This is a genomic window from Nostoc sp. (assembly GCF_035638895.1).
Taxonomy (GTDB): domain Bacteria; phylum Cyanobacteriota; class Cyanobacteriia; order Cyanobacteriales; family Nostocaceae; genus Nostoc.
The window spans coordinates 1-57,671 of record NZ_DASQZC010000242.1 but is presented as its reverse complement, the minus strand read 5'-3'; the positions used below and the strand labels follow the sequence as shown (position 1 = coordinate 57,671).

Here is a 57,671-nt window from a genome sequence, read left to right as displayed (position 1 = left end):
CATATTGATCAGTCTCTGGAACAGTTACTCGCAATAAAATTGCATGTTGCATTGATACTGACCGGGAAGACAAGATAATCGTGTTTGCGGGATGCCGCCCCAGAGAATAAGTAGTCTCTTGCAAGGGGACAGTTCGCCGGCCTTGCAGGTCTTGAAGGACCAACAGATGGCGTATTTTTTCCCGCTCGTTTCCTAGCATGGTTGTTCCTCAATTTTTCATATTTTTATGTTTTTAGTCTGAATAATCCTACTCCCACAAGTTTCCGTTAGGTTAAGGCTAACCTTTCTTAAAAAGCAGGGCATTCAGTTTTGCGGTAGAAGTTCTAGCTGTTTTCTCTATTCATACATAATTTATAAATTTTCCCCCTTTGTGCATATCATCTAAGCTTGTCTTTCTTAGGATACCCAGAATAAAATCAAACGCTGAATAGAACACTTGGTATATTTGCGGATTTTTATTCTAAGTAGTGGGAAAACTCTGAATTAAATAACGGTCTGATTTTTATTTTTTAATCAGTCAAATAGTTCTGTTTTACAGAATTAATTTTGCAAAATAGATTAGAGCAAGGCAGGAATTAAATAAATTGGGGGCATCCCACTGAGGAAGATATCTGAGGATTTGAAATCGCCCGCCAGTTCCTTTAATAGAGCGGGAACTCCGGTTGGCGCAGCCTATGTTAGAGAAGGTAAGGGAAGGAGAATGAACCCTTGAATTTTAAAAAGGATTATAGAATAAACTAAAATACAGTCCGTTTTCTTGTAATGTTCTATCATTCGAGTTAACAGATACTAAAGGAATGCCCCAGTCAAGACGAACAGTAAAGCGATCGCCTTGTGACAAACGCAACCCCAGACCAACAGCAGCTAGAGTATTAGGGTCAGGGTTTTGACTACCAGAACTGTTCCAGCCAACACCAAAATCCGCAAAGGGGACAACCTGTAAGGTGCTATTTATCTGGGGTAAGCGCAGAATCGGTACTTGAACTTCCGCAGAAACAAAAGCGCCATTATCCGTTAGCAGGTAATCTTGACGATACCCCCGAACGCTATCCTGCCCACCTAAGCCAATTTGCTCTATAGGTAAGAGTGTTGTGGATGCTAGTTGCGTATTTAAACGAAGTAAAAGTAAGGTTTGAGGAGCTAAAAGGCGTGCCCACTGCGCTTGCCCTTGCCAAGCAAAAAAACGGCTATCGGGAGGATCTTGATTAATCGTGGGATTCAACACATCTTGATTAACCGTGGCATTCAACACATCTAGACCCAAACTGAATTGAGAGCGTAGGGCGATGACTTCACGGCTGTTGCGATTCGTCCATTCTTGAAAAAATCGCAAGGCAGATACCCTGGTGCGTCCCTGTTCATCAGATCCAGGCGAAAGGACAGAGGGGGGCCCAAATTCTGGTTTCCACGAGATATCACTTTCGCGTCGGGAAGCTGTTAAACCCAGAGCTAATTCTTGTGTGGGAGTTTGGACTATGGGTTGGCGGAATGTCAACTCGTAGTAGCGAGATGCCGATTCGATATCTAGGAAGTCGAAAGGAGGTTCAATGACATTACTCGACGTAGTGCCATAGTTGAAGGAAAGCGTTCCGTTGCGGGGATTAAGAGGCAATGTGTAACTAGCGTCAAAGGAGTTGCTACCATCAGTGTTGGTGTATCCTAAATTCAGACTATCTCCAAATCCGAGTAAGTTGGCTTCATTCAATCGTAATCCACGGCGGAAACTGCCAACACTAGGCGATCGCCCATTATCAAGAACTATTGGGCTACTAAAGGTTTTTGCCTCGCTAATCTTGACTTCCAAAAGACTTGTACCAGCCCGTGATCCTGCGGTGAGTTCAGCAGAGACGTTTTGAATCAAAGGATTAAGTTGCAAAAGTTGCAGTGCCTCTAGTAGACGTTGCCGATTCAGAGGTGCTGGTGTAGCTATTGCTAGTCGGCTACGGACATAATTCGGATTCAACCGCCGAGTTCCAGTTACCTGGATATCTTCTAATTTACCTTCCACCACCTGAATTTTTATAACACCGGATTGGATTGTTTGGGGCGGGATATAAGCACCAGAAGTAATGTAACCATTTTGGACGTATAAATCAGTAATTTTAGAACGTGCTTGATACACTTCAGTCAGTGAGATCGGCCGTTTGGTAAATTCAGCAGTGGCGAGGGCTAACTCTTCGGGACTGAAGACTGTGCTACCAACAACTTCAAAACGTTCAACAACAATATTTTGAGGAAAGTTGCCAGGGAGTGGTTCATCAGGTGTGGGAGTTGGGGTAGAGGGTGGAAATAGTTCTGCTGGCGGGGGGAGTGGCTGTGGTGGTTCAGGTGACGGAACTGGCGGAGGTGAGGGTGGTTGGACATCCTGTGGCGGTGGGAGTTGTTGTGATGGGATAGAATTACCATTTGGTAATTGTGTAGTATCAACAGCTTGAGCTTTCACTGGACTAGAAATTATGCTGCTGAGTAATAGAAGCATACTCAGTGGTAAGCAGGACACTATAAGATTTTGAGGATATTTATCAATCATCGCACCGGGCTATTTTTTGTTAGAAACTATGGGATTATTCAAAGACTGTTTCAGATGTGAATCTTACTTCATCTTTTGTCACTAAAGTTGATATCTTGGGCAAATTTCAATTTAAAAGCTAAATCAACTGGTTATTGCAGACTTAAAAACATTCATGGTGTTCGAGCTGCATAAGCAAGCAGATATATTAAAATTATCTGTTGCTGCGAGAGTACGGCGTAAATCTACTTACTATCTCAACTAACAAGACTTGGGGCAAAATCCCCTTGTTAAAAGTAGGCAAACTTGCGTTTTGTTATGGTTTAGGGTTACTGCATATCCCTTTGCTGAAACATTCCCATCAATTTACGTTTACGAGCGTGGGTTTGCATCAAGTTTTGACGATAGCTTAACCAGTCAGCTTTATTTCCAGATTCCAAGTAGGCGTTACGTGCCTTTTTCAACCATTCAACTGCGTAGTAGTAGTATTCGGCTTTACCTGCATCCATAATCTTTTCGGCACGGCGACGAGCATTAGCAATCACCCAACTAGGATTGTGAGGGATAGCAGCATCCATGACTCGGTGAATCAAGTCTGAATTATAAGAACTGAGTTCATTAGCGATCGCAATTGCATCATCAATTAGCCCCTCATGCAAGAATATATCCACCTTGGCTGATTCTGTTCCCCCACCACTAACAGTACGAATAATTCTCAGCAGGTCTGTTTTGACACTTTCCCAATTTTCCCCAGCTAATTCTGCCATCTTCTGGTAGTCAAAAAAGGAGGGCTTCACTTGAAAAGCCGCCTTGATTGCTAATACAGCAGCTTCACTATCACCCAATTCAATAGCCAAATCACTTGTCCAAATCCCCAACTCATACTGACACTTACCCGGTAAATTTAATCCACTCTGGGCTATATTTAGTGCTTGCTGTAATGCCCCTTGAACGCTGAGTGTTTTCGCTAGGGCAAAAGCCTCTTCCATTGAGTTCATTTGGGTTTGAGCAGCATCAATTGCTTCTTCTACCCTGCCTAAACGCCCTAGCATTGTCAGATACTGTTGGGTTTGCCCTTCGGCTTCTGCTAAATATAAGTATTCTTGGTAACGTTCCTGACGTTCGAGGATTTTTAGCCGAATTAGTGCCAAATCATCCGCGTAGTCTGGCACGTCTTCTTCCCAAGCTCCCCTTTCGGTAATATTACCTTGAAGAACTTGCACCAGTGGTGGATAGTCCCAACCTTGGCGTAAAACCTCCATAATCATGCCAAAATCAGCATTCCACTCATCTTGCCAAGCTTCTAAATTTATTTGAATATCAACTTTTTCTTCTGGGGTGAGTTCAGCACTGAGAATTGCTTCACACCAGGCATTATTTAATTCTTCGATAAGTTCATCATTTTCGGCACCGTATTCTGCAACATCATCCCAATTTTCCACACAGGTAGAAGTAATCGCTTCTAAAATAGCGATCGCATTTTCACCCTCTCCCCGTTCACTAAAATCTACCGCAGTTTGAACTACACTTAGCAATTCTTCACCAATTGGATCTTCTTCGCACCCCTCCTCAAAGTAGCGCACGGTATCTTTGAGAATCTGCCGGACTTGCCGCCGAAAGGGAGCCGGATCAATAGTAATGCGAAGCACAGGCTTTGTGTTTTTTTGCTGGGTAGCAGGATTAGTCATCCAGGCTACATGGCGATCAATCACCTCAATTATTGGTGGGTATTCTTTTACCAAGTCTTGCAGCAGTTTTTGAGTTTGTAAATAATCTAGGTGATTAAGTAGTTGTTCTAGGGTGGGGCGCTGCTCAATGTTTTCTGGGTTACGCGCACAAACAAGCATCGTCGCTACAATGTGTTTGCACCACCCGTCAAAGTTGTAGGCACAGGTGCAGTTTGCTGATGTTAACCCACTGCTATCGAAACTCAGGTTGACATGATAAGGTTTGGCTTCACTGCCTACAACATCTGCCTGAAGCAGATCACCACGTTGGGTAACTGTATTGACAGCACCAGCCTCATAGTATGCCTCGCCCCGTTGGAAAGATTTGGCGTTGGCATGACGGCGGATAGTAAATTCACTAATTTGGGGAATAGACATCGAGCGATCGCCTGCGTAAATCTTCTGGATGAATCCTAAATCCAGCTTAGTGTTAGGCTAACGCGCTGTAAAGAAATTCAAAGTTATGGGCATTGGGCAAAACAGGGCTGAGTTAGGAGTTAGAAGTATCGATAAGGCTTGTAGAGTTTTGTAGTATCAAAAAAATAAGTATATAGATTTGACTATAATTACTGAAAACATCCATATTTTCGTTAGAAGTGAGTGAATCATAATTTGAAGCAACACCCGAACCTGAAATTAGTAAACAGTCAGCAGTGAACAGTTTTGATGGTCTATGGTGAGGGATTAAGAATCAAGCAATAAAACTGATAACTGTTAAAGGGGTTGCGCTGATTGTCGGTCAAGTTGAGAATAAATAGGCGAAGCACACAGGGAAACTAACGTGAGTCAAGGATTTGATTACGATTTAGTAATTATCGGCGCTGGTGTAGGCGGACATGGCGCAGCCTTACACGCCGTAAGTTGCGGTCTGAAAACAGCGATTATTGAAGCTGCTGATATGGGAGGAACCTGTGTTAATCGGGGCTGTATTCCTTCTAAGGCGCTACTGGCAGCATCTGGACGTGTGCGGGAGTTACGTAATGCCCACCACCTCAAGTCACTGGGAATTCAAATTGGGAGCGTGGAATTTGATCGCCAAGCGATCGCTAATCATGCTAATAATCTCGTCTCAAAAATTCAAGGCGACTTAACCAACAGCCTCAAACGTCTAAAAGTCGATATTATTAACGGTTGGGGAAAAATTGCTGGGGCGCAAAAAGTCTCTGTTACCGGAGACGGCGGTGAAAAAACCATCACAGCCAAAGACATCATCCTTTCCCCTGGTTCAATTCCTTTTGTGCCTCCAGGGATTGAAGTAGACGGCAAAACTGTCTTTACCAGCGATCAAGGCGTTAAGTTGGAGTCTCTACCAGACTGGATAGCGATTATTGGCAGTGGTTACATCGGCTTAGAATTTTCTGATATTTACTCAGCTTTGGGTTGCGAAATCACTTTGATTGAAGCCCTAGATCAGTTAATGCCAGGATTTGACCGAGATATTGCCAAACTTGCCGAACGGGTACTGATTACTCCCCGCGATATTGAAACGAAAGTGGGGATATACGCTAAAAAAGTCATCCCTGGTTCACCAGTGGTGATTGAATTAGCAGATTTCAAAACCAAAGAAGATGTAGATGTCATCGAAGTAGATGCTTGCTTGGTGGCTACAGGACGCATTCCAGCGACCAAAAATCTTGGTTTGGAATCTGTGGGTGTGGAATTGGATCGGCGGAATTTTATCCCAGTTGACGATCGCATGGCAGTACTATCAGCTGGTGAAGTAGTACCGCATCTGTGGGCAATTGGCGATGCTAATGGGAAGATGATGTTGGCACATGCGGCTTCTGCCCAAGGCATCATCGCCATAGAAAATATAGTTGGGAGGGAAAGAATAGTAGACTATCGCAGCATCCCGGCGGCGGCGTTTACGCACCCAGAAGTTAGCTATGTGGGCTTAACAGAAACCGCAGCTAAGGAGTTAGGACAAACCGAAGGTTTTGAAATCGCCACCAGTCGGAGTTACTACAAAGGGAATTCCAAAGCGTTGGCAGAAAATGAAGCCGATGGTATTGCCAAGGTGATATATCGCAAAGACACCGGAGAAGTCTTGGGCGTCCATATTTTCGGACTGCACGCCTCAGACTTAATTCATGAACCCTCAGCTGCGATCGCAAACCGTCAATCCGTCCAAAGTCTCGCACATCTAGTTCACGCGCACCCGACACTTTCGGAAGTGCTGGACGAAGCTTATAAACGAGCCATTTAGGAGGGAGTAGGGAGTAGGGAGTAGGGAGTAGATAATTCCCCATTCCTCATTCCCTATTCCCCACTCCCCATTCCCCACTCCCCACTCCCCAATTATGCAAATCCGTCGCCGTTCACCTAACCCAGCTATTGATGTATCGATATTGCGTTATCAGGCTGTCGTGCCTGATGCAGCGCCAAACAACATCTTGGAGGAAATTGTCTGGCAGAAAGAAGTAGAATATGACCAAATGCGGGAAAAAGTTCCTTTGCAAGAATTACGGAAGCGGGTACTGACTGCGCCACCAACCCGTGATTTTGTCGCCGCCTTACGGCAAGGTAAGACTAAGCCAGCATTAATTGCCGAAGTTAAAAAAGCTTCACCTAGCAAAGGTATTTTACGAGAAGATTTTGACCCAGTAGCGATCGCCCTGTCTTATCAACAAGGTGGCGCTAGTTGTCTTTCTGTGCTGACAGATGTCAAGTTCTTTCAAGGTAGTTTTGAAAACTTAGCCAAGGTTCGGGCTGCCGTAGATTTGCCCCTACTGTGCAAAGAATTTGTCGTTTATGCTTACCAGATATACTTAGCGCGGGTTCAGGGTGCAGATGCTATTTTGTTGATTGCGGCTATTTTGAGCGATCAAGATTTGAAATACTTCCTTAAAATTGCTAACAACCTAAAAATGGCAACCTTGGTTGAAGTCCATAGTTTGGCAGAACTCGATCGTGTATTAGCTTTAGATGGGGTTTCCTTAGTAGGAATCAATAATCGCAATTTGGAAGATTTCTCTGTTGACTTGCAAACTACTTGCGAACTTTTAGCTGCAAGGGGTAGCCAATTGCAGGAGAAAAACATCCTTGTTGTTAGCGAGTCAGGACTATACAACCCAGATGATCTGAGTTTGGTACTGACAGCAGGTGCATCGGCTGTACTCATTGGAGAATCTTTAGTAAAACAACCAGATCCCGGCGCTGCGATCGCCCATATATTGCCGAGGAATTTCTGAAATAAACACCTCCTCTACGCCCCTTAGCATAGGGCAACTAACTGCATACAATAGCTGGTCAATTGGGTACACTATGCGTGGACACGCAGCACATTGCCATCAAATATCATCATATCTTTGTCAAATCTTCATTGCTAATCAAATCAAAGCCATAAGCAACTAGTTATTTCTTATGTAACAATTTATTGAGAAAAGCCAAACTCTAACTAATACAAAATCTCAAATATGAAATCAAAAGTTAACTTCATGGAGCAAATTCCTCTACCTTCTCCTATTCACTACGAACTTATACTTCAACTTTTAGAAAGACAAACCATGTTAGCTGTAAATGATAATCCAGATTTACGGCATCAGGTAAATCAACTAATTATTACTCTGCGTAAAGCTGCCGTACAGCAAAAACGCCTAGAAGAAATTTGCGAGTTTTCCTCTATGACTGTTGATCACCGTTGGTCAATCAACCATCATCAAGATGACAAATTTGTTGCTCCCGATTGAAGCTGATAACTTAATATCTCAACCTCAGATTTGATATCTTTGTTAAGTTAGCTTACCATCATCAGAAAGTGTCTCTGTGTATTGAAGGAGCCAGTATTCAAAACTTCCGCCGCACTTGCTTGACTCAAATGCACAGTTTGGGGTGTAATTTAAAATGATTCTACTTACAGAATCTCTGTGAGAAAATATCTATAAATGCTAGATGAAGATTTTAATTAGATTCTAAAGCTTTACCCAAGGTAATCACCTTGCAGGTAATTTATTTTCATACTCTGCATGGAAATGCATCCATTGAGGCTCTGACTCAATTTATCAATGTATGCAGAGCCTCAAACCTACCTCTACAAGGAATTATTTCTTAGAAATTATCCATACTGCGTGAATAATCCCAGGAATGTAACCAAAAAGCGTCAAAACTATATTAATCCAAAAATCTATACCAAAACCTACTTGCAAAAAAACTCCCAGAGGTGGTACGAAAATGGCACACAAAATCCGAACTAAATCCATTTAAACCTCCTATTAATCTCACAAAAAATTGCTTGTTGGCAAAGTGGTTTACCAAAGCTCAAGCATATTTGTACCTTTCAAAGATAACATTATCTAGATCACGGTTGAGATACGGTAAACCGCACTCAAGATTAGCCACCGCTAATTTTAGCTTTGTAACCTAGTTTGCTCAAAATCTCGACAATTTTTTGCTTGTGTTCGCCCTGAATTTCAATTTCGTTATCTTTAACTGTCCCACCTGTGCCGCACTGGGTTTTCAACTGCTTCACCAAATCAGCTAAGGTTTCTGGTTTGGCTTGAAAACCGCTAATCACTGTAACGGTTTTGCCTTTGCGTCCTTTGCGGGAAGCTTGTACTTTAAGATTTTGTTGTTGTGCGGGGAGTTCTGGAATTGGTCTTTCTGTGGCGGCGGAGTTGTCGTTGCCAAATTCGCGGTAGACAAAGCTTTTGTCAGAAGATTTGGGATTTGAAGATGACATAAAATGAATATTTAAGAAAAATTTCAAAGGCAGTGGAAACTTCTACGCAACCATTCTGCTGGGATATCAATTTCTAGGCTAACATCACAAATCCATTGCCAGGGATTCAAAGTAATTGGGCATCGGGCATCGGGCATTGGATATTGAGGAAGAATTTAGCTTCCAGCCTCCAGATATAACCTAGATATGCCCCAGACTTTCTATAATGATTAAATAATTCCCGTCATTGAAAACAGCCCGTGACTACCACTCCCCTATCTCCAAACTCAACTGCTCAGGTTCCCGATACATTAGGTCGCTTTGGACGCTTCGGCGGTAAGTATGTACCTGAAACGCTGATGCCTGCTCTTACTGAACTAGAAACAGCTTATCAGCAATATCGCAATGACCCTGGTTTTCAAGCAGAATTACAGCAGTTGTTACGGGACTATGTAGGACGTGCCACACCATTATATTTTGCTGAACGTTTGACTGCTCATTATGCCCGACCCGATCGCACGGGGCCACAAATTTACTTAAAACGCGAGGATTTAAATCATACTGGCGCTCATAAAATTAATAATGCCCTTGGTCAGGTATTGTTGGCAAAGCGCATGGGTAAGCAACGGATTATTGCCGAAACGGGTGCTGGGCAACACGGTGTTGCCACAGCTACAGTTTGCGCTCGTTTTGGGCTGGAATGCATAATTTACATGGGCGTTCATGACATGGAACGTCAAGCTTTAAATGTGTTCAGAATGCGGTTGATGGGAGCAGAAGTGCGTCCGGTGGAAGCGGGAACTGGAACCCTGAAGGATGCTACTTCTGAAGCAATCCGCGATTGGGTGACAAATGTAGAAACAACTCACTACATTCTCGGTTCAGTAGCAGGGCCCCATCCTTACCCGATGATGGTACGTGATTTCCATGCAGTAATCGGTCAAGAAACTCGCGCCCAAGCAATCCAAAAGTGGGGTGTATTGCCTGATATTCTCTTGGCTTGTGTGGGTGGTGGTTCCAATGCTATGGGATTATTCTATGAGTTTATGAATGAGCCTTCTATACGGTTCATTGGGATTGAGGCAGCAGGAGAAGGTGTCAATACTGAAAAACACGCAGCAACCTTGACAAAAGGACGAGTTGGTGTATTGCATGGAGCCATGAGCTATCTTCTGCAAGATGAGGATGGGCAAATCATTGAGGCACACTCAATTAGTGCAGGTTTAGATTATCCCGGTGTGGGGCCAGAACATAGCTATTTGAAAGATATCGGTCGCGCTGAATACTATAGTGTGACTGATGCAGAAGCTTTAGCGGCATTCCAGCGATTGTCAAAATTGGAGGGGATTATCCCAGCGTTAGAAACAGCCCATGCGATCGCCTACCTCGAAACCCTCTGTCCTCAACTAACCGACAGTCCTCGGATTGTGATTAACTGCTCTGGGCGTGGCGATAAGGATGTACAAACAGTAGCTAAGTTATTAAGTGACGCATAAATATACTTAAAATATTTGGGTCACAATAATAAACTCACCCAAGAGCAGAATCCTTAGGCAAACGGGTACATTTCTCCCAGCAAAATGCCGAGCAAACTAACTTCCCAGACGAATCATTTAATTTAGTGGTTTCTCACATTTTGCTGCATGAGCGGCTAGACACCATTGAACGGTTGCTAGAGATTAAAGGTATTCTATCGCCTCGCCTACTGAGATTGAAGCTTATGAGCCTGATGCCAAAGTCACTAAAGAGCGGGAACAGTTGTGTGCGGAATATATTGCGCGGGTGCTGCGCGTGGTACAGGAAGAGTTAGAAACCCTCAATACAAGCTAGTACGTCACGAAAGCTTAATTTAATACTCAACATTTTTACAACTTTTCAGGATAATTCCTAATTGAGAAAAGTTATCTTGCCTTACTTTCACGAATGCCCTACATCTATGTGTGGGGCCTTCTTCCCAGCAAGAATTACTCCGTGCCCTGTTTCCACCTTTCTAACAATTCAGGTCATGTGGAAAAGTCCACAAAAACCTAACCCCCTTCCCCAACACTTGAAGGGGGAAATTTAAAGTATCTCGTTTTAGGAGAGAGATTTTCCAGATACCGTAAAAAGTAAGCTTGCCGCAGGCTTTCGTCAACGCGTAGCGTCTCGTTAGAGAAGGATACATAGACAAAGAGTGACTTCCCGCAAGGTAGGACGCAAAGATAAGGATAAATACTTAACCAAATCGTATTTATTCACATTCTATATTGCTCATTAGCCTCAGTACTAACACGAGCCTTTTTAATATATTAGTATTTAATAATAGTTTATAACCGCAAGTTATTTAAGTATTAACACTGAGAAAAAATGATTAGCCGTAATTCTTCTATAACTACTATTAGCAAAATATGGAAATCTTCGTGTACTACAAAATGAAGCATGTAAACTGCATTATGTAAAAAGAATTATACTAATGGTAGAGGAAATTTTTTTATAAACGGTAATACTTTATCGTAATTTCATGAAATTTAAAGCTTAGTGGTAGTTTTTGAACAAAAAACACCATAAACAGAGGTATATAGACCTACAATCAAGTTGTCAGATTGATGCTACCTTGGTTAAGCTTTCTGGAGCTAGAGTTTCAGTTAGTTTCAACAAATGATTAAAACAACAATCTACAGCCTTGCTTTAGGCACCATTATTCTCAGTAGAGGGGCGATCGCTACTCCTGTAACAAATTTAACTTTCACGGCGACATCTTTAAATGTATCAAATAGTACTGTTAAACTTGCAGCATATAGTGTTGACACTGCTGCTTTAGAAGAGGCGGTTTTCAAACAAATTAATGACTACAGAGTTGCCCAAGGATTAAAAAAGCTGACTCGTAATTCTGCCATTGATAATCAAGCCAGGATTCACAGTCAGGATATGGCTCAAGGTAAAGTTCCCTTTGGACATACGGGATTTTCAGAACGTGTTAAAGCAGTCGGTATTCCCTACAGTTCAGCTAGTGAAAATGTCGCTTCCAACTATGGATATAGTGACTCTGTGACGACAGCTGTTCAAGGGTGGCTCAAAAGTCCAGGGCATCTTGCTAATATCAGAGGTAATTTTGAAAAGACTGGGATTGGTGTCGTTAGCAACAACAGTAAAGGCGAAATCTACTTCACACAAATTTTCTTTACTCCTGTAACAACTCCTGCAACAACTCCTGTAAGAACTCCTGTAACAAATTCAACTTTTACATCGACACCTTCAACTGTATCAAATAATACTGTTGAAAATACAGCATCTAAGATTGACATTGCTGCTTTAGAAGAGGCGGTTTTCAAACAAATTAATGACTACAGAGTTTCTCAAGGATTAAAAAACCTGACTCGTAATTCTGCCATCGATAATCGAGCCAGGATTCACAGTCAGGATATGGCTAAAGGTAAAGTTCCCTTTGGACATACGGGATTTTCAGAACGTGTTAAAGCAGTCGGTATTCCCTACAGTTCGGCTGGTGAAAATGTCGCTTACAACCTGGGATATAGCGATCCTGTGACGAAAGCTGTTCAAGGCTGGCTCAAAAGTCCAGGGCATCTTGCTAATATCAGAGGTAATTTTGAAAAAACTGGGATTGGTGTCGCTAGCAACAGTAGAGGCGAAATCTATTTCACACAAATTTTCTTTCGGTGATAGATTTGCTAAAATTTAGATTTTTCTCAAATTCCCCAGACTTCAGCCTGCTAGCAAAGCTTTTACTAAATATAAAATAATGTAGTTTCAATGACATTTGTCTATTGAATACTAGATTATTTTTTAGTAATTCATGAAAATTCTAAATTATCAGCAAAAATAACCGTAATTTTACGATGCTGACCCATTGAAGTATTGACAATTGGAAATGAGTTTTTGTACTTCCTATACAAGGATTTAGCCAGATTGCCAAAATTCATCAATCCTTAATAGTATCGTGCTATATATCGTCGGAACAATAGGGTAGAGTATAAGTCTTATATCTCTACATATTACGCAATTTTCCATGTTCCGACAAACTGCTTTTGGCATCGCTTTAAGTGCGGTTGTCCTTGCTAGTGGGTTAACGACTGTCCCGATACCAAATCATCCTTCTACGAATACATCCACCCGTAATAAGCTGTTGTCGCTTTTTTCGAGTCAGGTTGCAATATCGACTCCTACTTTTAAAACTACGGAGCTAGAAAAATCCGTTTTTAACGAAATTAATCGATATCGGATTTCTAAAGGATTGCCAAAGTTGACCCTAAATGCAAATATCACTCGACAGGCAAGAATTCATAGTCAGAATATGGCTAAAGGTAAAACCCCATTTAGCCATCAGGGATTTGAACGGCGAGTCAATGCTATCCCTATTCGCTACAGCAGTGCGGCGGAAAATGTTGCTTTCAATCGGGGATATAGTAACCCTGTGGATGAAGCTGTTACTGGTTGGATCAAGAGTCCCGGACATCTAAAGAACCTTAAAGGAAATTACAACCTTACTGGAATTGGCGTTGCTACTAATAATCAAGGCGATGTCTACCTTACACAGCTTTTTTTTCGCGCTAGGTAGATTTAATTTTTGATTGTTTAGCACAATAATAATGTAGTGTCTGACAAGACTTATATTTGCTGGACACTGCTATTATTTTTGAACAATTCATGACATTACAAGATTTTCAGGTGAGCGATCGCGATCTCAGTGACGCAGCCCTAGTACAGTATTTAGAATCTACAGCGATCGCAGTTGATACAGAAACGATGGGATTATTGCCACAGCGCGATAGATTGTGTCTTGTCCAGTTGTGCAACGAATTTGGAAAAGTGACTGCAATCCGCATAGCCAAGGGACAAGCTGATGCGCCAAACTTAAAAAAACTCTTGTCAGCGACGAATGTCGTAAAAGTGTTTCACTTTGCTCGCTTTGACCTTGCCACTTTGCGAGCTAATCTAGGAATTCAGGTTACACCTGTTTTTTGTACCAAAATTGCTAGTAAATTAGCCCGTACTTACACAAATCGCCACGGACTTAAAGATGTGGTGCAAGAGTTAGAACAAGTAGAACTGGATAAAAGTTCTCAAAGTTCTGATTGGGGTAACGCTGCTAGTTTGTCTGAAGCTCAACTGAGTTATGCTGCCAATGATGTGCGTTATTTACTTAGTGTGCAACATAAGCTAACAGAAATGCTCAAACGAGAAGAACGTTGGGAAATTGCTCAAGAATGTTTTGAATTTCTGCCAACAATAGTTTCGTTGGATTTGTTGCAGTTTAAAGATTTGTTTGAACATTGAGCCAACACTAAACCTCTTGCAAAAGTTTTGCTATGGAGTACAAGCATTACAAGAGGAAATATTCTATCTTTTGATTCCTGAAGTGTGACTTCTCTGACCAGCAAAAATCAAGATTAGACCTCTTGGAAAAATTCTTTAACACCCACCCATAACCTTTCCCCATAAACAAAGAGGGGAGATTTTAATATAAGCCAAAGGTGGAGTGGGGTTCTCATTATTGATTTATGCAAGAGGTCTATTGCTAATTTTCTAAGTTATTTTTCGCCTACGATCCAATATTGGAATCGTCAGTGCCTTTAGGAGCCTTAGATTCACTAATGCCTTCTTTGACATTATTGACTCCCTCTTGAATGCCTTCCTTGAGATTATTGGCTCCCTCTTGAATATTATCCTTGAGGTCACTAGCTCCTTTTTTAATGGCTTCCGTCGCGCTAGGGCCTCCCTTTGGCAGAGTTTCTTGGTGAGTTTTTAGGCGATCTACAACATTGTACTCATCTGCACCTGGGGGAGTTGTTGATTCAATAACCCCTTCTGTTGGGCCACCGATAGCCTTCCATGCAGCAAGACCACCTTTGAGTTGGGAGACATGCTCAAATCCATTAGAACGCAGTTGTTGTGCGGCTTGGGCAGATTGTTCTTCGTTAGCACCGTAAACGTAAATATCACGGCTTTTATCTAAAGAAGGGACTGCACGCTGTACCAATTCATCTACTGGCATTGGCATAGCTCCCATAATATGGCCTTCGTTAAAGGTGTTGCGATCGCGCACATCCAGTATTGTAAAAGCTGGTTCGCCCCATTCTAGACGAGACTTTAATGTATGAACATCAGACTGTGCTTCTACTGGTGGCTGTGGGGGAATTATGCCGCCGACTAAATTGTTAACCATAAGTATTCCTGACTTGACGATATTGATAGTAATTTAACGGACTAAACATATTTAATTACTCTTTCTTTGGGCTGAATTCACTTAAAATCACTCTTGAGGTAGAGTACCTAATTAAAATATTTTCTACCATTGAATGCATTGCAAATTCAGTCATATTAGACTAGTAAAAGAAAGCTGTTTTTATATTAATTGTATTAAACATATTTAAAATTCGATTTGTGATATTTCATTCTTAAAAAAGATTGTAAATAAAATTGACATATTTAGCTATTAGTACAGGAACTACGTGTATTCTCAATATCTGCGCTCGCTAAGAATAACGCCTTATAGCTTTTCGTAATCAAATGAGTTACATCAGAGCAAACTCCTAGTTTGCTCTAAGCTCGATTTTATCCAAAATTAAGAACTCAGTTTTTTTGATACGGCAAAAATCCTAGCTTTTTGGCAAAAGCTTTTCCGATGTCACTTATTCTCGGTGAAATCGAAAAAATAAAGCTACTGTCCCACAAAGGTTTCAGCGTCAGCTTAAGTGTTCCTAAAAAATGGATAAAGTCGAGCTAAGAGGATGTTTTAAAAGTCCTCAAGCCATTCTTCTTTAACCTCTTCTCTCTGTGTTCGCTGTGCCTCTGCGGTTAAATAAAAGACTTTTAAACCGCAGAGAGGCTGAGGGGGCAAAGAGAAAAAAGAGATTTTACAAGTCACCTTAAAAGGGCTTTAAGTATTGAAACTTAAAATTATACAATCTTCATACAATCAATACTTATACAATTTATTAGCATTACAATGGCTAAAGTTTTGATAAACTTCATGGAAGATTAATTGTAAACAGTTACTACAGTAGTGATTGTACTCAGCACAGACGCGCGTGAATACACTATTAACAGAAACAAACTGGCGCAACGAATCGCCCAATCTACAATAGGCAGCATTATGGTTATGGTTCCCGCTACTACTCCCAAAATTCTGATCGTCGATGACGATTTCGGTGTGCGAAATCTGGTCTATCGTTTTTTAAGCCGGAAATATCAAATAGAGTCCGCAGCAGATGGTAAGACTGCCTTATCGTTGTTTGAGCAATTCAACCCGGCCTTAGTGATTCTGGATTGGAATTTGCCGGATCTTAATGGTTATAGCCTCTGCCAAGAAATGCAGAGCCGTACTAATGTTTTAGTGCTGATACTGACTAGTAGGACTGACGAGGCTGATAAAATTAAAATCTTAAGCGCAGGTGCTGATGATTTCATGACCAAACCGTTTAGTCTTGCAGAAGTTGAAGTTAGAGTAGAAGCTCTTTTGAGACGGATACGTTACATCAACCCCTCCCCAACACAACGGATCATTTTTAAGCAGTTAGCAATTAACCCAGAGGGTCGGGAAGTAACACTTAACGATAAACCTCTTGCTTTAACAGCACTAGAATTTAATATCTTACATTTTTTGGCAAGTCATCCTAATCAGGCTTGGAGTCGCCCACAGCTAATCCAAAAAATTTGGGGTTGCGACTACGTTGGAGATGGCCGAGTGGTTGATGTGCATATTGGTCAGCTTCGCAAGAAGATGGAAGTCGATGCCAGCGTACCAGAGTTTATTAAAACTGTGCGAGGCTATGGTTATAAATTTGAAGCGCCCGACGAAGATACTCATTCCTGAGCTTGCTGATTTAAGCAGTTTTATTGAGAATTAACCTTATAACTTGCACTAATTTAGAACTCGATCCAAACTGATTTGGAGAAAGACTTTATCTAGTGCTAAAACCAAAAGTGCAACTACCGCCGATTCAAAACAGGTGATTTTATCTTGTCACCTGAGTAGGTGAAAGATTTTCCTTACTTTGAAATTTATAAATTCACCAAAAATTACTAGAGTGAATCTAACGGATTTAATAGTCTTGGCTGATTTCGCTGAACATTTCAGTTTTGGAGAAAAGAAACAAGTTATATTGACCCTGGAGCAAGCCGGATGGCACAAGAGTGAAAAACTCGATGTGCCGTAAGGTATTCATCTTGTTGAAATGCCATCTCACTCTCCAGAATTTCAACCAGCTCAAAGACTTTAACCGATAACAAATGAGCCGCTTGCCAACCGAACATTCGAGAATCTTGATGAATTGGAGGAAGTTTTGTTTCATCGCTGTAAACAATTGCCCCAACAGCAAGATTTAGTTCGAGGTTTGACAAACTTCTACTGGTGGCCTCAAGTTGTAGCTTAATTATGGGTTAGCAACCGGACATGATATGACGATTAGCTTACTATTCGATCTCGTCAAATAGACGGCTTTGGACTCTGACTTGTGTAGGCTAGCAAAAACCGCCAGGCATCGCTCCACAAATTGTATAAGGTTACCGAGAGCAAATCACCGAAAAAAGTATACTTGGATCTTGGCTCAACTTTTCAAATTAACCTTCCCCTCAAGCTTTGACCCATCTTGATGAGATAAAAATTTTTCACTACTGTGATAGCTTCTTCGCCATTTTTCCAGATGCTCTATAGATATTGATTTAGAAATGACGTTCACGCCATTTCCTCGCCAAGCAACTTCTGCATCTGTTGTGAAAACCCCGCATTCTAATTGATCTAGCCTCATATTCCAATATTCACTAAACCGACCTTTCAAAGTAATAACTTGCTCAAATACCTTGTTTCTATGTTTATTTCTTCTTTTCCTTTCTGTAGCTCCTGTTGCTTCTGTATCAATAAACTTAGTTTCAATTAAAAACAGGCTCCCTTTAAAGGTCTGGTAGACAAAATCACACTTTCCTAAATCTGTATAATCTGAAATTGGAGATTTTTCAAATAACAGTAATTCAGCGCACGAGGGAAACAAGTCTTTAATATTCAGAAATAAATAAGCTTGCAATAGAAGTTCCTTATCATAAGGAAATAAGATAACTCCTTCAAAAAATTTTTTAATGTCCTCCTGAGTTTGGGGTTGAATGATTTTACAGTATGAAACAAATTTATGTAGCTCGTTCACGATCATCAAGTTATAACTCCTTCCCCCGGTCGCAGTCTTAAGGGTCTTAGCATAAAAATATACCATCACCTCACGGAAGTTATCATCCGCATAAGTAACTAAAAAAACTATTACAAGCCTGCATACTTAAGGCAATTTACTGTTGACGGTTCAGTAAAACTGATTTTTAAGCTGCTTTTCAGTATTAGTGGACTTTTCACTTTTGGCTTCAGATACCAGTCAGGGATTTGATATGAGCAGGAAAACTGGCATTTTGCAAAGCTTGAACGGTTATTCTAGAATCTTGTACGCAAAATTGCCAACCCAAGCGAACAAGTTTCCGAGAATTTTCAGTTTGTATAATTCCGATCACTGGCATTTTTGCCTTTTCTTTGTCTCCTGAGTGTTCTTGCAAAATTATTTTCAAGCGATGTAGTTCATCGATATTACCTGCTTGCTGGGGATTTAATTCCACCATTACCATTTGTACTGTTTCCACTGGCTCTGCATCTTCAAGAATGAATTGAGTTTGCTCGTCGCGTCGATCTACTTTTCCCCAAATAATCAATCTAGTGTCAACTTGGAGTAGGGAACTAATGCGTTCATAGGTTTTGGGAAAGACTACAGCTTCTGATTGTGTAGTGAGGTCTTCTATTTGCAAAATTGCCATTTGATCGCCTTTTTTAGTAACCACTTTTTTGACGTTATTCAACATGACAACTGCACAAAGCCTTGTTTCTTCCCTTTGCTCTCCCAGTTGCGAAAGGTTAATTGGAGTCAAAAGTGGTGTTATTTGCCGTAAGGATTTCAATGGATGATCTGATACATAAAATCCTAATAATTCTTTCTCCATCTGCAACTTTTTCTGTGGTGGCAAGTCCATCACAGGTTTAGATTTGGGAGCAGTTTCAAAGGCATTATTTGCTCTTTTGGTGGGAGTAGAAGAAAATCCGTCGCCTAATAAATCTAAGAGATTTCCTTGACCACTAGCTCTGTCTTTAGCGCGGGATTGTGCCCAATCATACACTAACTCTAAGTCGTTAATTAACTGTTGACGGTTGGGTTCAATTTTGTCAAAGGCTCCACAGTAAATCAGCGATTCCATAGTGCGGCGGTTAACAGCACGTAAATCCACGCGATCACAAAAATCAGCCAGGGATTTAAATCCTATCTCATTTCTCGCTTCCAAAATACAAGCGATCGCACTCTGTCCCACGTTACGCACCGCCGAAAATCCAAACAGAATTTTTCCTGCTGTTGGCGTAAAATCAACACCAGAACGATTAATATCTGGAGGATCTATGGAAATACCCATATTTGTACAGTTAGTAATATATCTCTGTACTTTATCGGTATCGCCACTATTAGCCGTTAACAGCGCCGCCATATATTCCAATGGGTAATTAGCTTTTAAATATGCTGTTTGATAAGTAACATAACCATAGGCAGTCGAATGGGATTTATTAAAACAATTAGAAGCTATTAACCCATTTTTGATCGCAAAATTATGGTCATGCTCAACCCCTATGTCATAGACATTTTGCTTTCCTAAATATTTGCGTGTGACTATTTTAATCATCCTAGCCTACCCCGGAAAAAATTTTGCTAACTTGATAAAATGATGACAGTTGTAATTTATGTAATACTATAATTAAAAATTATATCACTATAAAACACTGCTATACTCTTACACAAAAACAGCCTAAATATATTAAACTTTTGGCAAACCATTAGATAGACAGTTAACAGCTATACAATTGCTGTTTTAAAGCTTATTAAACACGTTCCAATACATATTAATCCGCTTAATCAGATACCTGGGGAGCGGAAAGAAGTAGAGGATCTGTTTGCTGGAAAGAAAAGAATTACTGAACAATAACCTTCTTTCTTCAAGTGCTTCCCCTGCTTATCCGAACGCTATTGCTTTGTACATCCCGTCTCCATACCTCTATCCAATGCCTAATGCGTCAGTTACTATCGTTGAAAAGCAACTCGGTATAAGAGGGTGTAAGTAGGTGAAAGTCGCGTTGATCGTATTTTTGGTGGTGGTGGTGGGATTGTTTGTGGTAGTCGAGATCGGACTGCGATCGCTTTTTGGCTTTGGTAATCCCCTGATTTACATTGGCGATGAGCAGATTGGTTATTTATTGGCTCCTAACCAGCGTACCCATCGTTTTGGTAATCGCATTGAAATTAATGAATATTCTATGCGAAGTAATCCGTTCAATAAGACACTTACACCTTCCGGGTTGCGAATTTTACTGTTAGGAGATTCTATTGCTAATGGTGGCTGGTGGACAGATCAGACTAATACAATATCCACGATGATGATGTGTTCTCTGGCATCATCCACTAATAATAGCTATCAGGAAGTAGAAGTGCTGAATGCTTCAGCTAACTCTTGGGGGCCAAGGAACGAGTTAGCTTATTTACAGAAGTTTAGCAATTTCAACGCCCAAGCAGTACTGTTATTAATTAATACCGATGATTTGTTTGCTACTGCTCCCACTTCTTTACCGGTAGGACGCGATCGCAACTATCCTAATAGTAAACCTAAACCTCCCTTAGCATTAGTGGAAGTGTGGCAACGTTATATCGTCAAGCAACAGCCAATTCCTGAAATGGAAGCAGTGCAAAATGAAGCAGGCGATCGCGTGGGGATTAATTTGGAAGCGATCGGTAAAATTCAAGCTCTGAATCGCCAAACCAACAGCCAATTTCTTCTAGCCATGACTCCCTTACTGCGAGAAATTGGTGAACCAGGCCCCCGCGATTACGAAATTATTGCACGCCAGCGTTTGAACGATTATATTAAAGCCCAACAAATTAACTATATAGACTTTTTACCGATATTCAATTCAATTACCAATCCGCAAGCTTTGTATCACGACCACATTCACCTCAACTCACAAGGTAATAAAGTTGTCAGTGAAGTTATGGAGCGATCGCTTTTGGAAATTCTAAGGGAAATACCACTTCCTCAGAGCTACTAAGGTTATCAATCCTATCCAAAAAAAAGGTTCGTAGTGAGCGATTTATTGCTCAATTTCAAATGCCCATAAGCGGTGAGTGGAATTTGTTTTGATGAAGCGAGACAATTCATATCTACTTATCCCCGGTATTACTACATCAGTAACAATCGAATTTGGTTTTTTTTAAGATTATTTCTAGAGTTTTTTTTTTCGCACTGGTCGTTTTAATAAGATTAAAACCCTATCTATGAGATAACGAGCAACTAATTTAAATTCATTCAGAGAATATTTTTTAACTGAAATAGTGTAATTTAGCTAATATTAAACCTTAAATCTCCAAGAAATACCTTAACTTCTGTGGAGTTAGTTTTAATACCAGAAAATCAAACAATATGTTTAAATATTATTTTTAGTAAATCTCCTTGTGTAAAAGGCTTAGTTAAATAACCTGATGCTCTTACTATCTTAGCTTTAGCTCTATCTAGAAATCCTAATTTTTCTGACACCATAATCACAGGTGTATTTTTAAAATTTGAGTGTTTACGCAGCAAAGAGCAGAGTTCATACCCATCCAAATTAGGCATTGAAATATCTAATAAAATGATGTCGGGTTTGGTGTGAACAATTTGCATTAAAGCCTTTAAAGAATCAGTGACTCCCACAACAGAAAATATTTGCTCATCTAAATAAGTTTTAATAGTATTCAATATTGTAGGGCTGTCATCAATACAAAATATCGTGTATATTTTTTTGTCAACAGGTGGTTTGGTGATTTGCTGACTCCTATGTTCATTGGTATTAATAGAGTAGGTTGGCGGCTTATAACCGTTTATTGTAGACCAGTTTGGTGTAGTTTTGCTTTTAGGTTTTAGCTCATTTATTTTGAACAATTCTGAAGGGTTTGATTGAGAAGTTGGCGATGTCTGACGATAAGCCGCTTCCCTTCGGGGTGTTTGACATCGTTCAACTAGTAAGCGTAGATTCAGATGACAAAACTTTGGCATGTCATCCAGAAAGCTTTCAGGAATAAATTCATAACTCCCCTCGTCTAAGTTCAAAAATGACTCCAGAACTTCTAGCGCCAATTGCTCTATTAGTATCGCCGCTTGAGAGGGACTGATATATTTCTGATTGACTAACCAACAAATAGCCAAATAATCTGGGTTCGGTATTGCCTGATTTTCGATACCAGTTTCAAATATCGCCCGCAACTGTTCGTGAATTTCACGAGGGAGAGTAGAAATTTGATGACTCAAGCGTTGCAAATTTCTGTAGAGTGGCTCAAACATTTTCTCTGAATAGCAGGCATAAATTAGTTTACCTTCGTCTACATATATTGACCAAGAGCCTGATGTGCTAAATACCTGCAAACAACCAGTAACCGACTTACCAGTGATTTTTTTCAACAAAGATAAAGGCTGGAGCTTTTGGAAAAATCTGTATCTACTAATCGGAAGTGTCTTCATTAGGATGGTTTTGGAATAAAATTAACATTTGTTTGCACGTAAAATTAGTGAATTACCTTTTCGGAATTCACAGCGACTTTGTTGGAAGCACTATCAGATAAATATAGCGGTCACATTTGAGTTAGTACAGAGATTCCACACCCCCCAACTCTTAATTCACCAATCTCTGTTAAGCTATTAAGCACGAGTTACAAATAAACCAATCCATGTTATCGCCCAATGGCAAAATGGCCTGACTGGTTGCCAGGATATAGTATTTCAAAAATTAGATTGGTTTTCTGTATCTTTCGCTAATCTAGCCAATCTAACAGTAACTCAAGTGCAACGCATAGACCATTGGCTCTCGCCCATCAGTCACAAAAGCATCATTGGTATGCGTATTTAGCAGCCTAAAATTGTAGATACACTTTAGTTTTCGTGCCAAAACTGTTTTGCCTCTGATGCTAAAGTCGAAAGCGACCAAAATCTACAATAATGTAGCGGAAAATGATTATCAGGCAAGGCTTTTGAGCATTAAATCGGCGCTGACTAACTATGTTTTTGCGGTTGTGACGAAAGTCGTGGGGCACTTTTGCTTGAAGTTTATTCTTGAGGGTAACTTCTTCAAGAGAAAACGTATTATTAGAAACTAAGCATTAAAAAGTTAAATGTCTTACTTAGGTTTGTGATTGTAGAGCAACCCTTAGTCTTGGGATTGGGTAAGATTATCACTTGCACAACAATAATGGTAAACCTCCGACCAAGGATGAGTTAGCTGGTAATTGCCGCCCTAATGGTGTGTGGTGAGATGCAACGGGCAACCAAATCAGCAGAAGGGAATTTCTTCATAATTACTGGAGACGGTTTCTAATGTTGTGTGGGGCTAAATAGTCACCCTGCACAATTTGAAGTGATAAATTCAAGAACTTGCAGCGAAATTCTTGATTGGTAGTACATACCTGCAAAATAGTTCTTTTCTGCTAGATGGTAGATAACAAGTAAGTAACCACTAAAATTCAGATTACTATAATTTTCAAAAAAAGTTAGCATAAATATATAAACTTCATGATAAATCAGTAAAGTAAACATGAAAACTAATTAATATTATTTTTCAGTATTTATTTGATCGGATATCCGGGAAGGCTGAGAATGTACAGTTAAAGATAATTTTGTATGTGTATAGTGGTTTTCAATTGAGTAGTTACTGAACCCCACCCCCAAGCCAGAAAGGGGGCTAAGATGTACCTCATGTGCTTAGAAAACACTATATTAAATTTACACTTATAAATGAGTGAATCATTTTAGAATAGCAATTTTTCTGAAAATCGCAAGTTTTAAAAGTCACAACTATAAGTAGAAAATTATCCGTAATCGCATTCATACATAAAGTATATTTAGCAAAAAGACGCAAAGAATTTCTTTGCGTCTTTGGCGTGAGATTTAGAACTAGATATTCTCACTGTTAAAATTCTCCATCTACTTAAAATTGCTCCCGCCAGCACCAGCTTAAAAGTGTGCCACCAGCCACCAGCTTAACTATTTCCAGTACCCAATAACTGCCGTGTAGTAAATTCATTGTCGATGAAATAGCAGCAGCTTCAAATAGGTTGAGTTGAACTCCTATAGCGCACATCTGCGGAGTTAAGAAATAGGTGTCAAGCATAGCTATTGTTAGCAGCAATACTGATAAAACAATACTGCCAATCCGCCAGTGATATCGGGTTTTGCTCAAAGCTAGCGCCCCAGTCAGGACTATAGCAGCAGATAACAATTCCATCCGATTGAAGTTCCAAAAAATCGTATAGCCTGCTGTCGTAAAACCAGCTTGGCTCATCATGCCAGAAAGATAAAGGCTAGGCATAATTACCCAGTCTAAAACTAGACTAGCACTGAGCCAAAACCCTAAAGTCAATATAATGCCGATTTGCCAAATTGGTCGCTTGAATTCAAAGTTAGAAATAGCAGTCATAAAATAATTGCGTGTGTTGTATTTCTTAGTTTGTAACTTCACTAGCAGTTTGACAAGAAATATCAACTAACCTTTACAAAGCGACCGCTCTTAATTATTAACTCAATCCAACCAAGATTTTTTAAACTTAGTTAAGAACTATTAAGATATTTTAAAAAGTAATTTACATAAATTTTGTCTGTTAAAAATACTGAATTTTTTATATCAAAAGTAACTAAGCGATCGCGGCAACTGGAATGATGAATGATAAGTTGAAGTTTAAATTGATACAGGGACAGATTGGCAAAATCCTTAATTTGTATACAGCCTTCTGCCTTCTGAAGTATCCACTGTGACTTTAGTAAGCCGATGATAAAATTTCAATATATGTAAACTCAATTGTTTAAAACCCCTAAATTTATTTATGGGGCTTACCAACTGAGCCTCCAGCATAGTACCTCCTGCCTTCTCATGCTGGTTTTTAAAAGTTTGTGGTTTACTGAACATTGTCCGTTTTATACGCAGACATGAGTAATACCAAGTTGTCTTTGATTGTATTATTTGCTCAAGAGCCAGTCTAGTAGAGATTTTGATTTTAAGACAAGATTATTTTTGGTACTTTTTTAAGTATATCATGTTCAAACACCTTAACTCCATCTTACTTTATAAAATATCTATCTTTAGACATACTTTTTTAAAAATGTATTGTTATCCAGTACACTTCGCATGGTGGATTGACTTAAATCCATTAACATATGTTATGATTTCTATGGTTCTAATGTTATGATTTGTGTTGTAATTTTAATTTATCATCTGGTAAATTATTTGCTCTATTAAGGTAAAATAGCTTAATTGAGAACTTTAAAAGGCAATTCAAGCAAACTTAGAAGTTTTTAACACACAACCATTCCTTAAATAAAGTTAAACTTTTGTTACTAGTAACTCAGATATTTTTAAATCCTGAATTTTTAGGAGTTACCGAGGTAGGTATGTTGAATACTGAGCAGTAACTTGATTGAATGAAAAAAAATTTTACTACCATTCTGAATAGAGTGTAGTGAGTCATATTCGTTTTTAACCATTTTATGGTTTGAGACTAATGCTAAAAAACAGCTAGCTGAGAATTAATCATGCCTGTAATCTCAAATGTCAGCCTGGAGATAAACAGTATGAATAGTTTACTAGAATAGTAATTTTGCAAAGTCTAATGATTGGAAAGTTGCTAGAGACAAACATAGTGGAGTTAATAAAAATTCAAATAAACTTCTTAGAATTCCACTGTTATTCTGAAGCAAATAGAATATATAGAGTTTAGCGAGATAAGGTTTGATAGTAATGCTAAAAAACAGCGAACTGACGATTAATCAGGGTTCTAATCTCAAATTTAAGCTTGGGGGTCAACAATACGATAAGTTTTCTAGGCTAGAATTTTTGTGGAATCGTGCAGTTGGAAAACCACTAAAAATTAAACAAACATAGTGGAATAAATGTCAATTAAGATAAGTTTTCCTCTCAGCAAAGTCAATAATCCCGAAAGAAAGAATGCAAGTATTATGGCGAAATTTTGCCAGTGCGACTAGTTGACTAGTTTAGAGCCTATCTTAATTTAGAGACTAGCTTACTTACAGAATTTACTCCAATGAATGGTGTTGTTTAATAACATTGCCAGTCAGAAATATAAGTAAGTTTTTTTCTTGAAAGCTCATTTAATGATCTCTTTAATCTAAAACGATAAAGAGCATTATTTTCTGATGGCATACATTAGGGTAAATCGGAATTATTACCGAAATCTCACAATTTTTTAATTGGAACAAGGTCAAGACACATGAATAAAGTTCAAGCATCATTTGAAGCTACAGAATCTGCATTTCACGTCCAAGGTTATGAAAAAATCGATTTTAGTCTTGTCTATGTGAACGGTGCATTTGATATTAAAAACAGAGAAATAGCAGATAGCTATGCAAAATTTGGTCGCTGTCTGACTGTAATTGATGCTAATGTCCATGAACTTTATGGCGATCAGATCAGGTCATATTTTAGACACTATGACATTGAACTGACAGTATTTCCGATCATGATTACAGAGCCAGCTAAAACCCTGGCAACGTTTGAAAAAATTGTTGACGCTTTTTCGGATTTTGGATTAGTTCGTAAAGAACCAGTCTTAGTTGTCGGTGGTGGTTTAGTTACTGATGTGGCTGGGTTTGCTTGTGCTTCTTACCGTCGCAAGAGCAACTATATCCGCATTCCTACCACGTTAATTGGTTTGATTGATGCAGGTGTAGCGATTAAGGTAGCAGTTAATCATCGCAAGTTGAAAAATCGCTTGGGAGCATATCATGCACCTTTGAAAGTGATCCTGGATTTCTCATTTTTGAAAACCTTGCCAACGTCTCAAGTTCGTAATGGGATGGCAGAGTTGGTGAAAATTGCTGTAGTTTCTAACTCCGAAGTCTTTGAACTGCTATACGAATATGGCGAAGAACTGCTTTCCACTCACTTTGGACATGTGAATGCTACACCGGAAATTAAAGAGATTGCCCATAAAGTCAACTATGAGGCAATCAAAACCATGTTGGAGTTAGAGACTCCTAACTTGCATGAAATAGACCTCGACCGCGTAATTGCCTACGGTCACACTTGGAGTCCTACCCTAGAATTAGCACCTCAGATACCCCTATATCATGGTCATGCGGTCAATATAGATATGGCTTTGTCTGCAACCATTGCAGCACAACGGGGCTATATTCCAACAGGAGAGCGCGATCGCATCCTAGACTTGATGAGTCGTATAGGTTTATCACTTGATCATCCTCTACTAGATGGAGATTTGCTCTGGGATGCTACCGAGTCTATAAGCTTGACACGAGATGGCAAACAACGCGCAGCCATGCCTTGTCCAATTGGTGAGTGCTTCTTTGCCAACGATCTGACTCGTGAAGAACTTGATGCTGCTTTAGCTGAACACAAACGGCTTTGTGCTAAATACCCTCGTGGCGGAAAAGGTGTTGACGCATACATTGAAAGTCAAGAAGCCAAGCTAGTAGGGGTGTGAAAATATGACGAGTGTTTTAGGACGAGAAACATCTAGGCCGATAACGCCACATAGCATCTTAGTAGCCCAGCTACAGCAAACCCTCAAATTAGCACAAGAGAACAACATTCCCGTAGAGATATTAGATTCTTTGCGGCAGGGAGTTCAATTAGCGGCGGGTTTAGATCCCTACTTGGATGATTACACTACCCCCGAATCGAGCGCATTGACAGCATTGGCGCAAAAAACAAGCATTGAAGACTGGAGCAAGCGCTTCAGTGATGGTGAAACAGTACGTCAACTAGAGCAGGAGATGCTCTCAGGACATCTTGAAGGACAGACATTGAAAATGTTTGTTCATATCACCAAGGCAAAGCGCATTCTGGAAGTAGGAATGTTCACAGGGTATTCAGCTTTAGCAATGGCAGAAGCATTACCAAGTGATGGGCAACTTATAGGTTGCGAAGTAGATCCTTATGTTGCTGAATTTGCTCAAGCTTGCTTTAGTGAGTCTCCCCACGGCGACAAAATCGTTGTGGAAGTAGCACCAGCCCTAGAGACGCTCTACAAGCTGGCTGCGAGAAAAGAAGTATTTGATCTGATCTTCATTGATGCAGATAAAAAAGAGTATGTAAAGTACTTCCAGACCATTTTGGATAGTAACTTACTAACTCCCGACGGGTTAATCTGTGTGGATAATACTTTGTTGCAGGGACAAGTTTACCTGCCACCCGAACAACGCACCGCCAACGGTGAAGCGATCGCTCAGTTCAACCGTATTGTCGCCGCCGATCCTCGTGTAGAGCAAGTTATCTTACCCATCCGAGATGGTATAACCCTGATTAGACGAGTTGTGTAATCGAGAGATGAGGAGATGAGCAGAGAAGTCTAAGCCAAGGCTTAGACTTCAAAAGAATAATTTTTCGCTTGCTTCCTCATCTCCCCTGAAGCTGTTTTTTTGCAATCCAGTTGTTATATAAAATACAACAGTATTTAAGAAGATGAATCATGTCAGTACTTCGTATCCTTCATTTAGTTGGATCTGCATACAATGATTTTTACTGTCAGTTGTCACGCAATTACGCCCAAAGCTGTCTGGTAGCTACGGCAAATCCATCGCTCTATGACTTTCTGATTGCATACATCACACTTGATGGACAGTGGCGATTTCCTTCTTCCCTCAGTCCAGAAGATATTGCTGTCGCTAAACCCATGCCTCTATCAGATGCCATACAGTTTATAACAGCGCAAAACATTGACCTGATGTTGCCACAAATGTTTTGTCTCCCTGGAATGACTGACTACCGGGCACTATTCGACTTGCTTAAGATCCCTTATATCGGCAACACTCCAGATGTCATGGCAATCACAGCCCACAAAGCCAGAACCAAAGCAATTGTCGCAGCAGCAGGAGTTAAAGTGCCTTCTGGAGAACTGCTCCGCCAAGGAGACGTTCCAACAATTACACCTCCAGCAGTCATCAAACCCGCAAATGCCGACAACTCTTTAGGAGTGTCCTTAGTCAAAGAAAAGAGTGAGTATGACGCTGCCTTGAAGAAAGCATTTGAATTTGCAGATGAGGTGATCGTAGAAACATTTATTGAAGCCGGTCGAGAAGTCAGATGCGGCGCTATTGTCAAAAATGGGGAGCTAATCGGTTTACCCCTTGAAGAGTATCAAATAGACCCGCAAACTAGACCCATCCGCAGCTATACTGACAAATTCAAAATCCCAATCGAGGGCGATTTGGCTTCAACTGCTAAAAATTATGTCCCAGGTTGGATTGTAGATATTGATGACCCGATCACGCAAAAGGTTCAGCAAGAAGTAAAGAAGTGTCATTTGGCTTTGGGCTGTCGCCACTATAGTTTATTTGACTTCCGGATCGACCCACACGGACAACCTTGGTTTTTAGAAGCCGGGTTGTTTTGTATTTTTGACCATAACGCGGTAATTGCCTGTACGGCAAACGCAGCCGGAATTCCTTTAAATGAGTTATTTATGACAGCGATCAATGAAGCGTTGAGCATAACCTAATGTCAGGCAAATCACCTTTTTAGTTTTCTTCTGACTTGGAATAGCCTAAAGTCTTCGCTAGCGACAACTAATAGAACTTTAATATACACCCTTCTACAAAATAGAGCGATCGCCTAAAAATCTAATGACTTCAAGTGCGTAAATAACACCTATTTGTACTCCAGGCAATCCCCATCTAAAAAATAAAGAATAAATATTCGACATTTACCTTTAAAAAGAGAGAGGATGCGGAAAGAAGCCGCTAGCAGTTTATTTCCATATCTCAGTGATTATTAGCCGCCCTTGAAGAATTTTGTTGAGTCACTTAATTTCTGACTCCCCACCAGCCAAAGGTTCCACTATCATGTCACAATTACAACTATGAGGGAGCAGATTTTTGCCATATTCCAAAACTTGGGCACACTTGCATTACTGGCGATCGCATTTCCCTTTAACTGCACCGTTGTACTTGCATCGTTGCTGTGGAATTTTTTCAGCCGATCGGATGCTAATCTTGTAGTTTTGAGCGAAAATCCTAAAAATATCTTAATCGGTGGTGGTAGAATGACCAAAACCCTTCAGCTTGCGCGATCGTTTCACGCTGCTGGGCATCGAGTCATTTTATTTGATCTCGATAAATACTGGTTCAGTGGTTATCGATTTTCTAACTCTGTGGCTGGCTTTTACACAGTTCCTGACTCACAAGAAGACTTAGAAGGCTATACTCAAGCCGTGCGTGCGATCGCCAAAAAAGAAAACATAGATTTTTTTGTCCCGGTAGGTATTTTTGCTGCCAGCTACTTTGACTCCGAGCGCAAACCAGTGTTATCAGGGTGTTGCGAGAGTTTCCACTTCGATGCTGATACCATGAAGATGCTGGATAACAAGTTTACCTTTGCAGAAATTGCCCGCTCACTCTCGTTATCTGTCCCGAAAACCTTCTTAATTACAGATTCCGAACAAGTTCTTAAATTCGACTTTGCCAACGAAAAGCGCAAGTATATTCTCAAAAGTATTGTCTATGACTCTGTTTTACGCTTGGATTTGACCAAGTTACCAATGGAGTCTTACGAAAAAATGGCGCTTCATGTTAAAAGTAAGCCAATTAGTAAAGATAACCCTTGGATATTGCAAGAGTTTATTCCCGGTACAGAATACTGTACTCACGATACAGCGAGAAATGGTGCATTAACGGTACATTGCTGCTGTGAATCATCTGCTTTTCAAGTCAATTACGAAAACTTTGAACACCCAGAAATTAAAGAGTGGGTGAGTCATTTTGTCAAAGAATTACAACTGACTGGACAACTTTGTTTTGACTTCATTCAGGCGGAAGATGGCGCGATTTATGCGATCGAGTGCAACGCTCGCGCTCACTCTGCAATTACAATGTATTACAACCATCCAGGTTTAGCGGATGCCTATCTTAGTAAAGAGCCTCCGGCTGAACCTCTGCAACCCCTGAGCGATAGTAAGCCTACTTATTGGTTATATCACGAACTTTGGAGACTTAATGAAATTAGATCATTAAAGCAGTTACAAAAGTGGTTTAAAAATATTTGGCGAGGAAAGGATGCAATCTTTGAAGTTAACGATCCATTACCGTTTTTAATGGTGCATCACTGGCACATTCCTTTGCTATTACTCGATAGTTTGCGCTCCTTACGAACTTGGGTGAGGATTGATTTCAACATCGGCAAACTCATCCAGTTTGGAGAAGACGTAAAATATAAAACCTCTACCTCTGCAACCCCTAAGTAATAGTAATCGTACTTATTAACTTAAACACGAATAGAGACTTAATCAAATTAGCTCGTTAAAGCAGTTGCAATTGTTTAAAAATATTTGACGAGGAAAAGATGCAATCTTGGATGTCACAATTATAACTATGAAAAAGCATATTTTTGTAGTGTTCCAAAACTTGGGCACTCTTGTATTACTAGCGATCGCATTTCCCTTAAACTGCATCGTCGTCTTAACATCGCTACTGTGGAGCTTTATTAAACAACCATTCAGTAAGTCAATTGTTGTCAACCCCAATTCTAAAAATATCTTGATTGCTGGCGCTAGAATGACTAAAACTCTTCAGCTAGCGCGTTCATTTCATGCTGCTGGACATCGGGTTATTATAATTGACATTGAGAAATTCTGGCCAAGTGGGAATAAATATTCCAACTCAGTTGCAGGCTTTTATACTGTTCCCGATCCCAGCAAAGACTTAGAAGGCTACGTTGAAACCCTACACGCGATCGCTAAAACAGAAAAGATCGACTTTTTTATCCCGGTAGCCATTTTTTCCGTCATCCACTTTGATCAAGGCAAGTCACCATTACCAGACTCTGTAGAGTTTTTCCACTTCGATGGTGATGTCACGAAGATCCTGGATGACAAATTTGCCTTTTCCGAAACAGCGCGATCGTTCGGTTTATCTGTTCCCAAATCCTTCAAAATTACCGATCCCGAACAAGTCCTCAACTTCGACTTTTCTCAAGAGAAGCGCAAATACATTCTTAAAAGTATCCCTTACGATCAAGTGCGTCGCTTGAATCTCACCAAGCTACCTTGCGATACAGAATCAGAAACAGCAGCATTTGTCAAAAGTCTGCCCATCAGTGAGGAGAACCCCTGGATTATGCAGGAATTCATTCCTGGAAAGGAATACTGCACTCACACTACCGCGCGAGATGGAGAGTCAAGAATGTACTGCTGCTGTGAGTCATCCGCCTTTCAAGTCAACTACGAAAACGTTGATCAGCGAGAAATTATGCAATGGGCGAGTCATTTTACCAAAGAACTGGGAAAAACCGGACAACTTTCTTTTGACTTCATCCAGGCAGAAGACGGAACTGTTTACGCGATTGAGTGTAACCCCCGGACTCACTCTGCCATTACTATGTTTTACAATCATCCAGGAGTAGCGGATGCCTATCTTGGTAAAGAGCCTCTGGCTGAATCTTTGCAGCCTCTTGGTGATAGTAAGCCAACCTATTGGCTGTACCACGAAGTTTGGCGGCTGAATGAGATTAGATCGTTTAAGCAATTGCAAACCTGGGTAAGAAACATCAGGCGGGGGAAAGAAGCAATTTTTGAGGTGAATGATCCCTTGCCCTTCCTGATGGTACATCACTGGCAGATTCCCTTACTCATTCTCGACAATTTACGAAGACTCAAAGGTTGGATAAGAATAGATTTTAATATGGGCGAGCTTATAGATTGATACCAATCCGCATTCTAAAGCCTAATCTAGTATGCTCCACATGACCTTAAAAATAATAATTAAAGGTTTGTGGTGAGGGCTGAAACCCTCTGGTGCATCCGCTACATTTAAGTTATTTTTGGCAATAGGACTCACTATTGTTAAGTGTGATTCTTTCACAGGAATGGAGCGGCAGAAATGGCACTTATTTTTCCTGAAACGTCCAGACTCCTTCATCCCAATCTGATTCTGTTGGGGGTGATTGTAACCAATGCTGACAACGCAACAGATGCAACATAGCAGCTTTGTCATGGTTATCTGCTGCCAAAACTTTGGCGAACTCGGCTCTAGCAAGGGAAAACTGCCGCTTGAGGTAATGCTCGCGCCCTTTGTGATAATGCTCAATCACTTGCAATTTTTGGCTTTCAATAGGATTGGAACGCAAACCCAGTAATTCATATATGGCTACTGGCTCATTTCTACCCTTAACACGAATGTAATCTAGTTCCCTAGCCCAAATCTGATCTTGGCACGGCTTAAAAGTGTTATGACTAATAATAATATCGCAACCATACTGTTTACTGACACTTTCTAATCGAGAGCCAAGATTAACGCCATCACCAATGGCGGTAAATTCCATCCGCTTACTAGAGCCGATATTCCCACTAATCACGATATCTGAGTTGATACCAATGCCAATCTTGATTCTAGGCTTATCATCTGTATAGCGACGCTGATTAAATTCATGCAGACGATGGCGCATTTCTAAGGATGTTTGCACTGCCATCCAAGCGTGTTCTTCCAATGGTAGGGGAGAACCAAACACAGCCATGATGGCATCGCCGATATATTTATCAAGGGTGCCTTTATGTTTAAAGACTGCCTCCACCATTGATTCAAAATATTCATTAAGCATACTCACCACTTCTTCTGCTTCCAAGTTTTCCGTCAAAGTGGTGTAGCCGCGAATATCGGAAAATAAAATCGAAACTTCTTTACGATCGCCTCCTAGTTTAGCGTCATCCAATTTCAGCAATTCTTCGGCTAATTCCTGAGTCATGTAGCGGTACATCGTACTCTTGAGGCGCTTTTCATCACTGATATCTTCCATGACTACCAGCGCTCCACGGACTTGCTCTTGGTCGCTAGCATCAGCAATTGTGTTAATCGATAAATTGATACTGTGCTGTGCTGTACCAGTAGTTAAGAGTGTGCGATCGGGGTAATATTGCTGGCGGCCTTTTAAGTCAACTGCATGTAAAGCATCCTGATACCACTTGCTAAAGTCACCTTCTTTGATGCCGATCGCATCAGTAACTAATTTGCCTTCTAAACGGTCTTCTGGCTCTAATCCTAGCAAACGTTTGGCACTTTCATTAGCGGCGATAATTAACCCAGTTTTATCAGTGGAAACTACTCCATTGGAAAGACTACGCAGAATGTCCCGTTGCATTTGTTCTTGTTGTTTAACTGTGGCAAACAACTGAGCATTTTGCAGCGCTACTCCCGCTTGAATATTAAAAGCTTCCATGAACTCTTCATCGTTGCGGTCAAAGCTAGCTTGGAAGCAGTCGGGAGCTTTGGGCCAATCAGCTGGATTATAAGGTGGAAGATCCCCACTTTTCTTTTTATTTACGAGTTGGGTAACGCCAATCAGTTCTTGATCGGCATTAAATACTGGCATACAAAGCAAGCTACAAGTGCGATAGCCATTTTGCTGGTCGAGTTGTTTGGCAGTATCAGAGTCAGGATGGTAGTACAAATCAAAGGCAATATTCAATTTCTTGCCAGAAGCCGCTACTATACCAGCAAAGCCTTTACCTACGGGGACTCGTAACTCCTTAGTTGAACCATCATCTTGGGTGATTTTCGTCCATAATTCATGGCGATCGCGGTCTATTAACCATAGTGTACTGCGATCGGCATTCATCAGTTCCTTGGCTTCATCCATCACCCGCTTTAGGGTATCTTCTAAGTCGAGACTGCTTTGAGATAAAGACTTGATCGCCTTCATCAGCGCCGCCACTGCTCTTTGTTTTTGAGTGGCGACATAAAAAGAGCGTGAGGATTCTAAAATCAGGCGAATCGAAGGAGCAAATTCTTGAAATAATTGTTCGTCAGCACAGATAAAACCTTTGGTATCAATGCGTTCTGCAAGTGGAACATCGGGATTATTCCCACATTTTAATTTATTCAGTAATTGCACTACCGCAACTAAGTGTCCATGTTCATTCAATAATGGCAAAGCCAGCATGGTGTAAGTGCGGTAGCCAGTTCTTTTTTCTTGTTCTTGGGCAAAATGCGATCGCGGATCGTTATAAAAATCAAAGGGAATATTAATAACTCGCTTGAAGGTGGCGACTTCCCCAGCAATGCCTTTATCGGCGGGGATGCGAATTTCTAAAGAGCGATCGCCCTCCCCCTCAGCCAGAATCGACCAGAGTTCTTGTTTTTCTTCATCCAATAAAAATATCGTTGTCCGGTCTGCCCCCAGTAATTCCCCGGTTTTCAAGGTAATCGAATGCAACATTTCTTGCAGAAGAGTTTCAAATCCCTGAGAATCCAGCATTGACAGGGTTTGATGGACAATCTGTAATTTTTGCTCGACATCCTGAACGACCTGTTTAAAAGTATCTTGAGTCAGAGGAGCAAGAAACGTAGAAAAAGTTCCTTGTCTTGTGGCAAGAGCACCCACAGGAGCAGAATTTGCTTGTAATTCGAGGTTTTCTTGGTTGTGAACACCAATCATCAAATCGGTGGTCTCCCCACAACTTCCTTGATACACTGACATAATAGGTTTTTTATATAGCAGGATGAGATTTTAGATGTAACAATGCAACTAAATTTATGTAAGTGGTGCTAAAAGCAACAATTCCTTGATGTTATCCATAGTTTAATCGCTTGTTTAGCTAGCGTCATCCTGAGAAGCAAGGTGGAAGCCAATTACTTATGACTACAGTACAGATGTAGTAATACCCAGAACCCTTGCTACCGTTTACACATAAATCTTGTGAGAATCGTCAACACGGCTATTTCATTCTCATCACACCCTGAGCTTCTTCCCCACTCCCTGTATACGCAAATAATTCTAAAAATCAAAGCGGACTGCTATATAAAATTTATGTAAAGCTTAAGTGTTATTAAGCTCGAAAACGTTCTTGATAATATATAAATCTAACTTATGTATTTTAAAATGCATCTCTTTAATAGAAAAATATTTATTTTACAAAATAACAACAATATTGAAACCTAACTTAACGAGAACATTGCATTTATCTGAAAAATCTTGCAAATTTTTCTAAAAAAACAGTAAGTTTTAAAAAAGACTTAATTAAAATTTATAACCATTTTTAAAAGTATTAGAAATCCAAAAGATTAAATATTTAAGATTTGACAAAGAAGTTGACGTAACTTTTATTTCATGTTAATTAAGTAATTACAGGTAAGTTAAAGATGGGAAAATAATAAAAATAAATTTTGGAGCAATTACTTACCATTTGCATAATCAATAATTAACCAAATCAATAATTAATATTTTCTAAGTAATATTTGTATTAATTAGGTTAAAAAACATCTGTATTTAAACTTACAGTTTTAAGTAATCTACATTGAACTTATAAAAAGTTCTGTAACTGAGGCCGAAGTTAGGCATTTTAGGAATAATAATATGGCAGTTATTTTCGGCACTACAAATCCTGACACCAGAAATGGGACATCGCGAGATGATACAATATATGGTTGGGCTAATGGTGGTAATGCCAATACTTTGTCTGGTAACGATACCCTAAATGGTGCAAATGGTAATGATAATCTATTTGGCGGGACGGGAAACGACAGTTTAATCGGTGGAATTGGCAATGACACACTTGATGGTGGCTTGGGTAATGACAGCTTGAATGGGGGAGTAGGCGACGATACTTACGTCATTGACAGTGCTAGCGACACCATTACCGAGGCTAATAATTCAGGTATAGATACCGTCCGGTCTTCTGTCCCCTACACACTGGGTGCCAATCTGGAGAACCTGAGACTGAGGGAAGGTAGCGCCATCAACGGGACAGGTAACAGTCTTAATAACATAGTGTTTGGTAATACTGCTAACAACACTCTGAATGGAAGAGCAGGCGATGACACGCTAGATGGTAGTAATGGCAACGATACCCTCAATGCTGATAACGGCAATGATAGTTTACAGGGCGGCCCCGGCAATGACATACTCAATGGGGGGTCTGGAAACGACATCCTCATCGGTGTTTTCCCTGGTAGTCCCCTTTCACCTGGATTAGGGGAGACTGATACTTTAATTGGCGGCGTTGGGCTAGATAGATTTGTCCTTGGGGACGCGATAAATGTCTACTACGACGATAAAAACACTACGAATGCTGGTCTTGGCGACTTAGCTACTATTACTGACTTCAACCCTAGTGAAGATCAAATACAACTCCAAGGCTCTCAACTAAACTACCGCTTGCAATCTGTTGGAGCAAATACACAAATATTTTTAGACAAACCTGGAGCAGAGCCAGATGAGATTATTGGTATTGTGCAGGGGGTACTAAACCTCAAACTTGATAGTGACGATTTCCTTTTCTTTGAGCAGGAAAATGCTGGACAAGCTACAAACAATACACTAGCCAGCGCTGAAAGATTAGGTTCTTTATCATCAGGCTCAGACGTTAATCTCTCAGGTGAGTTAGTAACAGTTCAACCGGGAGACAATCCCGATTTCGACTTTTTTACATTTTCTTTAGCAAATTCAGGAACTGTCACCATCGCCGGGGCGACAACCGATGATACAGTGATCGGACTGTTTAACAATGCTGGAATTTTACTGCAAAGTGACGATGATAGTGGCCTCGACTTTGGGTCATTAATCACCGCTTCATTGGGTACTGGAACCTACTCAATTTCAATGAGTAAATATGCTTTCTTCCCCCAAGATGGCGGAAGTTTCTCTGGCTCTAGTGATAGCAACCCTGCTTCTTATACCTTAGAAGTCAGTTTGGCATAAAAACGTTGTCAACTCAAGGAAGTACTGCATAATAAGGCTGATTGAGGGATAGTTTTATTGCTAGTTAGAGAGACACAACGATGTCTCACCGTTCTTGAATAAAAGACTATTTATAAGCTAGTACAGCATGGCAAAAATAAATATACCCTTCTCCTATCGGAGACGCTACGCGAACGGGTTCACCAGTCGCCTGCGGAGGGAAACCCTCCCGCAGCGCTGGTTCACCATTTTAAATGGCGCAAGAAGCTCGGAATACATTATGCGTGACTTTTGACTTACGCCATATTTCAACCCAGAATCTCTAAAATTGTTTCCTTTCTCAAAAATATTTAGCAACAAAATCATCTGACTCTTTTATGAACGCAATAATGAATAGCATTAACTCATCCAACCAAAAGCAACACAGATTTATCGGTAAGTTCGCTCTCAAAACCTACTTTGTTGCCGCTAAAACGCTGTTATTTACAATAGTTCTATTAAATTATGGTGCTACTGAAGTAAATGCTGCACCTAAAGCCCTGCGCCCTGATATTCAGATTCGCAATATTACGAATACCTTATCAGTCTCTGCTTCTGTTCGGATTGTAAAAGATCCACGAAACAACACCCTTTATTACCTCAAACAAAATGGTGATATTTATCAAGTCAATTTAGGCTTGTCTAATAGTAGACTTGTGTACAACTCTAGTGATCATAATCTAGGTGAAACTCAAGGTATGGCCATTGGCCCGAACGGCACAATTTATTTGGTTGGCAATGCAGACCTTGTAAATAACCAGACCAGAGCAATTATTGTTAAAGGCGAAATTAAGTCGGGTACACAACAGCGCGTCTGGTCTATCTTAGCTAAGAGTGCAGGCTATCCCAAAAGCAAAACAGCCTATGACCATCGCTTCAACGGCGTGGTTGTTAGCCCGGATGGTAACTTTATCTATGTGAATAGCGGTTCTCGTACCGATCACGGTGAGGTTCAGTCTGTTAATGGGCTATATCCTAATACTCGTGAAGTAGGATTAACTGCCTGTATACTCCGTCTTCCTACTAATGGCAAAAATATTTTTCTTGCAAACAATCGAGCAACTTTAAAGGCAGGTGGCTATATTTTTGCAGAAGGAATACGTAATACTTTCGATATGGCCTTTGCGCCCAATGGGGATTTATTTGGCACAGAAAATGGCCCCGATCGCGACATGTCAGAAGAATTAAATTGGCTCCGTCCAGGTGGTAATTATGGCTTTCCCTGGCGGATTGGCGGGACAGACAACCCACAACAATTTCCCAATTATGATCCTGCCAAAGACCTTTTGTTAAGCCCAAAATTTAACGCCGTCCAAAGGGGCTACTTTCGTAACGATCCAACCTTTCCTGTTCGGCCTGTAAACTTGATTGAACCAATTCCTAATTTTGGGCCGGACGCAGACAATTTCCGCGATCCTCAAGATGGAAAAGTCAAAGATGCCAGTCTTCTTGGGCAAAGTGTGAGCAGTTTTTCAACACACCGTTCTCCTTTAGGCTTGGTTTTTGATACACAAGGAGTAATGAGTCCAGAATTCAACAGAGATGGATTTATGCTGAGTTTTACAACAGGCGACCCAACTGGCGAAACACTACCAGGCCCTTTTAAAGATTCCGGCCAAGACCTACTGCATTTAAACTTAACTAAAGTAGGAAATACCAACTATAAATTTAACGCTACCCGCATTGTTGAAGGTTTTAGTAATCCCATTGACGCTGCGATTATCGGCAATAAAATTTATGTTATCGAATATGGTGGAAATCAAGGAATTTGGGAAATCACTATGCCAACTAGATGAAGCAGACTGAGTATTTTTGTTGTCAAACTCTAGGTAACAGTACATCTGGACATTAAGAGGATGTTTGAAAAGTCGTAAAGTATACTAGAAACCCCCTCTTCCCTACAAGGGAATGCGAATTAGGTTTCTGAGGCTTTGATGTTAATAAAAATACTTTTAAAACATCCTCTAAGCTCGACTTTATCCATTTTTTGGGAACACTCAAGCTGACGCTGAAACCTTTGTGGGACAGTAGCTTTATTTTTTCGATTTCACCGAGAATCAGTGACATCAAAAAAGTTTTTGCCAAAAAGCTAGGATTTTTGCCGTATCAAGAAAACTGAGTTCTTAATTTTGGATAAAGTCGAGCTAAGAGATGATTGCTCCCTGATGTTGTTCAATCCAATCTCTTCCCCATTGGAAGCGTACCCCAGCACTACGGGCGGCAGCTTCATCTTCGGGGCGATCGCCTACATAGATTGTATTTTCATGAGTATGCTCGTGCCGAACCATTGCCAATTGCAACATTCCGGCTTTAGGTTTACGATAGTGCCCTGACCATTTGGTTTTACTATGGTTATGGACATTGTGGTGAGTGACGCGGAAACATTTCTTGCCCTCAAAGTCAGGGCAAAAGTAGATTTCTCTTAATTCTGGAAATAGCTCAAGCGTATACTGCTGTTCGGTGATGCACTGTTGAATAGACTTGTGCCCTGCGGCAACGCCACCTTGATTGGTAATACCGACAATAATCCAATTATCTTTGTAAGTGCCAATAGCAACTTCAGCACCCGAAATAATTTTCTGGTCTTGAGGATGTTGAAAGTATTGCTTGCCGCTAAGTGGTTCTCGAATTGTGCCGTCTAAATCCAGCAATAATAGGCTCATCGTTTCTGTGTAGAACTCTCCTTCATATTCGACATCCTAAGCTGGTAATCATTACTTATCCTCTAGCTATCGGAAGGCGCTATTCGAGTGGCTGATCCTCCTCCAGATTGAATTGTAGATGTGATGCGTTGGTTAAAATACAACAATAATAGAAATAGTGACAGGTTTCCTAAATAGCTGCCCCTTCTACGCAAAGGGAAGCGCTTGTTATATATATATAAGACTCATATTTGATTTTTGAACAAAACTTAGTACACCTTTATTCCTTCTTCCCAGTCCCCAGTCCCCAGTCCCTTACCTCTACGAGTGATTCAGAAATCAAAGACGCTCGATAGCGCAGCGTTAGCGACGCAGGAGCGTCTGACTCGCTACCGCTTCGCTATCGGATTGTTATATATACACTTAATAAGAATCCGTTGCTTTAGATAGAGAGTGAATGAAATAGAAATAGCTACACTTTAAGTGAAACCTAGCTGAGTGACGATATCCAAGTCATTAGACCTCGTGGATAAGTCTTTTTTGTTTCACATTTTGCGATCGCCAAAGGGCTGGATAGGGCCAAAAGAAGTAGATAGCAAAGAAGAACGACTAAGAGCAGCATTTATGAACTTCGATTACGACCTTTTAATTATTGGTGCAGGTTCAGCAGGACTTGCTGCTGCTAAACGAGCTACTTCTTATGGTATCCATGTAGGAATTGCAGAACAAGCAGACGTAGGTGGCGCTTGTATAAATTACGGCTGTATTCCTGAAAAGCTAATGACTTATGCGGCTAATTTTTCCAGCCTTTTTTCTAATGCAATATCTTATGGATGGAGCGAATTTCATAGCAGCTTTGACTGGTCGAAATTTATAGCAGCTAAAGACCAGAAAGTTGAACAACTCCATCAATTACACATTAAGTATCTTAAAGAATCAGGAGTAAATTTTATTAGAGGTCGTGCTAGTTTTATAGATGTTCATACCTTGGACATTGACGGAAAGCAAATAACAGCAGATAAAATTTTGATTGCTGTAGGTGCACAACCTTTCAAGCCAAATATACCTGGGATAGAACATACTATTACTCCAAAAGAACTCTTTCAAATGAAAACATTACCCAAACACATCGCTATTATTGGAGGAGATTATACTGCTGTAAAAACTGCTGGTAGTTTGAATGAGCTAGGTGCTAAAGTCACTTTAATTACTGATTTACCTCAAATATTGCCAGCTTGTGACCAAGATTTGAGCTTCTGTATTACAGATATCATGAGTCAGCATGGCATTGAAATTTTGACTAACACTAAAGTAGATATAATTAAAAAAATAGCAGATAAAGTAGATTTATTTTATTCTAATTATGAAACGAATATTTTAACCTGTGATACAGTTTTATATTTAACATTGCTGTCACCATATTTAAATAACTTATATTTGAATAAAACTGGTATTGAAGTATCTCAAAAAGGTGCAATTATGGTGGATCAATATAGCTGCACTACGCAAGCTAATATTTTTGCTGTAGGCGATTGTATTGACAGGCTACAACTTACACCTGTTGCCATTGCTGAAGCTCGTGCATTTGTTGATACTGTATTTGGTAATAAACCTCAAATTTTAAGTTATGAATTAGTGCCCATCTCCGTTTCTTCCATACCTGAAGCTGCTACAGTTGGTTTGACAGAAGCTCAAGCACGGGAAAAATTTGGTGAATCGGTGCAGTGTTATTGTGGAGAATTTCAACCACTTTTTCATAGCCTGAATGGGCAAGATGAAAAAACCCTGATTAAATTAGTAGTAGAAGGTAAATCAGAGCGAGTTTTGGGTGCTCACATGGTAGGTGAATCAGCATCAGAAATTATTCAAAGCATTGCTGTAGCTATCAAATTAGGTGCTACCAAAAATGACTTTAATAATAATATTGGTATTCATCCATCGAGTGCGGAAGAGCTTTTTTGTTTATAAGTATTAATGCTTAACTGTAGTGATATTTACACCTAAAATTCAAACCTGATTAAACCTTTTGGCAAAGTCCTTTGTAATAAGAGATGACAAGCAGATGCCGTGGTTTGTAAAAATTGAAGAAGGGAAAGTCGATAAACCTACCTTTGACCAATATGTACCTGCCCACAAAGCCTACATTCAGGACTTGATTGCTAAAGGACACAAAGCGCGAACAGGCTATTGGGCAGAGCAAAGAGGCGGGATGTTGCTGTTTGAGGCAGCCTCAAAGGAAGAAGCAGAAGCGATTGTAGCTGATGACCCGTTGGTGAAACACGGCTGCGTCAACTATCAGCTTTATGAATGGCGGATTGTTATGGAATAACACACACATTACTGACTTTTAGTGTTATGCTTTTAGAAGACCTGGATCTATGCGATCGCAACACCCAAATCTTGTCAGAACCGGAAGGTAGCAGCAACACGGGAGGCTTGTGATAGGCGTAGTCTCCGGGTCGCCCTATTTGTAGGAGCGGTCAGGGATAATGGCTGGTTTTGGAGATATTGTTCAAAAAGCTTTTTACCTCGGTGTTGGATTAGCTTCTTACGCAGGTGAGAAAGCAGGGGGAAAATTAGCCGAAGTGCGATCGCAAGTCCAAAAACTGGCAGATGAAATGGTCGCAAAGGGCGAAATGAACACAGAAGAAGCCCGCCGCTTCGTTGAAGATATGATGAAGCAAGCCCAACAATCCCAACCATCTGCTGAAACATCTGAGAAAAGGCCTCCTTCTGAACCTCGCCGCATTGAAATTTTAGAGGAAGATGAAGAACCAACGGTGAAAGAGGCATCAAGTGATGATAACGCGGAAAAATTACGGCAAGAAGTGCTAGACCTGCAAAACGAGTTAAAAAGATTGCAACGCGATCAATAAAAAGAATTGTTTGATCGAAATATTAGTAAGAAGTGGCAGTTTGACATGGCACTTCAGATAGAAACTTGATAAGATACATTGCTTAGTGTGTTCTTTAAGCCAGAAAACATAAAGCGTCCTGTTTATAGCCTGCAAAGGTGTCAAGTTTATGGAACAGTGGCAAAAAGATTTAGTAGAGATCGTTGAAACAGTGGCTGATGAAGTAGAGCGTTTCTTCCTGGGAATGAGTGAAATGGTAGACGCTTTTTTTGAGCTAACGGAAGAAATCACCGAGCAAGTCCCTAACATTGCCATTGAAGTCGATCAGTATTTACAGGATTTGACTGAACCAATGTTTGAAGCTTACTGGGAACTGGAAGACATTGTAACAGATATAGATCCAGGTTTTCCTTATTCAGTTGAACCCACAGCCGAAAAAAATCCTGCCTGTATCGGTTGTACTCACTACCACGGTCAAGTTTATAGTGGTAATTTGTTAGTTTGTGCCATGCATCCCCACGGTTGTGAAGATGAGAATTGTCCAGACTGGGAGAAGGAAGAGTATTGAGTTAGGAGTGGAGAGTGGGGAAGACGCGATTAATCGCGTCTGTACAGGAGTTAGGAATAAAATTATTAAAAGGACGTAAAGATAAGTAAAATAACTAATGACAAATGACAAATGACAAATTACCTGAAAGTGTAGCCCAGGCAAGCCAAGAAATGAAGTATGGCGAACGCGATATTGCCGAAGGTAAACTAATTACCTTTCCGAATCCGCGTGTGGGGAGGCGATATGACATTAGCATTACTTTGCCGGAATTTACTTGTAAATGTCCGTTTTCTGGTTATCCTGACTTCGCGACAATTTACGTTACATATATACCTGATGAACGGGTAGTGGAATTGAAGGCGCTTAAGCTTTACATTAACAGTTACCGCGATCGCTATATTTCCCACGAAGAATCTGCCAATCAAATTTTGGATGATTTTGTAGCTGCTTGCGATCCGTTAGAAGCTACTGTAAAAGCAGATTTTACGCCTCGCGGTAATGTACATACCGTGGTTGAAGTGCGTCATCATAAGTAACCATAATGAAAACTTTAGCTTGTAGTAAGGACTTAAGTCCTCACTACAAGGCGCTAGGCGAATAAAATTAGCACTTTTTACTCAGGTTGATCAAATAATGCGATCGCCTACTGTAAATTAAAAACTAGTGGTCTATCGCATTAATTTTGCTGGGTTGCGAGAACCCGGACTTCTTTAAGAAGTCCGGGTTCTGAACACCTTAACCTTTCAGAAATAATGACATGAACCACTAGTAGTCTGTCTCATTAAATTTGAGGGATAAGAAAACGAACCGCAGAGGTACAGAGAACGCACTGAGAAAGATTCTAAAGTTTGCTTTACTAAGCATTGTTGACTTGACAAACTACTAGTTATTCTCCAATCTTCTTTGCAGCAGATTGCACTTGAATCACAACTTTTTTAGACAAAGGGATATATCCGAGTTCCAAACTGGATTTTTGCCCGTCAATCACAGCCCAATCAATAAAGTTTTTCAGCGCTTGAGCTTTGACTCGGTTTGGATATTGGTGATAAGTTAAAAGCCAGGTATAAGTAACGATAGGATAAGACTGGGCACCTATAGGATCGGTGATAAAAGCAATCAAGTTATCGGCGGGTAATTTCACTGCCTCTAAGGTTTGAGCTACAGATTTTGGTGTCGGTGTAATATAATTACCAAATTTATTTTCCAAAGCAGCCGTAGGGAGTTTATTTTGTTTGGCGTAGACGTATTCTACATAGCCAATAGCTCCTGGTATTTGTTGAATTAAGGCAGTAACACCTTCGTTACCCTTTCCACCAATTCCCACTGGCCATGCTACAGATTTACCGGCTGCAACTTGGCTTTTCCATTCTGGACTTATAGCACTTAGATGTTGCGTCAATACGCTTGTAGTCCCACTACCGTCAGTTCGGTGTACTAACTGAATCGGCAAATCGGGCAAACTTACCCCTGGATTAGCTACAGCTATTCTCGGATGATTCCAATTCGTAATTTTTCCGAGGAAGATATCTACGTATACTTGGCGTGATAGTTTTATAGTAGTTGGCGGATTGACTTGAGGGGACTGAGATGAGGGTGTAAGGTTGTAAGCTAGCACAATAGAACCAGCAGTTATTGGTAAAGCGATCGCTCCCCGTTTTATCTTAGCTGCTTCTTCATTTGTAATTCCTACATCACTAGCTGCAAAGTCCACAGTACCTTCAATGAGTTGTTGCACTCCAGCACTGCTTCCTATAGCTTGATAGTTAATTTCTACATTGGGATTTTGCTGGTTGTAATCTGAAAGCCAGCGTTCGTACAAAGGTGCGGGAAAACTTGCCCCAGCACCTACAAGGGAAACGCGGTTGATGTTTCGATTATTTGTAGTGCAAGAAGCAATATTCAACAAGATAGCAATTAACGGTAGAAGGTAAACGCGTCTCTTAAATTGAAGTTGAGCAGACATAAAAATCTTTTGTTCCAATGTTTAATAAATACCTCTAGTAATTTTCAAATTTATAGCCGTGGCGTAATTAATTATAAATAACTTTGAAATCCAAACAGTATCCAGAGGCTAACGCAAAGTAATCCTCTGCGTTCCTCTGCGATTTCCTTCTCTGCGAGATGCTGACGCTCCTAACGTCGCTACCGCTTCGCTAATGCGAATGCGCCCCTACCCTACCCTAGGGGAAGGCGAAGCGCCTATGCGTTTAAACTTCAATTGCCGCTTTTTTCTCCTCACCTTTTGGCTGTGAAGTCAGCCGATCTAAAATCTCCAAAACCTCTTGTTCAAAAGCAACTTGGGCGCGATTAGTTTTGCCACCAACGTACAAGCGATCGCCTTTTTGCAATGCCCATATTTGTGAATGAGAAAAGTAACTCATCACCACACCCAGCATTAGTAAACCAAACCCTGAGTAAACAATTGGTATACCTGGATCAGCTTTAATTTGTAACCCAGTGCTACCAATGACATCCAAAATTTTCAGCTTCACGCCATTTACTTGAGTGGACATCCCAGCGCGGACAGTATCAACGAGTTTGCCAGTGGGATCATAAATTAATACCATCCCTTGCAAGTCTTTGGCTAGCAAAGAGACACCCTCGCTCAAATCCGGTTTCGTAGGAACCCACGTTCCCCAAATGCGCCCTTGGCCGTTGGTGTTCAATTGCGCCATTGGTAGCTGAAAAACCGGGCTGTTGTTAAATTGGACGCGAACACCCGCAATTCCCCAATCAGTTTGATAGAAAGTGATGCCATGATAGCGTAGAGGCTCGTTGACAAAAATCTTTTTGTGGTCAATTTCTTCCCCCTGCTTATTCAAGACAGACATATCCGAATAAAATTGATCGATGCCACCAGATGGTGTGTAGTCAATCCAAAAACGATTGACGCGCACAGACCAATCTTTCGGGATTGGTGCTGCTAAAGGGCCAGCATCGACAATATTTGTCACTTGAAATGTATCGCCACTAGCAACCATTTCTTGAGCCAAAAACCCAGTCATCGCCCCCCAAATTCCCCCGATCAGAATAGCGACGATACCAATATGAACGATAATTGGGCCGATGCGTCCGACTATTCCCTTGCGGGCGTAAAGGAGATTTTCTTTTTCTTGATCTGGAAAAATTTTATAGCGACGTTTCTGTAATATTTGGCTGAGAGAATCTAAGGAACCAGTATCTAGTTCTGCACTTAAAGCTAACTTTTGAAATTGCCGTGGTTCTTCGTAATATTTCCAGCGCTGGGCAGCTTTTAAGGCTGGTAATTGTCGGGTAAATGAACAAGCAGTTAAGCTAGTGCCAAATAAAATGAGTAATGCTAAAAACCACCAAGTACGATATACGTGGTCTAACCCAACTACCTGAATTACCTTCCAAGTTAAGAAACCAAATAAAGCTGGATGTTCTGGATAGTTGGCTTGGTAAAATGCGGGTGATTGACCTTGCTCAATTACAGTACCAGTAGAGCTAAAGATTGCAATCAATAGCAGTAGTGCGATCGCTAATCTTAAGTTAGTCAGTACAGGCAAAAGCTCTTGCCGTAAGAACTGCCCAGGTACTGCCCACCATTTTAATTCTTTCGACGCTGAATCTTCTAAAGTCATTATGTGTAAAATTTAACAAAGGTATTGATATTAAAAACTGCCAAGGGGAATTCGAGAAATTAAAGAAAATACACCGAATCCTACCAACAGCGCTCCGCTAACTGGGTTAATCCAACCAGACCAGCGACGCAATTCTAGTAACTTTTTAATTGAAGCTGTAAAAGTACCTGCCAAAATCAATGGTGCTACATAACCGGCTGTGTAAGAAAGTAGCAAAACAGCCCCTAAAATTAAGTCTTGTGTATTGGCAATCCAACCCAACAAACTAGCTAAAACAGGCGTGCTACAAGGGGATGCGACTAAGCCGAAAGTCAGCCCTAGTAAATAAGAACGCAATCCGGCTGGTAAATCTTGCGAAATCCAATTCGTTTCGCCCAAGGATGGAAATTGTAGAGGTAGCGCTTCTAATAAGTTCAGCCCCATGAGAATGGCGATAATGCTGACGATAATCGGCAAACCAATTCCTACTTGACCGTAGACTTTTCCAACAAAAGCTGCTATAATACCCATCCCCGCCAATGTAGTTGCTAATCCTAAAGCAAACCAAGTTGATTGGGCAGCTGCTTGCAAGCGACTTTTAGCTTCATAACCGCCAATGTAACCAATGGTAATTGGCAGCATAGAAAGCATACAGGGTGTAAGACTGGTAAGCAAGCCAGCCGCAAATATGATACCAATGCTCACCACGCTAAGATGCGTCAATTGGTTAGAAACGAGGCTGTTGGCAAATTGTTCTAGTTGGTAAATTTGGGTTTGCAGGTTATCAAGCATGGGGAGTTTATGAGCGGGAAATGCTTACTCTGCTTGAATTTTAGCTTATTTTTCGTTTGGGAGTTAGCGGAACGTAAATTATCTAAACTTAATATCATCTAAATTTCATCTGCCCAAGGAAATGTATCTAAAATACAATTAAGCTCGAACTATATTTGAAGAAGCACGCCTGGAGTATTTGGTATCATGATTGCATTACCCGGATTTAAAATTGTCACTTTGTTAAAAGCAGGGGTAAAAGCAGTCATATACCGTGGAATTAGGGTTAAAGATAATTGTCCGGTAATTATCAAAGGGCTACGTCCAGAACAGTGTACACCCAATAATATTGAACAGATCAAACATGAGTATGCGATCGCACAAAGGTTAAATATCGCAGCAGCAGTCAAAGCTTACGCCTTAGAGATGCACCAGGGAATCCCTTATTTAATTATGGAGGATTTTGAGGCGCGATCGCTCGATCAGTTGCTAGACCAATTTCAACAGCCTGTGCCGTTTCTGAAGATTGCTATAGAAATCACTAGCAAACTTGCACAAATTCACGCTCATCACATTGTCCACAAGGATATTAAGCCGCAAAATATCTTAATAAACCTCGAAACTAATCAGGTTAAAATTGCCGATTTTGGAATTGCTACCTTCATTCCATACCAGCAGCAAATAGTTAGCAGTTCCAGCCGAATTGAAGGCAGTCTACCATATTTGTCACCTGAGCAAACCGGGCGAATGAATCGAGGAATTGACCATCGCAGCGATTTGTATTCTCTGGGAGTCACCTTTTATGAGATGGTGACAGGTCAGCTACCATTTAAAGGCAAAGATCCCTTAGAGTGGGTGCATTGTCATATTGCAAAATCTCCGCCATCCCCGAAAAAGCTAAATGCTGATATTCCCCAAATCCTCTGCGATATCATTATCAAATTGCTGTCGAAGGTTGCAGAACAGAGGTATCAGAGCGCTTTAGGTTTGCAATTTGATCTGGAACGGTGCTTAAACCAATTGGAGACAACCAAAGACATCCAATCTTTTGTTTTGGGTGAGCAAGATATCTCAGAGCGGTTTCAAATTCCTCAAAAATTATATGGGCGAGAACCAGAGATTGCCAAGCTTTTAGAAGCATTTGAGCGAGTTGTTAACCAAGGTAAACCAGAACTCGTTTTAGTTTCTGGCTATGCTGGGGTTGGTAAATCTTCTTTAGTAAAAGAGATTCACAAGCCTATTGTGCGAGAACGCGGAGTTTTTATCTCTGGAAAATTTGATCAGTATAAACGAGATATTCCTTATTCCACTATTGTTCAAGCTTTTCAAACACTTGTTAGACAAATTTTAACGCAGGTCGAGGCTCAACTTGCCACTTGGAAAAAGCGAATACAAGCAGCATTAGGGAACAATGGTAGACTAATCACAGATGTAATTCCAGAAGTTGAATTAATCGTTGGAGAACAGCCTCCTATACCAGAGTTGGGGCCTGCCGAATCTCAAAACCGATTCAATTTAGTGTTTCAGAATTTTATCAGCGTCTTTGCTCAAAAAGAGCATCCGCTCACTGTTTTTTTAGATGATATGCAGTGGGCAGACAGCGCTACTTTAAATTTAATTCAAACCGTCATTACTGGGTCTAGTATCCAATATCTCTGCTTCATTTTAGCTTTTCGAGATAATGAAGTAGATGTTGTGCATCCCTTTACTTTAATGATGGACAAGGTTCGCCAGTATGGAGCAAGAATAACTGAAATTCTCCTTATGCCCTTGAATCTTGTTTATGTCAATCAGTTGATTGCTGATACCTTGCATAGTTCTGTCGAACGAGGAGAACCTCTTGCTCAATTGATTATCCAAAAAACTGACGGTAATCCTTTTTTTGTCAATGAGTTTCTGAAAACACTGCATCAAGAAAATCTACTGATTTTTGACCCCCCTCAATCCCACGCCAGATGCTACCCTACGGGAACGCTAAGAGCGAACAAGTCGGCAGAGCCGCCCAACGCACTGGCTCCCCTTACTAAGGGGAGCCACTCTCGTGCGGGGGTTCCCCCCGTTGAGAGAAGTGGCGTGGGAAGTAAAGGGGGGTGGCAATGGAATTTAACTCAGATTGAAGCCCAAGGTATTACAGATAATATTGTCAGTTTGATGATTGGACGGATACAAAAACTGCCAGCCGCAACTCAACAAGTACTTAAGTTAGCCTCCTGTATTGGTAATCGTTTTGATTTACAAATTTTAGCGCTCGTTGGTGAACAATCTATTGAAGAAACAGCGAATGCACTTGTTGATGCAATTTTAAGAGGATTAATTATCCCCATAGAGTCAGATGAAACTGCCCAGAAAAACTATCGTTTCTATCATGACCGAGTTCAACAAGCTGCATACTCCTTAATTGTTGATGCAAAGTCGGCAGTTCATCTAAAAATTGGACGGATTTTGCTGAAAAATGCTAGTTTTGAACAAGTGAACGAGCAAATATTTGATTTAGTCAATCAACTCAATTTCGCTGTAGATATAATTATTGAGCAAACAGAAAAAGATGAATTACTACGGTTGAATTTAATTGCTGCTAAGAAGGCAAAAGCCTCTACAGCCTACACTCCTGCTAAAAATTTTTTTAGCGTTGCCATGAATCTTTTAGCTGAAAATGCCTGGATTGAACAATATGAACAAACATTTACTTTATTCAGAGAACTAGCTGAATGTGAATTCTTAACAGGGAATTTAGGACAAGCAGAAGAATTATTTGAATTGTTATTTAGTAAAGCAGCATCTTATGTGGATAAATCTAATGTTTATACGCTGCAAATCAGACTCTATCAAGTTGCGGGGAGGTATGAAGAGGCGCTGACATTGGGATTAGAAGCTTTAAAACTTTTTGAAGTGACATTCCCTGATACAAATGAGGAAGTGCAGGCTGCGATCGCAATTGAAAAAAACCAGGTATTAACCAATCTAGGTAATAGACAAGTCTCTGATATAATTAATGCTATAGTAATCCAAGATCCAAATATTAAAACAGTTATTAGTCTGTTGACGACTTTGGGCCCACCTACTTATCTAGGTAGACCTGATCTCTTTCCCTTAGTCGTACTTAAAGCAGTTAACTACTCACTCAAGTTTGGTAATACAGAAGATTCCTGTTTTGCTTACAGCATGTATGCGATGTTGTTAGTTTCCATCTTCCATGATATACCTACAGGGTACGCCTTTTCTGAGATGACAATTCAATTAAATGAAAAGTTGCATGACTTGAAACTTAGAGGAGTTGTTCTGCACATTCATGGAAGTCATATTAACGTTTGGCGTAACCATATTGCTACCGATATTCCATTTTTAGAAAGGGGATTTATCGGCTGTGTGGAAGCGGGTGATGTGACGATGGCGAACTACAATGGTTATCAAGGCTCGTGGCAAATTATCCAGTTAGGTTTTCCACTTGCAGAAACATACAAATCTCTAGAAAAATATACTGCATTCGCCCACCAGTCTAAACACGAGACTGTCTATCAGACAATCAAACTACAGCAGATGCTACTGATGAATCTGCGCGGACTGACTCACCAAAACCTGACTCTAAGTAATGATGAATTTGATGAATTATCCGCTCTATCTATTATTACAGATGCAGGTTTTGTCAGTGGAATTATTTTTTATAATATTATTAAATTAATTATCTTTTTTACGTATGGTAAATATCCAGAAGCGTTTAATTATGCCTTAAAATTGTCTAATTTGCCAGTTAAAACACTGGCATTACCAATTGAAACAGATTACATCTTATATTACTCACTGACTCTTACATCTCTTTATCCAACAGTATCTTATCAGGAGCAAAAACAGTTTTTAGAAAGCTTAAAATCCCATCAGCAGCAATTGCAATACTGGGCTAACCACTGCCCTGCAAACTTCTTACATAAGTCTCAACTAGTAGCTGCTGAAATAGCTCGAATTGAAAATCGAGACTTAGAAGCAATGCGTTTGTATGAGCAATCAATTGCTTCAGCCCGTGACCAGGGATTTGTACAATATGAAGCTTTGGCTAATGAGCTATGTGCTAAGTTTTATTTAGAACGGGAGTTTGAATTAATTGCCAAAACCTACTTGCAAGAATCTAAAAATGCTTATGTACGTTGGGAGGCATCTGCTAAAGTTAAACACCTCGAAGAATCTTATCCTCAGCTATTGCCACAACAACAGCTTATCTCTAACGGAACGTTTTTCAGCACAGGTGAACACCTAGATTTTTTATCGGTTGTTAAAGCGTCTCAAACCATATCTAGCGAAATTGTGTTTTCGCGGTTATTGAAGACATTAATGCAGATTGTTATTGAGCAAGCAGGAGCAGAAATTGGTTATTTATTGCTTGAATCCGAACAAAACTTGGTGATCGAAGTAGAAGCTAAATTTAATCCCCAAGCAGAAAAGCTCAATGTTTATCGACCTGTATTAGAGGGTGAAATTTCACAGGTTATTCCGCAATCAATGCTAAATTATGTTCAACGAACTCAAGAAACAGTAATTTTGCAGAATGCCACTGAGCAAAATCTGTTTTCAGAAGACGAGTATATAATCCGAAAGCAACCTAAATCTGTACTTTGTTTACCGATCGCGCTTCAGTCAAAATTAATTGGTATTTTATATTTAGAAAATAATCTTATTTCCAGCGCCTTTACACAGGATAAACTTTCGGTACTAGAAATATTGACAGTTCAAATTGCTATTTCTCTAGAAAATGCTCGTCTTTATCAAGGTCTAGAAAATAGTCAAGAAAAACTCAATCTGGCGTTGAAATCTGCCCAGATCGGTGTTTGGAGTTGGGATATTGTCAACGATCAGTTTACCTGGGATGAGCAAATTTATCAATTATTTGGCTTAACACCTGAAACCTTTGTTGGCACTTCTGAAGCAATTTTAGCTCGTCTGCATCCAGATGATCGGGAATTGGTAGCTCAATCGTTGAGTCGAGCAATTAACGAAGGTGTAGAGCATGATTTAGAATATCGAATTATTCGAGATGATAGCAGTATTCGCTACCTAGCCTGCCGAGGAAAAGTCTTTTTCAACGAAGCAGGTAAAGCCACACACATGAGTGGTGTTGTGCTTGATATCACAGATCGCAAACAATCTGAAGCTGAACGTATCCAACTGATTCAAGAGCAAACCGCGCGACAGGAAGCAGAAGCCGATCAGCAACGGGCAACATTCTTGGCTCAAGTCAGTGCAACCCTTGCTTCTTCCCTCGATTACGAAAGCACATTAGCAAGTGTGGCAAAGCTGGCTGTGCCTTACTTTGCCGATTGGTGCGGCGTTGATTTGCTGCAAGATAACCAATCAATTAATCGGGTAGCAGTTGCTCACCGAGATCCAGAGAAAGTGAAACTTGGTTGGGAACTTTATCAGCGTTATCCTAGAAAGTTAGATGCACCTGAAGGTGTGCCTAAAGTGCTGCGTACTGGACTTGCAGAAATGGTAGCTGAAATTTCAGATGCAGCTCTAGCAGAAGCTATCCAAGATCCAGAACATCTGCGGATTCTGCGTAAACTTGGTTTAAAGTCATGTATAATATTGCCCTTGATGGCACGCGAAAGGATTTTTGGGGCAATTTCCTTTGTGACTGCTGAATCAGAACGTCGTTACAGCACGGCTGACTTGTCACTAGCAGAAGATGTTGCCCATCGAGCTGCGATCGCCATTGATAATGCTCGCCTTTACCAAGAAGCGCAGCAAGCACAAAAAACAGCAGAGCAAGCATTAGAGCGCATTGCTCGTCTTCAATCCATCACGGCTGCTCTTTCAGAATCTTTGACACCAACCCAAGTATCTGAAGTCATTGTAGAGCAGAGTATGGCTGCTTTGGGAGCTAATTCTGCTCTTGTCGCCTTGGTGAATGAAAGTAAAACTGAACTAGAAATTGTGCGTGCGGTTGGCTATAAGCAGGATTTGGTAGACACTTGGCGGCATTTTTCCATTGATTTACCCTCTCCCTTAACAGAAGCTGTGCGGATTGGGCAACCTATTTGGGCTGAATCAACAAAAAATCGGATTGCTCGTTACCCTAATTTAGCTGAAACTTACTCCAAATATGACTTTGAAGCCTGGATTTCTATTCCATTGATGGTAGAAGGTTGGGCAGTTGGCGGTATGACTTTAGGATTTGCCCAGCCTCAACTACTGAGTGAAGAAGATCAAGCGTTTATCTTGGCTGTTGCTCAACAATGCGCCCAAGCGATCGCTCGTGCCCATCTTTACGAAGCCGAACTAACGGCACGAAACGCTGCTGAATCAGCAAACCGCATCAAAGATGAATTTCTCGCTGTGCTGTCCCATGAATTGAGAACACCGCTTAACCCAATTCTGGGTTGGACAAAACTGATGCGAACCCGCAAGCTTGATCAAGCAACAAGCGATCGCGCCCTCGAAACTATTGAGCGCAACGCTAAGTTACAAACCCAATTGATTGAAGATTTGCTTGATGTTTCCCGCATCCTTCAAGGTAAACTTAACCTCAACTTCTACCGCATTAATTTGGTATCAGTCATTGAGGCTGCGATTGAGACAGTGCGTTTATCAGCACAGGCTAAGTCCATCGAGATTCAGACAATTATTGAGTCTAGTCTAGGGCCTGTTTTAGGCGATGCCAATCGATTGCAACAAGTTTTTTGGAATATCCTTTCTAATGCCATTAAGTTTACTCCCACTGAGGGACAAGTAAAAATTAAATTAGAGCAAATTAGCTCACAGGTACAAATCTGCGTCACTGACACAGGGAAGGGGATTGCGCCTGAGTTCTTACCTTATGTCTTTGATTATTTCCGTCAAGCAGATAGTGCCACAACTCGAAAATTTGGCGGTTTAGGTTTAGGATTAGCGATCGTCCGGCATCTTGTAGAACTTCACGGGGGAACTGTTCAAGTCCAAAGCTTGGGCGAAGAACAAGGAGCAACTTTCACTGTCAAAATTCCATGCTTACAGAATGAAAACAAAGGAATCAAGGATGCAAAAGATAACTCCTCACTTGTGGAAGATCAGTCCTTACCCTTGTCTGGCTTAAAGATTCTCGTGGTGGATGATGACGCAGATATGCGAGAGTTTTTGCCTTTCATGCTGGAGCAATATGGTGCAACTGTGACTGCTGTAGCCTCAGCCATTGAAGCTTTAACTGCACTGAGTCAATCCCAGCCAAATTTGCTCATAAGCGATATCGGGATGCCAGAAATGGATGGTTACATGCTGATGCGACAAATAAGGAGTTTGCAACTAGAGCAAGGTGGGACAATTACAGCGATCGCTTTAACTGCTTATGCTGGTGAAATAGATTATCAGCAAGCGATCGCTGCTGGATTTCAACAGCATATTTCCAAGCCTGTAGATCCAGAAGAATTGGTGAAGGCGATCGCATTATTAGACTTATTGAAACAGAATAAAGGCGTCAGTCGTTAGAACTCAGCATAAATTCTGTACGAGTCGCGGATCTGAATCCCCCACCTTTTGGGGACTTCAAAATTGGTTTTTTTGTTAAGGGAACTCTAAAAAATAAATCATATCATGTTTGCATAATTAGTTATGATTTCCACAGTCATTGCACCCCTCCCCTTAATCCCCTCCCCGCAAGCGGGGAGGGGAGACGAAGCGTAGCTTTGGCGGGGTGGGGTTCTTCGAGTTTAATAAGTAATCAAACGAACATGATATTATCCAATTTCTGGACTTCCCTCCCCCTGCCCCTATAGCGATGGTATATTTTTTATTTGGAAGTCGGAAGTCCCTAATTAATCATGCCTTGAAGCATCAGGCATAATTGCCTCCTGAAGATTTACGCCCTTGAGGTTAGCTCCCCTAATGTCGGCTCCTCTAAGGTTAGCTCCTCTAAGATTCGCGCCTGCCAAATTCGCGCCTCTAAGGTTAGTCCAACTCAAGTTAGCTTCACTTAAGTTAGCTTCACTTAAGTTAGCCTGCAACAGGTAAGCACCACTGAGGTGAGCCTTGTTTAGATTAGCTTTGTACAGTTCAGTTTTATAAAGATAAGCCCCCAATACTTCTGCCTCATACAAACTAGCCTCGCTGAGGTCAGCCGCAATCAAGTTAGCTTCAATGAGGTTAGCAAAAGAGAGATTAGCCCGTATTAGCTTCGCTGCACCTAAATCGGCATCTCTCAAGTTAGCGCCTCTTAAGTCGGTTCCAATTAGATTAGCATGAGCGATCGCAGCGCCTCTAAGATTCGCCTCACTCAAGTCTGCTCCAATAAAATTAGCATGACTCAAATCTGCCTGCGTAAGTATAGCACCACTCAAATTAGCAACAGTGAAGTTAGCATCACTCAAGTTAGCTTCAATAAGCAAGGCTTTGTAGAGGTTGGCACTACTCAAGTCGGCACCACTGAGGTTTGCTCGTACAAGTAAAGCATTACCCAAATCCACCTTGCTCAAATTTACCCCCTGGAGATTTGCGCCTCTGAGGTTATCCCCTTGCAGGTTTGCGGCGCTGAGGTCTGGTTCAATCTGAGGATTTTTTTCTCTCCACTCAATCCATGTAACTGCACCTGCTTTGAGTAAAGCTAGATGCTCTCGATTTGCCATTTTCTCTCCTTTACTCCTGACGCCCACCCAGAGGATTTGCCCGACCTGCTACACTTTCTATTGCCGTTAATGCTCCCGCCGCACCTGCGAGAATATCTTGCTCTTTTCCACCTAAGTAAAGCCGTCCAAAGCTGCCGACAGCTTGAACCTCAAGGATGTTAATCGATGCCGCTTTCTCAGCTTCATTTGCAGCCAGTGCGGCGTAAGCAGCAGGTTCCACTTCTAATACATACAGCGTTTGCCCTGCTAGTAATAGCTGGCCCCGTCGTGTGCGATTAATAAGTTGTGTTTGGTAAGCATCGATGTTGCGGATAATTTGGCTAGAAACAACACGCGGTTTGAGACATTCTTCTCTTCGGACTCCCAGTAAGGCCAAAATGGCTTGACCAGCAGCTCGCGTTTCGCCTTGGGAGCTAGAATGAACTTCCAATAGTCCGTACAGTCTTTCAACTACCTGCACTCCGGGACGGACAGAGGCAGATTTCAGGGCTACATCCGTAATCTTATTAATTTCGATACCAGGAGAGATTTCAATCCACAGTGATGTATCCCCTGGTAATGGTAAGAAGCCTTGAGCTACTGTTCCCATATATGCTGCATGTTGAGGTTGCAGGCTGTCGAGAAATACGAAACTGCGTAGTTCTATTCCCAAGATTTTGCTCTCCAGTCATAAGGGTAAAAGTTATCTATTGCAAGATAGAAGCGCCTAACTTGGGGCATTTTTGCCACAAGTGCAGGATGGAAAAATACAAAGTAGAAAAATTTTGCTGTCGATAAATTTTACGCCTCAGAAGTATTCTGGCAGGAAAAACCGCCTTGACAATTGTACAAGCTTTATTACACACAAATCGCTGTCTGCAATGCCCAACTGGTCTTGATTTACTGATAGAGTTGATGTTAAGTAGGTGGGTGGAATTAATTATAAGATAGAAAAACTGCTAAGTTAGCTTGTTATGCCTGCCCCTTTACGCATCATTCTGACCCCAGAGGAAGACCGAACCTTAACTGAACTGCGACTTGCTCAGCGCCTTCCTCAAA

39 protein-coding genes, 1 other RNA gene and 3 pseudogenes (1 of these 43 running past the window's edge) are annotated in these 57,671 nt (G+C 40.7%); 25 read left to right on the top strand and 18 right to left on the bottom strand.

Annotated elements, in window-relative coordinates; all coding sequences use genetic code 11:
* The 3 genes from VE944_RS11645 to VE944_RS11635 all read right to left on the bottom strand — a co-directional run.
* Positions 1-199 carry the 5' end (the start) of an EAL domain-containing protein gene (locus VE944_RS11645; protein ID WP_324976892.1) on the bottom strand. Its footprint begins 2,432 nt before the window's first position, so 199 of the gene's 2,631 nt are visible here — the first part of the coding sequence; the start codon lies at positions 197-199; its stop codon lies off the left edge, out of view.
* A 516-nt stretch (positions 200-715) separates the two neighbouring features.
* A complete protein-coding gene (locus tag VE944_RS11640; protein WP_324976890.1) occupies positions 716-2,530 on the bottom strand; it encodes a ShlB/FhaC/HecB family hemolysin secretion/activation protein in 1,815 nt (604 codons plus the stop codon).
* A 308-nt stretch (positions 2,531-2,838) separates the two neighbouring features.
* Complete coding sequence (locus tag VE944_RS11635; RefSeq protein WP_324976887.1) at positions 2,839-4,614, bottom strand: SWIM zinc finger family protein; 1,776 nt, start codon at positions 4,612-4,614, stop codon at positions 2,839-2,841.
* A 403-nt stretch (positions 4,615-5,017) separates the two neighbouring features.
* On the opposite strand from VE944_RS11635, the gene lpdA reads away from it, so the two are divergent.
* The 3 genes from lpdA to VE944_RS11620 all read left to right on the top strand — a co-directional run bounded on the left by lpdA (position 5,018) and on the right by VE944_RS11620 (position 7,925).
* Positions 5,018-6,442 carry a dihydrolipoyl dehydrogenase gene (lpdA, locus tag VE944_RS11630; RefSeq protein ID WP_324976884.1) on the top strand — a complete coding sequence of 475 codons (1,425 nt, stop codon included), beginning with the start codon at positions 5,018-5,020 and terminating at the stop codon, positions 6,440-6,442.
* A 94-nt stretch (positions 6,443-6,536) separates the two neighbouring features.
* Positions 6,537-7,427, top strand: coding sequence for an indole-3-glycerol phosphate synthase TrpC (gene trpC, locus VE944_RS11625; protein ID WP_324976880.1), 891 nt, complete (start codon positions 6,537-6,539; stop codon positions 7,425-7,427).
* A 246-nt stretch (positions 7,428-7,673) separates the two neighbouring features.
* Positions 7,674-7,925: a DUF5340 domain-containing protein gene (locus tag VE944_RS11620; protein WP_324976903.1), complete on the top strand. Its 252-nt coding sequence runs from the start codon at positions 7,674-7,676 to the stop codon at positions 7,923-7,925.
* Between the two features lie 351 nt (positions 7,926-8,276).
* Here VE944_RS11620 and VE944_RS11615 read toward each other — a convergent pair whose 3' ends face one another.
* Both VE944_RS11615 and VE944_RS11610 read right to left on the bottom strand, forming a co-directional pair.
* The gene (locus VE944_RS11615; RefSeq protein ID WP_229555521.1) at positions 8,277-8,435 is read right to left on the bottom strand and encodes a YqaE/Pmp3 family membrane protein; all 159 of its coding nucleotides are present in this window, start codon (positions 8,433-8,435) and stop codon (positions 8,277-8,279) included.
* Positions 8,436-8,566: 131 nt separating this feature from the next.
* On the bottom strand, positions 8,567-8,914 hold the full coding sequence (locus VE944_RS11610) for a translation initiation factor (protein WP_109009060.1): 348 nt from the start codon (positions 8,912-8,914) through the stop codon (positions 8,567-8,569).
* A gap of 239 nt (positions 8,915-9,153) precedes the next feature.
* Between VE944_RS11610 and trpB the strand changes: the two genes are divergently transcribed.
* From trpB to VE944_RS11585, 6 genes and pseudogenes are all read left to right on the top strand, one after another.
* The gene (trpB, locus tag VE944_RS11605) at positions 9,154-10,389 is read left to right on the top strand and encodes a tryptophan synthase subunit beta (protein WP_324976871.1); all 1,236 of its coding nucleotides are present in this window, start codon (positions 9,154-9,156) and stop codon (positions 10,387-10,389) included.
* Between the two features lie 119 nt (positions 10,390-10,508).
* Positions 10,509-10,703: pseudogene (locus tag VE944_RS11600) on the top strand (hypothetical protein); the annotation flags it as partial.
* An 827-nt stretch (positions 10,704-11,530) separates the two neighbouring features.
* A pseudogene (locus VE944_RS34120) lies at positions 11,531-12,040 on the top strand (CAP domain-containing protein); the annotation flags it as partial.
* A gap of 6 nt (positions 12,041-12,046) precedes the next feature.
* On the top strand, positions 12,047-12,553 hold the full coding sequence (locus VE944_RS34115) for a CAP domain-containing protein (RefSeq protein WP_414690122.1): 507 nt from the start codon (positions 12,047-12,049) through the stop codon (positions 12,551-12,553).
* Positions 12,554-12,899: 346 nt separating this feature from the next.
* Positions 12,900-13,448, top strand: a complete 549-nt coding sequence (locus VE944_RS11590) for a CAP domain-containing protein (RefSeq protein WP_324976865.1) — start codon at positions 12,900-12,902, stop codon at positions 13,446-13,448.
* A gap of 89 nt (positions 13,449-13,537) precedes the next feature.
* A complete protein-coding gene (locus tag VE944_RS11585) occupies positions 13,538-14,167 on the top strand; it encodes a ribonuclease D (protein WP_324976862.1) in 630 nt (209 codons plus the stop codon).
* Between the two features lie 442 nt (positions 14,168-14,609).
* Here VE944_RS11585 and VE944_RS11580 read toward each other — a convergent pair.
* Positions 14,610-15,056 (bottom strand): annotated as a pseudogene (locus tag VE944_RS11580) (rhodanese-like domain-containing protein); the annotation flags it as partial.
* Positions 15,057-15,986: 930 nt separating this feature from the next.
* Here VE944_RS11580 and VE944_RS11575 point away from each other — a divergent pair.
* Positions 15,987-16,706 (top strand): response regulator transcription factor, encoded by a 720-nt coding sequence (locus tag VE944_RS11575; protein ID WP_324976859.1) that lies wholly within the window; start codon positions 15,987-15,989, stop codon positions 16,704-16,706.
* Between the two features lie 284 nt (positions 16,707-16,990).
* On the opposite strand, the gene VE944_RS11570 is transcribed toward VE944_RS11575, so the two are convergent.
* From VE944_RS11570 to VE944_RS11560, 3 genes are all read right to left on the bottom strand, one after another.
* Positions 16,991-17,233: a hypothetical protein gene (locus VE944_RS11570; RefSeq protein ID WP_324976857.1), complete on the bottom strand. Its 243-nt coding sequence runs from the start codon at positions 17,231-17,233 to the stop codon at positions 16,991-16,993.
* A gap of 206 nt (positions 17,234-17,439) precedes the next feature.
* Complete coding sequence (locus VE944_RS11565) at positions 17,440-18,036, bottom strand: hypothetical protein (protein WP_324976854.1); 597 nt, start codon at positions 18,034-18,036, stop codon at positions 17,440-17,442.
* A 202-nt stretch (positions 18,037-18,238) separates the two neighbouring features.
* On the bottom strand, positions 18,239-19,588 hold the full coding sequence (locus tag VE944_RS11560) for a helix-hairpin-helix domain-containing protein (protein WP_324976851.1): 1,350 nt from the start codon (positions 19,586-19,588) through the stop codon (positions 18,239-18,241).
* Between the two features lie 436 nt (positions 19,589-20,024).
* Here VE944_RS11560 and VE944_RS11555 point away from each other — a divergent pair, with 436 nt between their 5' ends.
* Positions 20,025-21,002, top strand: a complete 978-nt coding sequence (locus tag VE944_RS11555) for an SGNH/GDSL hydrolase family protein (RefSeq protein ID WP_324976848.1) — start codon at positions 20,025-20,027, stop codon at positions 21,000-21,002.
* A gap of 362 nt (positions 21,003-21,364) precedes the next feature.
* On the opposite strand, the gene VE944_RS11550 is transcribed toward VE944_RS11555, so the two are convergent.
* Together VE944_RS11550 and VE944_RS11545 are read right to left on the bottom strand one after the other, a co-directional pair.
* The gene (locus VE944_RS11550) at positions 21,365-22,447 is read right to left on the bottom strand and encodes a response regulator (protein WP_324976845.1); all 1,083 of its coding nucleotides are present in this window, start codon (positions 22,445-22,447) and stop codon (positions 21,365-21,367) included.
* A gap of 1,459 nt (positions 22,448-23,906) precedes the next feature.
* Positions 23,907-24,395 (bottom strand): hypothetical protein, encoded by a 489-nt coding sequence (locus tag VE944_RS11545; RefSeq protein WP_324976841.1) that lies wholly within the window; start codon positions 24,393-24,395, stop codon positions 23,907-23,909.
* Positions 24,396-26,199: 1,804 nt separating this feature from the next.
* On the opposite strand from VE944_RS11545, the gene VE944_RS11540 reads away from it, so the two are divergent.
* The 5 genes from VE944_RS11540 to VE944_RS11520 all read left to right on the top strand — a co-directional run bounded on the left by VE944_RS11540 (position 26,200) and on the right by VE944_RS11520 (position 32,641).
* The gene (locus tag VE944_RS11540) at positions 26,200-27,429 is read left to right on the top strand and encodes a sedoheptulose 7-phosphate cyclase (protein WP_324976837.1); all 1,230 of its coding nucleotides are present in this window, start codon (positions 26,200-26,202) and stop codon (positions 27,427-27,429) included.
* 4 nt (positions 27,430-27,433) lie between these two features.
* Entirely contained in the window at positions 27,434-28,267 is an 834-nt protein-coding gene (locus tag VE944_RS11535; protein ID WP_324976833.1) for an O-methyltransferase, read from the top strand.
* Positions 28,268-28,416: 149 nt separating this feature from the next.
* Positions 28,417-29,445: a D-alanine--D-alanine ligase family protein gene (locus tag VE944_RS11530; protein ID WP_324976830.1), complete on the top strand. Its 1,029-nt coding sequence runs from the start codon at positions 28,417-28,419 to the stop codon at positions 29,443-29,445.
* A gap of 360 nt (positions 29,446-29,805) precedes the next feature.
* Positions 29,806-31,185 (top strand): ATP-grasp enzyme, encoded by a 1,380-nt coding sequence (locus VE944_RS11525; protein ID WP_324976827.1) that lies wholly within the window; start codon positions 29,806-29,808, stop codon positions 31,183-31,185.
* A gap of 127 nt (positions 31,186-31,312) precedes the next feature.
* On the top strand, positions 31,313-32,641 hold the full coding sequence (locus VE944_RS11520) for an ATP-grasp domain-containing protein (protein WP_324976824.1): 1,329 nt from the start codon (positions 31,313-31,315) through the stop codon (positions 32,639-32,641).
* A gap of 184 nt (positions 32,642-32,825) precedes the next feature.
* On the opposite strand, the gene VE944_RS11515 is transcribed toward VE944_RS11520, so the two are convergent.
* Entirely contained in the window at positions 32,826-35,411 is a 2,586-nt protein-coding gene (locus VE944_RS11515; RefSeq protein ID WP_324976822.1) for a GAF domain-containing protein, read from the bottom strand.
* A gap of 876 nt (positions 35,412-36,287) precedes the next feature.
* On the opposite strand from VE944_RS11515, the gene VE944_RS11510 reads away from it, so the two are divergent.
* Positions 36,288-37,631, top strand: coding sequence for a calcium-binding protein (locus VE944_RS11510; protein ID WP_324976820.1), 1,344 nt, complete (start codon positions 36,288-36,290; stop codon positions 37,629-37,631).
* 368 nt (positions 37,632-37,999) lie between these two features.
* On the top strand, positions 38,000-39,445 hold the full coding sequence (locus VE944_RS11505) for a PQQ-dependent sugar dehydrogenase (protein WP_324976816.1): 1,446 nt from the start codon (positions 38,000-38,002) through the stop codon (positions 39,443-39,445).
* A 348-nt stretch (positions 39,446-39,793) separates the two neighbouring features.
* Here VE944_RS11505 and VE944_RS11500 read toward each other — a convergent pair whose 3' ends face one another.
* The gene (locus VE944_RS11500; RefSeq protein ID WP_324976813.1) at positions 39,794-40,312 is read right to left on the bottom strand and encodes an HAD-IIIA family hydrolase; all 519 of its coding nucleotides are present in this window, start codon (positions 40,310-40,312) and stop codon (positions 39,794-39,796) included.
* 504 nt (positions 40,313-40,816) lie between these two features.
* Between VE944_RS11500 and gorA the strand changes: the two genes are divergently transcribed.
* The 6 genes from gorA to queF all read left to right on the top strand — a co-directional run bounded on the left by gorA (position 40,817) and on the right by queF (position 44,232).
* Complete coding sequence (gene gorA / locus VE944_RS11495; RefSeq protein ID WP_324976810.1) at positions 40,817-42,259, top strand: glutathione-disulfide reductase; 1,443 nt, start codon at positions 40,817-40,819, stop codon at positions 42,257-42,259.
* A 94-nt stretch (positions 42,260-42,353) separates the two neighbouring features.
* On the top strand, positions 42,354-42,620 hold the full coding sequence (locus VE944_RS11490) for a YciI family protein (protein ID WP_012412163.1): 267 nt from the start codon (positions 42,354-42,356) through the stop codon (positions 42,618-42,620).
* A gap of 38 nt (positions 42,621-42,658) precedes the next feature.
* Positions 42,659-42,755, top strand: an RNA gene (gene ffs, locus VE944_RS11485) — signal recognition particle sRNA small type.
* 25 nt (positions 42,756-42,780) lie between these two features.
* Positions 42,781-43,167 (top strand): phasin family protein, encoded by a 387-nt coding sequence (locus VE944_RS11480; protein ID WP_229555543.1) that lies wholly within the window; start codon positions 42,781-42,783, stop codon positions 43,165-43,167.
* Between the two features lie 148 nt (positions 43,168-43,315).
* Positions 43,316-43,714: a hypothetical protein gene (locus tag VE944_RS11475; RefSeq protein WP_100900881.1), complete on the top strand. Its 399-nt coding sequence runs from the start codon at positions 43,316-43,318 to the stop codon at positions 43,712-43,714.
* A gap of 104 nt (positions 43,715-43,818) precedes the next feature.
* Complete coding sequence (gene queF / locus VE944_RS11470) at positions 43,819-44,232, top strand: preQ(1) synthase (RefSeq protein ID WP_324976801.1); 414 nt, start codon at positions 43,819-43,821, stop codon at positions 44,230-44,232.
* Between the two features lie 350 nt (positions 44,233-44,582).
* On the opposite strand, the gene pstS is transcribed toward queF, so the two are convergent.
* The 3 genes from pstS to VE944_RS11455 form a co-directional block, all read right to left on the bottom strand.
* On the bottom strand, positions 44,583-45,659 hold the full coding sequence (gene pstS, locus VE944_RS11465; RefSeq protein WP_324976798.1) for a phosphate ABC transporter substrate-binding protein PstS: 1,077 nt from the start codon (positions 45,657-45,659) through the stop codon (positions 44,583-44,585).
* Between the two features lie 244 nt (positions 45,660-45,903).
* Entirely contained in the window at positions 45,904-47,301 is a 1,398-nt protein-coding gene (locus VE944_RS11460) for a cytochrome c biogenesis protein (RefSeq protein WP_324976795.1), read from the bottom strand.
* A 30-nt stretch (positions 47,302-47,331) separates the two neighbouring features.
* Positions 47,332-48,072, bottom strand: coding sequence for a cytochrome c biogenesis protein CcdA (locus VE944_RS11455; RefSeq protein WP_324976792.1), 741 nt, complete (start codon positions 48,070-48,072; stop codon positions 47,332-47,334).
* 186 nt (positions 48,073-48,258) lie between these two features.
* On the opposite strand from VE944_RS11455, the gene VE944_RS11450 reads away from it, so the two are divergent.
* Positions 48,259-55,500 carry an AAA family ATPase gene (locus tag VE944_RS11450; protein ID WP_324976789.1) on the top strand — a complete coding sequence of 2,414 codons (7,242 nt, stop codon included), beginning with the start codon at positions 48,259-48,261 and terminating at the stop codon, positions 55,498-55,500.
* Positions 55,501-55,826: 326 nt separating this feature from the next.
* On the opposite strand, the gene VE944_RS11445 is transcribed toward VE944_RS11450, so the two are convergent.
* Positions 55,827-56,633: a pentapeptide repeat-containing protein gene (locus tag VE944_RS11445; RefSeq protein WP_324976786.1), complete on the bottom strand. Its 807-nt coding sequence runs from the start codon at positions 56,631-56,633 to the stop codon at positions 55,827-55,829.
* 10 nt (positions 56,634-56,643) lie between these two features.
* Complete coding sequence (locus tag VE944_RS11440; protein ID WP_324976783.1) at positions 56,644-57,285, bottom strand: beta-carboxysome protein CcmP; 642 nt, start codon at positions 57,283-57,285, stop codon at positions 56,644-56,646.
* Positions 57,286-57,671: the final 386 nt, after the last annotated feature.

Coding starts and splice junctions, on each gene's coding strand:
- VE944_RS11640 (WP_324976890.1), bottom strand. CDS start 2,530: ATGATTGATAAATATCCTCAAAATCTTATAGTGTCCTGCTTACCACTG.
- VE944_RS11635 (WP_324976887.1), bottom strand. CDS start 4,614: ATGTCTATTCCCCAAATTAGTGAATTTACTATCCGCCGTCATGCCAAC.
- trpC (WP_324976880.1), top strand. CDS start 6,537: ATGCAAATCCGTCGCCGTTCACCTAACCCAGCTATTGATGTATCGATA.
- VE944_RS11620 (WP_324976903.1), top strand. CDS start 7,674: ATGGAGCAAATTCCTCTACCTTCTCCTATTCACTACGAACTTATACTT.
- VE944_RS11615 (WP_229555521.1), bottom strand. CDS start 8,435: ATGGATTTAGTTCGGATTTTGTGTGCCATTTTCGTACCACCTCTGGGA.
- VE944_RS11610 (WP_109009060.1), bottom strand. CDS start 8,914: ATGTCATCTTCAAATCCCAAATCTTCTGACAAAAGCTTTGTCTACCGC.
- VE944_RS11590 (WP_324976865.1), top strand. CDS start 12,900: ATGTTCCGACAAACTGCTTTTGGCATCGCTTTAAGTGCGGTTGTCCTT.
- VE944_RS11585 (WP_324976862.1), top strand. CDS start 13,538: ATGACATTACAAGATTTTCAGGTGAGCGATCGCGATCTCAGTGACGCA.
- VE944_RS11575 (WP_324976859.1), top strand. CDS start 15,987: ATGGTTATGGTTCCCGCTACTACTCCCAAAATTCTGATCGTCGATGAC.
- VE944_RS11565 (WP_324976854.1), bottom strand. CDS start 18,036: ATGATCGTGAACGAGCTACATAAATTTGTTTCATACTGTAAAATCATT.
- VE944_RS11560 (WP_324976851.1), bottom strand. CDS start 19,588: ATGATTAAAATAGTCACACGCAAATATTTAGGAAAGCAAAATGTCTAT.
- VE944_RS11550 (WP_324976845.1), bottom strand. CDS start 22,447: ATGAAGACACTTCCGATTAGTAGATACAGATTTTTCCAAAAGCTCCAG.
- VE944_RS11545 (WP_324976841.1), bottom strand. CDS start 24,395: ATGACTGCTATTTCTAACTTTGAATTCAAGCGACCAATTTGGCAAATC.
- VE944_RS11540 (WP_324976837.1), top strand. CDS start 26,200: ATGAATAAAGTTCAAGCATCATTTGAAGCTACAGAATCTGCATTTCAC.
- VE944_RS11535 (WP_324976833.1), top strand. CDS start 27,434: ATGACGAGTGTTTTAGGACGAGAAACATCTAGGCCGATAACGCCACAT.
- VE944_RS11530 (WP_324976830.1), top strand. CDS start 28,417: ATGTCAGTACTTCGTATCCTTCATTTAGTTGGATCTGCATACAATGAT.
- VE944_RS11525 (WP_324976827.1), top strand. CDS start 29,806: ATGAGGGAGCAGATTTTTGCCATATTCCAAAACTTGGGCACACTTGCA.
- VE944_RS11520 (WP_324976824.1), top strand. CDS start 31,313: ATGAAAAAGCATATTTTTGTAGTGTTCCAAAACTTGGGCACTCTTGTA.
- VE944_RS11515 (WP_324976822.1), bottom strand. CDS start 35,411: ATGTCAGTGTATCAAGGAAGTTGTGGGGAGACCACCGATTTGATGATT.
- VE944_RS11510 (WP_324976820.1), top strand. CDS start 36,288: ATGGCAGTTATTTTCGGCACTACAAATCCTGACACCAGAAATGGGACA.
- VE944_RS11505 (WP_324976816.1), top strand. CDS start 38,000: ATGAATAGCATTAACTCATCCAACCAAAAGCAACACAGATTTATCGGT.
- VE944_RS11500 (WP_324976813.1), bottom strand. CDS start 40,312: ATGAGCCTATTATTGCTGGATTTAGACGGCACAATTCGAGAACCACTT.
- VE944_RS11490 (WP_012412163.1), top strand. CDS start 42,354: ATGCCGTGGTTTGTAAAAATTGAAGAAGGGAAAGTCGATAAACCTACC.
- VE944_RS11480 (WP_229555543.1), top strand. CDS start 42,781: ATGGCTGGTTTTGGAGATATTGTTCAAAAAGCTTTTTACCTCGGTGTT.
- VE944_RS11475 (WP_100900881.1), top strand. CDS start 43,316: ATGGAACAGTGGCAAAAAGATTTAGTAGAGATCGTTGAAACAGTGGCT.
- queF (WP_324976801.1), top strand. CDS start 43,819: ATGACAAATGACAAATTACCTGAAAGTGTAGCCCAGGCAAGCCAAGAA.
- pstS (WP_324976798.1), bottom strand. CDS start 45,659: ATGTCTGCTCAACTTCAATTTAAGAGACGCGTTTACCTTCTACCGTTA.
- VE944_RS11460 (WP_324976795.1), bottom strand. CDS start 47,301: ATGACTTTAGAAGATTCAGCGTCGAAAGAATTAAAATGGTGGGCAGTA.
- VE944_RS11455 (WP_324976792.1), bottom strand. CDS start 48,072: ATGCTTGATAACCTGCAAACCCAAATTTACCAACTAGAACAATTTGCC.
- VE944_RS11450 (WP_324976789.1), top strand. CDS start 48,259: ATGATTGCATTACCCGGATTTAAAATTGTCACTTTGTTAAAAGCAGGG.
- VE944_RS11445 (WP_324976786.1), bottom strand. CDS start 56,633: ATGGCAAATCGAGAGCATCTAGCTTTACTCAAAGCAGGTGCAGTTACA.